The organism is Bartonella sp. AR 15-3 (genome assembly GCF_002022445.1).
Taxonomy (GTDB): Bacteria; Pseudomonadota; Alphaproteobacteria; order Rhizobiales; family Rhizobiaceae; genus Bartonella.
The window spans coordinates 346029-402303 of record NZ_MUYE01000001.1 but is presented as its reverse complement, the minus strand read 5'-3'; the positions used below and the strand labels follow the sequence as shown (position 1 = coordinate 402303).

Genomic DNA, 56275 nt, shown 5'->3' with positions numbered 1-56275 from the left:
CTGGTACACGTGCTTGAACCATACGACTAGCAGCCATAATGATTTCTCCTCTCTCAACTGTATTTCAATGTAATATAATTGAAGTACAATTTCAACCGCAAAATGTTTGGCTTATTAGGTACTCTGAAAAATATCATTTTAAAGTGGGGGAGAAACTCTGAATGAATAAGAAGCATCGTGATGGTCTCTCGGTTCGAGCCTTTGCGAAAAAGATGCGTGTCTCCCCTAATGCGGTTATTTCACGATTTAAGACAGGTAAATTTGATGCGGCTCTTTTTGAAGATGGTTCTGTCAATGAAGCTCTTGCAACAGCTATCTGGAACCAAAATCCTACCAAGAAAGCTCATCAGAAATCTACACAAATTAAACAGGATTCCGTGAAAGCAGCCAATGAATTTGAGATCAAATTGGAGCGAATGCAGGTTGCGCTAGCAAAAGAAAAGATTGCTCTGGAAAAGTTACGCGAAACAACTGTTGATCGTGAAGAAGTAAGAAAAGAAGCATGGAACTTTGGAAGAGCGCATCGAGATACAATGCTCAATTTTGCCTATCGCTTTGGTGCTGAAATTGCGGCGCAAGTCGGATGTGATGCTGCTAGCCTTATTGGAGCTATCGATCATCATATGCGCAAAGCTTTAATGGAAAATGTCGTCCCTGTCTCTTTTCACGATCCCAACATTTTAGAAGAGAATCCAGAACATGATAAGTAATGCTTCGCCCTCATCCTCTGGTGCTGGGCTCTTTTTTTGCTATGCGAATGAAGGACGACATCCTGACCCGCCTTATACTGTTTCTAAGTGGGCTGATAAAAATCGTTATTTAAGCACAGTTACGAGTGCAGAGCCTGGATTATGGAGAACTATACGTACCCCTTATTTGCGCGAAATCATGGATAATCTTTCTGTTTATGATCCAACTGAAACAACGGTTGTGATGAAGGGGGCTCAGGTTGGAATGTCGGAAGCAGCGTTGAACTTTTGTGGTTATGCCATTCATCATAGTCCAGGACCGGCACTGTATGTGATGCCGACAGTTGAGACCGCTAAGAAACTGTCAAAGTCTCGTCTTGATCCGATGATTTCAGCTAGCCCTGCTTTAAGTGAACGCATTGCCCCTGCTCGTACACGAGACAGTGGAAATACAATGTTTTCAAAGGAATTTTATGGGGGAACATTGATGATTACCGGAGCGAATAGTGCTGCTGGATTACGTTCTTCTCCTATTCGCTATTTGGTTTTGGATGAAGTCGATGCTTATCCATTGAATGTGGATAACGAAGGCGATCCTGTAACAATTGCTGAAAAGCGAACCTCTGCTTTTATTCAACGTAAAATTTTTAAATTGTCCACACCGACACACCGTGACACAAGCCGTATTGCCAAAGATTTCGTGCTTGGTGATCAAAGATATTACAACGTTCCTTGTGATGTGTGTGGTACGCTACAACCGATTATTTGGTCACAAATCAAGTGGCAAAAAGGCGCCCCCGAAAAAGCTGTTTTTGTTTGTGCGCATTGTGGTCATGAACATGCCGAACATCGCAAGGCGACCTTAATGGCAGAAGAAAACGGTGCTTGCTGGATCGCAACACAGGAGGCAAGTAAGCCTCGTCTGCGTTCTTACCATATTTCAGCGCTTTATTCGCCATGGCTGACTTGGGGCGATTGTGCGCGCGAATTTTTAAGAGCCAAAGAAGACCCTGCTCTTTTGCAGGTTTTTATTAATACAGTGCTTGGAGAGCCTTGGGAAGATAGAACGGGAGAGGTCATCGATACTGATAGCCTCTATGCAAAACGCGAAGATTATGCTTTGGCACCAGAACAAGCCGTCGTGTTGACAGCAGGCATTGATGTTCAAAATGACCGCTTGGAACTTGAAGTGGTGGGATGGGGACGCAGTGAAGAAAGCTGGCATATTGATTATCACGTCATTCCTGGAGATCCCTCTTCTTTTGAAGTATGGGACCAACTGGATGAATATCTTACAAGACGCTGGCCACATCCAGGTTACAAAGATGGCATCAGGATAACAGCTGCTTGTATTGATACCGGTGGTGGACACACACAAGCGGTTTATAATTATGTGCGCCCCCGTGAGGGACGACGTATCTGGGGAATTAAGGGACAGGCGGGATGGCGTGCAGTATGGCCGCGCCGTCCAAGTAGAAACAACAAAGGACAGATTAATCTCTATATTGTTGGGGTTGATGCAGCAAAAGATATTATCACGGCACGGTTTAAAAAATCCGGTCCTGAAGCATCGGGTGCTGGTGCAACGCATTTTCACAAAAACCTTGATCGAGAATATTTTGACCAGCTGACCGCTGAAAGAAAAGTCATCAAATATTTTAAAGGCTTTAAGCGCATTGAATGGCAAAAAAGCGAAAAGGCAAGAAACGAGGCTTTGGATTGTAGGGTCTATGCTTATGCGGCTTTACAAGGTCTGATTTCGGCAGGAATAAACCTTAATCGAGAAGTCGATATCTTAGAAGAGCGTTTGGAAAAACTTAAAACTGAAGGCTCTTTAGAGCAGCCAATATCAGAACACCAACCCTCTCCTGCTCCAAGAAGATCTCAGACAGCACAGCCTCAAAAGAAGCAATTCAGAACAATAATAAATCCTTATATGCGAGGGGATTGGAGGTAATTTGTGGATGAAACTTTAGGGCAATTTAACAGCAAAATTGAGAGACTTGAAAGTTTAAAAAAACGGCGCGAACAAATTGAAGAGGCTCTTTATTCAGGTGCACAATCGGTACGCCATGGCGATAAGCAAGTAAGCAACCGTTCTGTTGAGGAACTTCGCAGAGCGCTTGAGATGCTGAACACACAAATAGCCTCCCTTGAAGGACGCAAGCATTCACGCGTTTTCTATTTTAATATATCACGAGGCTATTAATGGCTGGCTTTTTTAATAAAATTACGGGATTTTTTACAATTTCTCGTCAACACAGTCCTCATTTTGAAGCAGCAAGCAAAAGCCGTCGCATGGGTGGTTTTGACCCTGCAAAAAAACACATCAATAAAGCGATTGAAGAATGCGGTGAAACCATTGTTGCTCGTTCAAGATGGCTTTATGACAATGAATCTCTTTATGGCTCTGCAACAGAAGAATGGGTATCCGCAGCTGTTAGCGATGGAATTAAGCCATATCCTCGTATTGAAGGCTTTCAAGAAGAAAAGAAAAGGCTTTTAGATTTATGGTGGCAATGGGCTGATGAGGCAGATTATGATGAAGATGCTAACTTTTATGGTCTGCAAGCAACGATTGCGCGAGAAGTCTTTTTAACCGGCGAATGCTTTGTAAGACTACACTATGTCGACCTTTATGGACGCTCTGGTGTGCCGCTTCAATTGCAAGTTTATCCAACCGAAATGCTGGATTTAACTTACAATGGACCTGCTGAAATTAAAGGCAATTACATCCGCATGGGAATTGAATTCAATGCCAGTGGTAAACGTGTTGCTTATCATTTTTGGGAACATCATCCCTATGATGATCGCCCTGAAAACACAGCATTTAAGAGCCAAGAGCGCGTGCGCATATCCGTGCCTGCTGAAATGGTCATTCATATCAAAGAGCGCCGTATTGCCGGACAATTGCGCGGTTCTCCTAAAATAACACGCTGTATGACAAAGATCTTTCAACTCGAATCCTATGATGATGCAGAACTAGATAGAAAAAGGACGGCGGCTCTTTTCGCGGCGCTTGTCAAGGACAATTCACCAAACGTCGAAAAATTATCCGATAATCGTGATAAAAACAACGTTGAAGAAGAATACGAACCACCTGTCATTGAGCCCGGTGCATCTCTTTATTTAGGAGAGAATAAAGAGGTTACATTCTCAAATCCTGTTGAGGTTGGAGGTTCTTATGAAGCCTTTCAATTTCGCAATATCTTGAAAATTTGCTCAGCTCTCAATATGCCTTATGCCGTTGTTACTGGAGACGTTACGCGCGGCAATTTTTCCAATGTGCGCACCTCCATCATTCAGTTTAGACGGCACGTCAAACAATGGCGCGAACATATCATTTCCTTTCAGTTCAATCGCATTGTTTGGGAGCACTTTGTTGAAATGGCAGTACTTGCTGGATGCGTCAATTTGCCAGAGTGGGAAGAAAATCCCTTGCCATGGCTTCAATGTGAAAGCTTTGCACCACCACTTGAAATGATCGATCCAAACAAGGATATCTCAGCGGAAAAAGAAGAAATTCGCGCCGGTTTAAAAACACGACGAATGGCACTTGCTGAACGTGGTTTTGATATTGACAGCATTCATGCCGAACTTGAGGAAGAACACATAGACGCTCGTGCACGCGGCTTATCTTTTGACACGGATATGGCAGCACCCTCTGGTAGCAATCAAGTGATTGATACCGCAGATTCAGAACCTTCTGACACTTATGAAAGCAACCAAGGCAATGAGGCACATACAAATGGCTAATAATCTCGACATGCCGTTTTTAGCATCACGGCTTTTTGGTGTTCCTCATATGCTTGCTTCGACAAAGCTTGATGTTATTCTTAATGCTCTTGCGCCGCGTCTTTTTGAAGGAGAAAAATTTCCAATCGGAGCATTTGAAAAAGGGAATACTGCGGCTTTCAGACCCCCTGAAACTTATGTAGTGCGAAACAATGTTGCCATCCTACCAGTTCATGGCACACTTGTGCGCCGCAGTGCATGGCTTGGTTCTCTTTCAGGATTAACCTCTTATGAAGGTTTAAGCGCTTCTTTTCGTGAAGCTATGGCACAACCTGATGTTCGCGCTGTTTTACTTGATATTGACAGCGGTGGGGGAGAAGCTGGCGGTGTGTTTGATTTGGTTGAAGAGTTTCAAACACTCTCAAAACAATACAATAAGCCAATTTGGGCGCATGCCAATGAGTTTGCCTGTTCAGCGGCTTATGCCATTGCTTGCTCTGCCTCTCAAATATGGGTTGCTCGCACAGGGGTTGTGGGCTCGATTGGTGTCGTTTGTGCCCATCTTGACCAATCCCGGGCAGATGAGAAACATGGGCTTAAATGGACTTTTGTCTTTGAAGGTGACCACAAGGTTCATGGCAATCCTCACGAACCCTTGAGCGATACAGCACAGATAAAAATGCAAGCCGATTGCGCCCTACTCTACGAGATGTTTGTCGATTGGGTGGCGCAAAACAGACCTCTAAATGCTGATGCAATTCGTGACACAAAAGCAGAAACTTTTATAGGCACCCAAGCTCTCAAACTTGGATTAGCAGATGCGCAAGGCACGCTTGCGCAAGCTTTGGAAGCCTTAACGGATTCCATATCACAAAACCCAATAGCAACAGAAGAAGGAAAAAACACATGGCATGCACAAAATACCGCGCTGCAGAAGAGGAAGATGAAAAGATCGTCGACATCATCAACGAAGACGAAGAGGACGAAGACGATAGTGACATCGACAAAAACGCCGAATACTTCGACGATGAAGAAGAAAACGAAGATGAAGAGGAAGACAATGAGGACAAGGACCATGAAGACAAGCGCGAAGGCATGAAAGCCGTGCTTGAAAAAGAAAGAAAGCGCGCAAAAGCTCTAACAACCCTTGAAAGGCAAGCAAAGCGCCTAGGCGTTTCTTTTGATGCAGCAAAAGCTATTCAAAACGGTATGAGTATCGAGAAAGCACGTCAATGTGTGTTGACGGCTGCTACCTCTCAAAGCGCCTCTTTAAAACTATCGCCTTATACTCCTCATCGTGATGGGAATAGCAAGGCAAAGATTCATGCAAAATGGGAAGCAGCTTGGAGGGCAGTGAAATGAATAATATTGTTTATGAAGACGTACGCAATGGCGCTTATCTTGGGTGCTACGACCCTGACATGTCAAACGAAGAAGTGGTGTTTGCATCAGGGGCATTCATTGAAGCGGGAACAATCATGGGAAAGGTGACAGAAACAGAACACTATGTCCCTCTTGATCCAGCAGCAACAGATGGTAGTCAAATCCCTGCTGGGATTTCTTATGCCACTGTTGATGCAACAGAAGCAGAGCAACCTGCCGTCATTACAGCGCGTTTGTGCACAGTGAAATCTTCTGAACTGATATGGCCAGATATAATACTGGACCAAGAAAAGATGGCAGCCATTCAGTCTTTAGAAGACAACAATAAAATTCTGTTGCGATAGGAGAATGCGCACATGGATATGAATTTTTTTAAACATGATGCTTTCTCAAGCATCACAATGATGAAAGCCATTGAAAACTATGAGTTTCAACCTGGTCTTGTAAGCTCTCTCAATCTTTTTGAGGAAGTTGAAACCAGCACCACAGTGGTTGGTATTGAACGGCGTGATAATACATTTTCGCTTATACAAACAAGTGAACGCGGAGCACCTTTAGCAGAAGGTGATAGAGATGGCAGGAACCTTCGCTTTTTCAAAACAACACGGATTGCCAAAAGTGATACGGTGAAATCAGAAGAAATCCAAAACCGGCGTGAATTTGGCACAGAAGATCAGTTAGAGACAGCAATGAAATATATTGCCAAAAAACAAAAGAAACTGATTTCTGAAATCGAATTAACATGGGAGAATATGCAGCTTGGCGCCGTTCAAGGTGTTGTCCTTGATGCTGATGGTTCGGTGATTGTCGATTGGTACAAGGAATGGGAAATCACCCCACCAAAGCCGATTGACTTTAAACTGAACAATGAAACAACCAATGTTGCTGACAATGTTGATCGGGTTATTATGAGGATGATTGAGGCTTCAAATGGGGCATTTTCTGATCGTTCACGAATTATTGGGCTTTGTGGGAATGAATTCTTTTCCAAGTTAAAAAACCATAAAACAATTCGTGAAACCTATTTAAACACAGCCTTAGCACAGACACTCAATAGCGCAGGAGGTGTTGCGACACCAAGTGCCCTTGGCTCGGGGAGCTTTGGCAGTTTTGATTTTGCGGGTGTGACCTTTATCAATTATCGAAGCATTCACAACTATAATGTGAGTGCGAAAGCTGGAACAAAACGCGCCATAGGAATTAAGCCTGATGAATGTCAATTCTTTCCTGTTGATGCGCCTGGTGTATTCCAAAAAACCTTCGCCCCTGGCGAAAGCTTGGATTTTGCCAACACGGTTGGAAAACCTCTCTACACAATGCTGATAGTCGACCACGACCGTAATGCATGGGTGAAACCTGAAGTGTACAGCTATCCGCTTTACATTTGTACACGCCCTGAAATGTTGTTCAAAGCCGTAATTGGAGCGAAATAACATGCGATGGCACGGGCTGCTAAACCAAATGGTTAAAGATGTGCGCAACACCTTTGGGCAGCCCATCATCTACACGCGAAAGGACAGCCAGCAATCTTTTCGTATCACAGCGATTTACGGCATTAAGCATTCGGAATCGGACGCCGGTGGCAGAATCCCCACGACAATTCCCAAAAAGGAACTTGATCTTTGCATTAATGACATTGGAGGCTTACCACCAAAACCGGAAGATAGTGTTATTGTGATGGCTCCTGAAAACACTGAAAATGCCTCTCAAGAGCACTTCACTGTCACTGATGTCCAAGCCTCTGAATCCGGTATGTATAAACTTATTTTGCGGGAGATAAAATAGTGATGTACATTTATACGATATACTACTTAAAAATCAATAAGGGCGCCCAAGAGCTCTTACCACTGCAGCAAATCTGGGAGTAGCGGTGAATTTGTAGTTCCATGGTATACCAGAGCGGCGATTAACCCGACATCCCTCATATGTGATGTCTACTGATGCAATTCGCGTCCAAGTAGTTCGTTCATTCTTTTCAGAGCTTTCAAACACAATAGCTTGATCGGTTACCAAAAGACGCCCACGTGCTACAACTACCATTTGTTCTATTTTATTTACTCTACGTTTACCAACAAAATTAGCATATTCTTGAACTCCCAACAGTTTTTCATTAGGTGCTAGACGATAATCATATTCACTTGCATCAAGTTCTTGAAACATTTCACATGCTTCGGAAAAATTAAAGGGAGGGATATCTGGTTGTAACATCGCAACTTGTTGTTCAAAATGTTTTTTGCGTCTGTATAGACAATAATTATATAAAGCGGAACCTGTAGAAAAAGTGAGGATTATTAACAACCCCCATCCCCAAAAACCTAACCCATCATTTTCATCTGATTTATTGTCTTCAATGGAGGTAACTTGCTTATCGGTATTCTCAGCTGGTACCTGAGTCACGCTTTCGTTTTGAGTAGCAACATCTATTGATGAAGTCGAGGAGGAGATAACAATTTCGTTATTGTGTGCAACTTGTTCTGATCTGTCTTTGTGTACAGAAGCCCCTACTATTGCAGAGCCGATAAATAATAAAGCTCCAATACCAAGAGTTTTCAGTCCGTTTTTCCGCCATTTCTTTATACATACTAAAACGAGTCCGACAACCATCATTGGCAATGATAACAAGCACACGATCATTGCAATTATATTAAGGGTATCCAGCATTACCTCCCCCTCCGCTATAAATAAAAAAGTAAAGCCGGAAAATTAAAGTGAGTCGATAAATAAAGTAAAGATACGTTCATTACATTTTTAGAAAAAAGTAATATTACTGCTTGACATTATAATAGGAGTATGAATAATCGAATCAGGTGCCTAAGAAACACCTTAGAAAATACCAAGCGGATGGACTACCGATATAGTTTATTTTCCGCACATTAAAGGCTTTGACTCATTGTATGTTACGCGCATATAATGACCTTGTCGGGTGTGGTTATGCCATAAAATACCCTTTGGGGAAAAGCGTAACGACGGACTTGGTACCGTGTTTCTTAGCGCCCGGCATTTCTCTGGAATGCCATTAAGAAACCTCTATTACCAAGGAGTTCATAATGAACACTCTTATTCCGATATCGGAACAAACTGTTGGACAGGAAATTGTTCAAACAGTAAATGCACGTGAATTGCATGTATTTTTAGAAATAAAAGCTCGCTTTAATGATTGGATTAAAAATCGCATTAAAGAATGTAAATTTCAGGAAAATATAAACTTTATAACGCTTACTAAAAATTTAGTAAGCGGTGGAAAGGTAAAAGAATACCATATTACATTAGACATGGCTAAACACCTTTCCATGATCGAGCGTAATGATAAAGGACATGAAGCACGTCAATACTTTATCAAATGTGAACGGCTTTTGAAACAAGTAGCTGCATCACAAGTTGACTACTCTAAACCCGAAGCATTGCTGGGAGTCTTGAATCACTTACAAAATCAAATTGAACAAAAAGATCATGTTATTTCTGAGTTAACACCAAAAGCAAAAGCACTTGAAGGCTTAAAACGCTCTGATGGTTTGTTTGGTTTGATAGAAGCAGCAAAGATGCTTGAAGTACGACCAAAAGACTTAACCGATTACTTGCGTAAACATGATTGGGTGTATCGGCGTGCTCCGGGGCTCCTCTATTACCTTATCAAGATAAAATCAAGAAAGGATTCATGGATTGTCCTGCTATCACCATTCAAAGACCGGATGGTACAGAAAAGGTGCTGCCTTCAACAAAAATCACATCCAGAGGATTGGCATGTTTGAGAGAACAAATCTTTGGGGGTGTGCAATGAAGTGCAGTGTAGATTTCTTATGCGATTTGTGGATGGCATTGTTTAAGCTTTCTAACCATCGAGGCATTGGAGATGAAGAGTGTAATGCACTGGTTGAGGTTATGGAATCGGTCGTAGATGCTCTGGTTTTAAAACTTCAAGATGACGTGCCGAATATTACAAAGATTTTGGCAATTTTGACAGATTTTGGAGCTTCAGAACTTCCATATCGTATGGATTCTTTGTTGCGAACTTATGAACCAAATTTGGAACCTCCCATTAAAAAGGTTGCTTAAGTAAAAATCCCCCTTCCCCATCTCTAAAGGTGGGGAGGTGGTTAAAGACGAATATGTATCAAAAGGGAAATCATAGTTTAGAAGAAATATATCTGTTTAAACTCACACCATTTTCGGCAGCTTGAATTGCAAGTTTTCTATGGAGTTCTGGTGGTATTCTTAATTGAAACTTACCACTATATTTACCATGCGACAATGGCACAGGAACTTCTTCTCCATTGTGTTGCATGTCCTCAACAACTTCTGAAACAAGGTCCATAATGCCTTTTAAAGCTTTCTCTGCTCGAGCATCTAACCATGTAAGGGATGGAAATTCTGCACACAATCCGACATATTCCTCATCTTCTTGCGACCACAAAACACGATATGTATAATGATTATTGTTCATGTTTCATCCTTTCTATCGCTTGTAAGACTTGTTTGACCTGATAAGCTTTTGCTTTGTTACCAGAATCTTTTTGAATATTCACACGAAGATCACCAAGCCACGGTGTTTTAAAAAAAGTGGCTTGTACCATTGTTCCTCGGTTCTCCAAAAAAATATACACATACAGCCAACAAATCGGAAAACTTGATGTTCTTTGGTGATGCTTTCATCAAGCTGATTATTTTTGCAACTTTATTACTCATAACCAATACTAGTATCATTATTAATACTAGTAAATCATTTTATACACTTAATTGGACAGGAGCTTTTATGCACCCCAGAGAAACGATTAGGGAAAGCTTTGTTGCGTTGATCAAAGCAGCAAAAACAGCTGCTGGTGACAATGTTTTTAATATGCGTGATTTCAACTTTTCCGTTGAGAAAATGCCGGCCATTAATATCTCAACACAAAGTGAAATCATTGAAGATGGATATGATTATGGAGTAAGGCGGCGTATTTTAACAGTAGATGTTGAATGTTATGATACACGAGAAGATGGAGCGCGTTTTGTTGATCAACTAGCATGGGAAGTGGAGGAGATTTTCTATGCCAATCCCAATCTCAACAACACAGTTGAGACATGCCGCCTGCAAAATATTGCTTTTGCCTTTGGAGATAATGGCGCTCTAGCACTCCATGGTGCAATTTTAACCTTTGAAGTCACTTACATGACAAATATCCCCAACATGGATGAAGACGAAGGCAGTGTAACAGCAAGACTCGTTGAACCTTTTCTAGGTTTTGAACCGAAAACAGGTGTGAAAAACAAAGACAAATATCATAAAATTGAGGTTACTCATGTTAGAGCGGCGCGATAAAGAAATCACAGATCTAAAGAGACGTGTAGCCAATATGGTTATGGTGGGCAAGATTAGCCATGTCGACCATAAAAATGCACGCTATCGGGTTAAAAGCGGTAATCTTATCAGTGACTGGATTCCAGACACACAAGCCCGCGCCGGTAAAACACGCTCTTATGAAGGACGCGATGTTGGAGAGCAAGTGGTTGTTCTCTCGTCATCAGGAGATTTATCACAAGGTGTAATTGTTGGCTCCATTCATACAGATGCTAATCAAGCAGCCGATAACGGCAGCATTCACCGAACTATATATCCTGATGGAACCAGCCTTGAATATGATGATGAACAAAACAGCTATAGCATTCACATCAAGTCAGGTGGAAAGTTTATCCTGACAATCGCTGATGGCGTGTCACTAAAAGGTGAAAATGGCAAACTAGAGCTTACCGCGCTGGATGGCATAAAGATTGTTTCAGAAAACGATATAAGTTTAAACGCAAAAGGCAACATTTCTTTGAAGGCAGATAGTGGCGTTTCACTGAATTCGAATGATAGTATTTCTTTTCATTCTGGGAATAATATTTCCATTAATTCAAGTAACTTAAAGCATAATGGTACCAATATTGGAAATAGCCATATTCATGGTGGTGTTTCCTCTGGCGGCTCCATGACAGGAGGTCCAAATTGAACAGTGGAATGGACCGCACAACAGGAAAACCCCTATCTGGTATCGATCATTTGCGTCAGTCGATTATTGACATCTTGTCAACACGCATTGGCACGCGAGTCATGCGACGTGATTATGGTTCACGTATTGCGGAATTGATTGATGCGCCATCCAATAATGCCTTTGCGGTTGCTCTTTATGCCGCCGTTGCTGAAGCTTTAGACAAGTGGGAACCGCGTTTTAAACTGAAAAAAATAGATTTTAAAAGAGTTGAAGATGGAAAAATATCCTTGTCCTTTGCGGGCATCTACTTGCCATCAGGCAAGCCCATTACCATGGAAGGAGTGCTGATACAATGAAGAACCTTTCCAATCTCGAAATCATCTCAGAACTTTCCTTTGAAGAAATCCGAGCAGCAAATATTGAACATTTAAAAGAGCTTTTGCCCCGATACATTCTTCTTGAAAGTGACCCAGCAGTCAAAGTCATTGAAGCTTTTAGCTACCGAGAACTGCTTTTAAGGCAGCGTATTAATGAAGCAGCACGCAATAATATTCTTGATTTTGCAACTGGTGAATCCCTTGATGCTTTGGGAAATTGGCATGGTATTGCCCGCATGGAGGATGAAAGTGATGAGAGATATCGTGAACGTATTCGACTTCATGCACGTGGTGGCAAAACGAGCGGAACAGAACCTTATTACAAGCTTATAGCTATGTCAGCGGATAACCGTGTTAAGGATGCGATTATTTATCGCAAAGGCAAAGATCCAACTATCTACGTTGCTCTTTTTGGCAAAAATGAAGAAGGAACAGCTTCTGAAGATCTTATACAAACAGTCTCACAAGCACTTCACAGAAAAAATATCATCATGACTAATGATACAATCATTGTTCACGCTGCTGTCAAAAAAGTAGTGGATTTGGAAGCAGATGTTTGGCTGTTACCAGAAACATCTTTGAAAATTCTCATGCAAATGGAAGAAAATTTAAGAGCAGCATGGAAAAAAGAACAAGCCATTGGTCGTGAATTAAGTCTCTCGTGGTGGATTTCAAAACTAATGATTGCTGGTGTCCAGAAAGTAAGTGCCATTGCACCAACGCAAGACAGTGCAGTTTGTGATGAAGAAGTTTTAGCAATTGGAAAAATCACCTTAAACTTCAAAGGTCGTGCACGCTAATGGTTGGCTCTTTACTCCCAACCAACGCAACAGAATTTGAAAAACGCCTCGCTGCGGCATGTGATTTTCATCAAGATGTGGACAGTTCTATTTTGGGGATTTCACAGACAAAATTGATCACACGCCCTCCCCGCTTTTTACCATGGCTTATTGAAGAATATGGACTTGGAGAACTTACTCCTTATTTTCCAAACCTCTATGATTTGATTGATCAGGGGCTTCAATGGCAGCGGGTACGCGGCTCCCTTGCGGCAATAGAGATGGGGCTTGAATGGCTAGGGATTTCGGCACGTTTTACGCCCGCCTGGACAGGGCGAGTATGGTGGAATTCCTTTCAACTCTACTTTGATCGATTGCCTGAACGGAAAAGCCTTGAAGCCATTGAAGCAATCACAGACCTTTCCAAAAGTTTGCGCTCTGATTTTCGCCGTAGTGTTTATGGTTATGACGTTGAGGCAACCGAGGGCAATATGTCACGCCTTGATGACAGCATGTTGGAGTATGAGAGCGGTGTTAGGTTAACAGTTGGGGGCACTTTTTTTTCCTTTGGGCACACAACAGAAATTAATCACACGCTGGAAAAAGAAGAAGGCAGGCTTATTGGCAATTGGATAGATGATGGGGATGGAGAATTAAGCTTCGACCAAATTGATTACCCATGGGACATGGCAAACTTTCCGTGGTGTTCGGTTAAAAAACATGAACGCGATATACTGATGGCAGAGTGGTTTCATGGCCGCACGCTTTATCTCGTATTAAGAGACACTCAAAATGCCGTGATTGGCACTCGCAGATGCTATGCTGTAGCGCCTGTCGAACAGGCTTTGGATGGTGTATACAGCCATTCAGGCGGCAGATTTCAGCCCTCCCCGATGGGCACAGCGCTTTTTCTAGCAGCACGTACAGACTTTCAGGATGTTGATGGGAAACAAGCAGCATTTGTTTCCATTCTCGTTCATGCTTCTCCAAAACAAGACGTCCCTCTTGGCAAGCTTTGGTGTAACACCAATGAACTGAATGGTGGTGTGGAGATACTCAAAACAGCCGTTAACATCCCTTTGCGCGCTGATGTTCGTGAACAATTCAAGATTTTATTGAGGTTTTAACATGAAACATGAAAGTGGCTTGCCGTTTGCAATTGACAGATCTATCGGCAAAGATGAACAACAAAGCGTTGTGTTTTATGGACAACGCCCTTTTCTGCAAAGTGGTGAGTTGAATGAAGTTCAAACCATCATAAGAGGTCGTCACAATCGTTTAGGGCGCCTTGTTGCCAAAGAAGGAGACCGTGTTGAACGAGCAGATGCGTTTGTCGACAAAGATACGCAAACAGTAACTTTAACCGACGGTAAGATTTTTATAGCCGGTGATATTTTCCCTATTTCACCAACCGTTCTCAACAATGTTTCCATGATTGGACGTTTGGAAATCGGTGTGAAACTGCAAAAAAGCTGGAATACCCATGAGGATGATCCGGAACTCTTGGGGCAAATTCCAGGGACCTTAGCAGAAGGAGAACCCGGTGCTGCCCGTGAGATTGCAAAGCTTGTTTGGGCTCTGAAAGATGATGGACAGCAAGGAACGTTTTTTCCTGTCTACATTTTGCAAGATGGTGTTCTCATTGATCAAAAATCACCCTCACTACTTGAACCGGCCATGCAAGCCATTGCCACTTATGACCGCGCTCATGGGCATTATATCGTGAGTGGATGCCGTGTGAGCGCTTTAGGATCAAACAACAGTTGCCAAATCTTTAGCATTCAAGAAGGGGAAGCCAATATTAATGGTTTTAAACGCAAACGTTTAGCAGCTTTGCGGCATGAGGAACTAGAAGATTTCTCGACAAGCGTTGTTCCTAGTGAAACGCATATTTTTGCACCTCAAAAAGGAAAAACAAGCTTTACTTTTAAACCCTATTATTCTCCTATTGCCGATATTCAGTCTCTTTTATTAACAAAAGAAAAGACCGTTAACATCACCCGCGGTGCGGTTGCCGCAGGGCGTGATGGTGTCCCTGATAAAAGCATCACCTCTTTCATCAAAGTCGTTCAGGGAAGCAAGGAATTTAAAGAAGACACAGATTTTAAGAAAACAGGAGATACCATTGATTGGGCACCCATGGGAGATGAACCTGCTCCGGGAAGCACCTACAAAGTGACTTATCGTTACCGTGCACCAATAACCGCTGATAAGGTAACAGCACAGGAAATTACCGTCTCAGATGGTGCTGATAACGGTGATATTATCGTCAGTTACACTTATAAATTGCCACGCATTGACCGCATAGGACTGAATGCAGGAGGCGATGTGGTTTATATCAAGGGCATTTCGGCAGACCAACCCATGGCACCAAGTGTTCCTAATGATGTCTTATCCCTTGCAACCATTCGCAATAATTGGCTTGAAATGCCGCTTGTTGTCAATGACGGGACGCGCGTTGCACCTTATGATGAGATGTGGCGCTATTTTCAACGCGTGCTTTCGCTTGATCGATTGATGCAATTAGAGCGTATTAAAAGCAATGTCGACTCTAAAGAGCCTGTTGCTAAAAAAGGCATGTTTGCGGATCCATTTCTAGATGATAGTTATAGAGATGAAGGCTTTAAACAAACCGGCGCTGTAGGCAATGGCATTCTACAACTCGCCATTGACCCAACATTCTATACTGCTCCTTTAAAAGCGCCTGTCACCCTTGACTGGACAAATGAAATCATCATTGCGCAAGAGTTGATAACGGCTTGCGAAAAAATCAATCCTTATCAAAACTTTTCTCCTTTGCCTGGAACAATCACTCTTACCCCCGCAACAGACTTTTGGCATGAACAGCGCACCGATTGGCTCTCAAGTGTGACCAATCAACTCAATATGGGGCAAAACCGTGGGAGAAGCATCCGTAAGACAGAAATCAGTGATGATTTAGTGCATGCAACCCAAGAGCAAATAGACTTTTTAAGGCAAATTACATTGAACTTTAAGATTGAAGGTTTTGCCAAAGGAGAAATCTTAGAAAGCCTTACCTTTGATGGTGTTAATGTCTTGCCAAATAGCCGCCTTGTTGCTGACTCTAAAGGTATGCTCGAAGGAACTTTTACCATTCCTAAAAACATTACTGCTGGCACAAAGAATGTTATCGCACAGGGTAAAGGTGGTACAATTGCAACAGGTCTTTTTACCGGACAAGGTGTGATTGATGTGAAAGTGATGCGGCGCACCACCACAGTAAAAATATGGACAAAAGTGGACCCACAAGCACAAGTCTTTACTCCTGATGAAACACGACAAATCACAGAAATTGATTTCCATCTTTGTAAAATTGGTAATCCTTCGCATGATTTAATGATCGATTTGGTTACCACTGAAAACGGCTATCCCACCTCCGATATTCAAGCCCAAACATCCTATCCTATGAAAGGTGCAAAAACCGGATGGGCAAAAGCACGCTATGATGTTCCCTTATTAATCCCCGATGATCGTCTGACCGCTTTTGTCATTAAAACTGATGATGGTGACCATTCTGTCTCACTGGCCAAACTTGGTGATTTTGATGCAGAGAGCCAAAGATATGTCTCAAGTCACCCCTATGTGACGGGTCCACGCTTTTCGTCTGTCAACGCACAAAGCTGGACAGCCCATCAAGATGAAGCCTTAGCATTTCGAGTGTTAGCAGCCCGCTACACACAAACAGAAAAAACCGTTCCTTTAGGTGAGTTTGATCTTGTTGACTGCTCTGATTTGCAAATACGCGCAGCTATTGAATTACCTTCAAGTCAGTGTTCTGTTATCTTTGAAATTGAACGCAACAACGGCACAATTTATCAACTCCTGCCATTTCAATTGCTTAATCTTACTGAATATATCAGTGAAAAAGTTCACCTCCGCGCCATTCTCAAAGGCACGGAAAAGCTTTCACCCGTGTTATTTGCTCCTGTTCAATTAATTGCAGGAAAAGTTCATAAAGAAGCAACCTATATCACCAGGGCTTTTGCCTTTGGTGAAAAGTCAAGGCTTACCAGCTATATCAAGACCTTTTTGCCAGGAGGTTCATCCTTTACACTAGAGATGCAACTGGATGACGGCGCTTTTATCCCTTTGGAACTAGACGAAACAGAACAGTTATCGGAACCTCTTTGGACAGAGCGCAAATTTATCAGTGATGATAAATCAGCACAACAAGCGCGCCTCAAACTCACACTCACTGGTGGACCTGCAGCACGGTCCATGGTGTGTGATTTTGGTACCGGCATATTATGATGGAGAATAGACATGACCAAAACCAAAAAACTCAACATGGAATTGCCAAAGGAAGGACGCTTTATCAGTTCTGAATTCCCCATCTTGCGGGAAAACTTAAGAAAAATTGATCAAGCCATTGCCGATGTTGAGGAAAAGATAGACGAAAAAGCGCCTTCAAAACACACGCATAGCATAAATGATGTCGCAGATCTTGAAGCAACCCTCAAAGGCAAGATGGCAGCGGATAAAACCTTCTCATTTGCTGATTTAAGCGATATCGAGGGTGCACAAGATGCAGCTAACAATTATGTGCTCTACAAATCAAGCAATAATAATTTTACCTTTGGTAGCGCAATATCCCTGTTAGGCATGCATCAACATAAAACCGAAGATATCGTTGGTCTTGATGACTTTAGAGCCAAGATCAATGAAGACCTCACAGCCTATGGGCGTTTAGCACAAGCTAATGAGTGGCAAAATGATAACAAATTTAACAACAAAGTGACTATGAGTGGTGATGTGGAACTCACCGGCAATTCCTCGCTTAGCCTCACCCATAACGGTGAAGTGGTTACAAGTTTAAGCACAACGGAAAGCAAGCTTAAAGGACCGCTTAAAGTCGATGGTGAAGCTGTTTATACGAAAAGTGAAATAGATAAATTGATGGCTTTATTCACCAAAAAACCTGTCGAAATCCTCATGACAGAAAGCGGAGACATTCCATTACCCGAAGGTGTCACTGATGACACAGAAATTGAAATATGGGCTTGGGGTGGCGGAGGAGGAGGTGGTGGTGGTTGTGGTGGTTATAGCGGTGGCGGAGGTGGTGGTGGTCAATGCGCTCGTGTAAAAATCAAAGGATCAGATCTAAAAAAATCGGCAAAAGCACTCATTGGTCGTGGTGGTCGTGGTGGTGAAGAAAAAACAAATGGTAGTGGTGGTGGTGCTACAGTTATTAAAGAAATTGTTCAAGCAGGAGGAGGTGGAGGTGGTGGCGGGGAAACCCTCCGCGCAGCTGGTAAAAAAGGAGGTGGTGGTGATGCAGGTTATCTTAAAACAGCTGGCTTAGGTGATGGTGGAAGAGGAGGAGAAGGCGGAATACTTGATAGTGACAAGACACTTTCTGTCAGTTCTGTCTTCTCTGGTGGAGAAGGAGGTGTTTGTAAGAGTAACGGTGGGAATTCGGTTTTTGGAGGAGGAGGTGGTGGTGGCGGTTCTAATTTATACTCAAAGGAGGATATTCATTACGAGACACTTGGTGGAGAGAGCTATAAAGGAGGTGACGGTGGTGGTGGCGGCGGAGGTGGTGGTACGGGTAATAACCGTGCTGGTGGAGGAGGTGGTGGTGGCGGTTATTTTCGTGGAAAAGATGGTGACCGATACAAGAAAGGCAGTAAAGCCGGCGGAGATGGCGGAGATGGAGCTATCTTGTTAAAATTTTTTATCTAGGAGATATTCATGGAATATGCAGTTGTTGAAAATGGTGTGGTAACAAATATTATCGTCGCATCAGAAAATTATGTTCACGACTTTGATGGCGAAGCAATTCGGTCAAAGGAAGCACAAATTGGTTGGATTTACAAAGATGGGCAATTTTTCCCGCCGTTCTATCAAACTTATGTAAATATGATCATTTCTGATTAAATATACTGTTGATTTCCTGCTTCTTTGAGGCTGGTTTCACCAAAGTCACAAGACGTTGGTCAGAGCCTTCCTCTCCACAGGCTGACACGGTGGAACTCACCGCCAAGTTTTTTAAATTAATCGCGGCATTAATGTCTCTATCATGGTGTGTACCACAATGAGAACATCTCCACTCACGTATGCTAAGAGGTAACTTTTCAGCCTTACATCCGCAATGATGACAAATCTTACTGCTCGCATACCAACGATCTGCAATAATAATCTGTCGACCATAACGTACTGCTTTATATTCCAATTGACGGCGAAACTCGAAAAAACTTTGATCTGCAAGAGAACGCGATAAATGCCGATTTTTCAGCAAACCTTTTACATGAAGATCTTCCAGACAAAACATCCCAAAACGCTGAACTAAATCTGTTGTAACCTTATGCAAATGATCTGTTCTGATATTACTTATCCGTGCATGAAGCTTAGCGAGTTTTTGTCTTTCCTTATAACGATTACTCGAGCCTTTTCGCTTACGACTTAGCCTTCGAGACAAGCGCCGTAAACGATTTAGCAAAGCCTTATAAGGTTTAACACCTCCTATGGTCTCTCCTGTCGAAAGCGTTGCAAGTGCATTAATGCCTAAATCAATACCAACAATAACTTGGTTCTCGTTCAGTGGCTTTTGATTATCTGTTTCAACACTAAGACTTACAAACCACCTATCTGCTTTACGGCTAATGGTTGCTGACAAGATCTTTCCTTGAAATCGCAAGTGTTCTCGCAGACGAACCCAACCAAGTTTGGGAATTCTTATCTTGGAACCTTGCAACTGTATTTGATCATTGGTTAAAGTAAAACGATCGTGCACTCCTTTCTTTCTAAAAGTGGGATATCGGCTGCTCCCTGAAAAGAAATTCTTAAAAGCCACACCCAATTGAATAATGGCCATTTGTGGAGCATTTTTAGTAACTTCCATCATCCATGGAAAGTGTTCTCGTTTTAGAGAATTGAATTGTCTACGGAGCGCATAATCATTAGGCTTTGGTAAATTATTATCTTTCTTCCATGCTTCATATTGATGCTGCCATTCTTTTAGTGCCCAATTATAAGCAAAGCGTGCACAACCACTAGCTTGAGCCATATAGCTTCGCTGTTTATTGTTTAAGTCTAGAGCTATTTTGTGAGCAACAATCATTGCGAGGCCTCTACAGCTTGACGAACATTCTCTAATAACCTTTGATTTTTTCTCGAACGACTTCCATAAAGACGAGCACTAAAGACAGTAATAATTTCTAAAACATCTTTGGCTAAATCTTCTTCAAAACTGCTTTCTTCCCCCCGATTAAGAATGACAACCTCAACTTGTTTGGCTTCACAAATGGCGAAGACCAATTCTGCACCAAAGCGCAATAAACGATCTTTATGTGTAATCACCAAACGACCAATTTCATTTTCAATGAGAGCATCCAATAAACGTTTAAGACCTTTTTTACGATAATTCATCCCTGATCCTAAATCAGAAATGAGTTCATAAGTCCAACCTTGGCTTGCACAATAAAGCTCGAGAACCTGTTTTTGTCGCTCTAAATCGTCTTTTTGATCATGGCTCGATACACGTGCATAAGCAATGGTTTTTCTTTGTGACAGTTCTCTCGAATGAAAAAGCTCAGGTCTCAGCTTGGATAGGTCATAACGCCGGTGTCCTCCTACTGTATGCTCAGAAATAATCTTGCCTTCACCTTCCCAACGACGTAAAGTACTAATCGAAACACCTAAAACTTGAGCTGCTTTACCTATCCCAACAAATCTATCCATAATGAATATTATTACACATATATAACAAGATTACAAGTCAGCTGTTAAAGCCCACCCGTTACACTATCCATGTTAACGGACCATGGTGTATTACCTTTGAATTTGACTCATGTAATGCTTACCGTGTTGATCTTGAACAATATCACTAAGGATACAGTTATGAATGACATTCCTGCACAAAGAGGTAAAAACCGTTGCCCTACTCATCCAGGAGAAGTTTTAGCAGAAATTATTCCTGAAACTGGCAAAACGAAGACAGAAATTGCACAGATGCTTGGTATATCACGCCAACATCTTTATGATATTCTAAATGCAGAAAAACCTATCTCCCCTTCTCTTTCGGCTTGTCTTGGCAAAATGTTTGGAAATGGAGCAGCCATATGGTTACGCATGCAAGCCAATTATGATGCGTGGCATGCTGAACGTGAAACAGATGTTAGCAAAGTTCCAATACTCCACGCTGTTTGATCTCCTCCTCACTCTGAAGAGAAAGAGACGATGTTTTATGGAATGCTGGATAAATAGTAATATCTAACAACATCCTCTGCTTTAAACATGTTCATCACTATTCAAAATGTCATCTAAACCACGATCTAAATCGTCTAATATATTTTGCGATGCATCTGCATAAACAAAAGATTGTGCGCCAGAACGCGCTTTTATTAATTCATTATATAAATCGACAGGAAGCATAACGATTTTTTCACGTCCTCGCTTTGTTAAAGTTACAGGTGCAGACATAGCCTCGTCTAAAATATCGCCTGCCCCGCGGTTTACATCTGTAAAACTATATTTTTTCATAGGCATATCCTATCCTTAATGTATAATACGTATTATACGTATAATGTGTATTATGTAAAGATATTTCATGCTAATAGCATAACCACACCCGATAGGGTCATTATATGCGTGTAGCATATAAGGAATACATACCTCCCCGCTTTTGAAACGAGGAGATAAAATTATATTGTAGGTCTAAGCTACTTTTACAATCGGATTTGCTAAGACTCGCTTAGCTTCTTCAACAAGCGTTTTATAATGTTTACTCTCTTCTGCTAATGTAAAGGCTTTTACAAGATGCATGTGAAGCGGTCCATAAATGTAAACAGCTTTTTCAGTAGCTCCCATCTCATCCCAGTTGCTTGGAAAATCAAATCGTGTATCACGGTCATTATCAATTAACTGGTTTTTTAAATCATAGAAAGCTTTAACAAGTGCTTTTTTGAATGAACGCACCATATCATTGTTACGCATATAGGTCATGAGTAAGGTTGCTTGTGGTTCATTAAGGATAGCAACTTCTCTCTTTTGACCACCTTTACCATCTCTTTTACTCACTTGGATTTCAAATCCAAGTGAACCAAACTCTTCAAAATCCTTACGATTATTGCGTACTAACTGTATAACTGTTTTATGTGTATTCCCCACACCCTCTGCAATTTTTAGAGAAGTTGTGACTGCAATACCATCTTTGTTGATTGTCACTAAATTGTTCATGATTAACTCCTAATGGTTTTAATGTTTTCAATTGACACTCCAGTAAGAGTGCCGGGCGTTGAAAACACGGCCATTAGTCCGTCGCTATGCCTTCCCCTCGTGAGAAGGTGTTGTATAGCATAGCTACACCCGACAAAATCGTTATATGCCAATAATAGCATAAAAGACAATCAGTATTTTAAAGGCATGGGAAAGATCTTACGTGACCTATCCGCTAATGGTTTAGTGTTTTCAGCACTTGTGATTCGATTAACATGAGGGTTTATTAGTGTCAATATGCTTTTAAAAAATTATTTCACATACTGCTATTCCAAAGGGTAGCATTTCAAATGCGACCCTTTGCTATTCACTCGCATTTCAAATGCGAGTGAACAAAAATCCTCAAAATCCTTACGATTATTGCGCACAAGTTTGATAATTGTAGCATGACTGTTTCCTACACCTTCAGCAATTTTCAAAAAGGTTGTGACAACAATAGTCGTTCTCAAAAGCGGCATTTCGCCTTTCATTTTTTTCACATTCACTTCATTAGCCACTCATTTAAAGGAGCATAAAATGGCAACAAGTTTTCTACACGGTGTTGAAGTTGTCGAGGTTGACGATGGCACCCGCCCTCTTCGTGCAGTTCAGTCTGCTGTTATTGGAATTGTTGGCACAGCGCCCGATGCAGATGAACAAGTCTTTCCTCTTAACACACCGGTTCTGGTAGCAGGCTCTCTTTCACAGGCAGCAAAACTGGACAAAACAGGCAAACGCCGCGGTACTTTACCCAATGCTCTTGATCTTATTTTTAAGCAAGTGGGAGCAATTGTTGTTGTCATCCGTGTGAAAGAAGGTGACAATGAAAACGCAACACTCACCAATATTCTAGGCGGTGTAAACGAAAATGGAGCCTACGAAGGTGTTCATGCTTTCATTGGAGCACAATCTGTTGTGGGACAAACACCACGTATTCTGATTGCTCCAGGCTTTACACATCAACGCCCATCCAGTGTGAGTATTGAAGAAAATAGAACTGATGCGACAGCTAAAGCCGAAATCAGTACCACTTCTAACCCTGTAGCGGCAGAACTCATTGGCATTGCGGAACGTTTGCGCGCAATTGTGGTGATTGATGCACCAAACACGACAGATGAAGCGGCCCTTAGCACAGCAAAGGATTTTGATTCAAAACGCGCCATTCTTATTGATCCATTTGTAAAAGTTAATCGTAATGGTAAAATCTTAGAAGAACCAGCAAGTGCAGCTGTTGCTGGTGTTATTGCTAAAATTGATTTTGTAAATGGCTTTTGGCATTCACCTTCAAACAAAGTAATCAATGGCATTGTAGGAATTGCCCGCCCGATTGATTTTTCCATTGGTGATAGATCAAGCCGTGCCAACCTTCTCAACGAAAAAAACATCACAACAATTATCCGTGAAAACGGTTATCGTCTTTGGGGCAATCGCACCCTTTCAAGCGATACAAAATTTGCTTTCTTATCGGTGGTGAGAACCGCGGATATGATCAATGACGCTATTTTGCGCGGACATCTATGGGCAGTTGATCGTAACATCAAAAGGACATACCTGAACGATGTAAGTGAAAGCGTCAACGCTTATTTACGTGATTTAAAAGCGCAAGGTGCCATTCTTGGTGGGCGCTGTATACCTGACCCAGAGTTGAACACAGCAAGCGCTATTCAAGACGGCCGAGTCTATTTCAATGTGGAATTCACCCCAACCACACCAGCAGAACACATCACATTCCGCTCACAAATCATCAATGATTACCTAGAGGAGATTTTTTAATGGCCATACCCGTTTTACCAAGAGTTTTGAAATATTTTAACATTTTTGTCGATGGCATTCCCTATCAAGCAAAATGTGAAAGCGTAACATTACCGAATTTGAATTTGGTTGTTGAAAGTTATCGCGGGGTGGCATGGACAACTCCATTGAAATTGATCTTGGCCTTGAAACTCTCACGCTTACCATGACCATTTCTGATTGCTCTCCAGAGTTGATGGCACTGTTAGGACGCACTGATGTTGACATCTCATTACGTAGTTCAATGCAAGCACAAGGGACACCAGCGGAAGGTGTTGTCATTACCATGAGAGGATTATGCAAAGGCTTTGAAATGGCAGAATGGCAACCAGGGAGCAAAGCAACATCCACAGCTACCTTCACATTACAGTATTTTAAATATGTCCAGAAGGACGTTGAAATTGTTGAGATAGATGCCCTCAACTTGATTAGAACATTCAATGGTATCAATCAATTAGCAGACCATAGAGAAAACTTAGGATTATAAAAAATGACTATACAAAAAAGCATTACACACAAATTACTTATTCCTGTGATCTTTGAAGGAAAAGAACACACCGAAATTACCTTACATCGTCCCAAAATAAAAGATGTGCAAGCCATTGATAAGAAAGAAGGCATTGAACAAACAATTGCTATGATTGCACGCCTTTCCGGATGGCCACATGAAGCGATTGAAGAACTGGATATTAATGACTTGTCGAGCATTGGAGAGATTTTGGAATCTTTTATCACGCGGCGGGACACCTCGACTGGGAAACCGCCGCTAAACTCATAGCCGATATCGCCATTGTGTTCCATTGGTCACTTTCAGACATGATGGAAATGGAACTGCAAGAACTAATATTCTGGCGAAAACAAGCAGCAGAAAGGTATAAAACAAAATGAGTAAAAAAGTTGCTGATGCAAAGGTTAAGCTGTCCCTTGAAGACGAACTCTCCACGCCTTTAAAACGTGTGCAAAAAAAATTCGATACATTGTCAAAAACACTCTCACATAGATTGAGTATTCCGCGCTTTTCTGCTGCTGTAAAAAACATGACAACGAGCCTTCATGGCGTTCAAAGTGCTCTTGGTACAGCAGCAAGCCGTGCTTCAGTCTTTACTGGTGCTTTAGGACTTGCTGGTGGTGGTCTTGTGGCCAGTCTAACTGCTGTTACTATGAAAACCATGCATATGGGTGATAGTCTACACCATGCATCACGCCATTTAGGGATGAATGTTGTATCACTTCAATTATGGGGAGATGCAGCCGATAATTCAGGATATTCTGCCGAACTTTTTCAACAATCCCTAGCCACTTTAAATAGGCGTTCAGCACAAGCATATGCTGGGCAAAAAAGAGGCATTATGGGCTTTGAAGCACTTGGTATTTCAGTCAAAAACGCTTCCGGAAAACTCAAATCAAACTCTGTCTTACTGGAAGAAATTACCGACAAGATGAGTAAGATGAAAAATCAAGCGCAAAGACAGCACATTGCTGCTCTGCTGTTTGGTGGTGACGGCAAGGAAATGGCAGCCATGCTTGCGCAAGGGATGAAGCCAATCAAAGAACTGTTTGCAAAGGCACAAAAAGGAAAATGGCTAATAGGAGCCGATGTCGCACGCTATGCAGCAGATTTAAGTGATAAGCTTGATGCCTTTAAGAAAAAAATAGGCGGTATCGCGAGCTTTATTGGTGCACGTTTCATGCCGGTGATCAATGATATGATTGACGGTTTTTCAAAGTTGATTGATGAAAACCATGACCTCATTCAAACGACAGTTGCTGGATGGGCTAAAAGCATAAAAAAAGTCTTTAATGATTTGCTTAACCCTACCTCTGATTTGAGAAAAAGCATCAGTGATCTTACAGAGAGAATTAAAGGCTGGTTTTGCTGGCTAGAGCCTTTGATTGGTGAAATAACTCTCTTTAAGGTAGGCCTTGTCGCACTTGGTTCATTCATTTTTGGCCCACTCATTGCCGCATTAGCCGCAGTGGGAGCAGCGTTTGTCACGCTTGGCTATGCAATTATGACAACACCTATCGGTTGGATACTTGGTGGTATTACAGCTCTTGTTGCTGCTGGATATTTTCTTTACAAAAATTGGGATAAAATCAATGGCTGGCTGCTTACATCAATAGCCATAGTGAGTGCAGTTTTTATCAGGCTTGCTTTCGCTCTTTCAGGACCAGTGCTTTCAGCCTTCACTTCTGTTGGTTCTAAAATTACCGGCCTAGCTGTAAATCTTGGAAAATCCCTACTCTCAAAAATAATCGTAGCAGATAAAGCTTTTATTAGATTTTCTGCAACTCTTGGAAGATCACTCCTCTCAACAATCGTAACTGTTTGCTCTGTAGTCGCTCGTCTTGCTTTAACTTTTGTAGGCTCACTGATTTCGGCAATAACTGCTGTTTCTTCTGCTTTTATATCGCTTGGTATCACAATCATGACTACACCCATAGGCTGGATAATGACTAGCATCGCAGCCCTTATTGGAATTGGATATCTGCTCTACAAAAACTGGGATACAGTTATAAGCTTCATAAGCAAGTTATTGGATTCTTTTGCTAGCTTATGCAGTAACGTTTTTGATCAACTCTTCACTCTTTTTAAAAACTTTTCACCACTCACTTGGATAGCAAAAAAAATTAATGAACTCATTAAATGGTTGTTTGGCATCGATTTAATAGAGGCAGGAGCCAACCTGATTAACAGTCTTTGGGAAGGTATCAAAAGAAAATGGGACGATCTGTATAACGAATTTGGCAATATGATGAATGGACTAACCAGTTGGATGCCAAACTGGATGAAAGAAAAGCTAGGCTTTAATGTTTCAATCAACAAAACTTCAACCCAAACTATTACAACCTTTACCGATGAAACCAATGCTCGTGCAAAAAGAATGCTTGATACAGCAATTGTCCCCTATTCTCCATCTGGAAGAAGCAAAAGCAATTCCAATACAGGCGTAGTTGAAACAGGACAAATGCAGGCTAAAAATGTAAAGGTTGAATCTTTCAAGATTCCAGAACCCATCACAGTTCATAAGCCGGTAGAAATAGACGCTCGCGTAATGATTTCAAATTTAAATATTTCCGTTCCCAATGGTTTAAAAGACGAAATCCGCACCGCCGTAAATCAAGCCCTTGAACACTATGCCAAACAACAGCGTTTGGCTATAGCTTCTAGTCTTTCGGATTAATCATCATGATGTTAGCTTTAGGTTGTTTTATCTTTTCCATTGAAACAGCAGCCTATCAAGTCCTCGATATAACCTATGACATTCCATGGGTTGAACAAGGGCGGTTGGGACGTAAAGCAGCGCTTCAATTGCCAGCTACTGCAAATGCTGCGTTTTCTTTAAAAGGTATCGTTTATCCAGATTTCAAAGGCGGTCATGGACAAATAGAACATTTACGGCAAATGGCGCATAACGGTCCTCACATCCTTGTGACTGGTCAAGGCAAAATTTTAGGTAAGTTTGTCATCCTTTCCGTAGAGGAAAAACAAAGTGTTTTTCATTATAATGGCACACCCAAAAAACAAGAATTTACGATAAAGTTGAGAGAATATGGTGAAGACCTATGAGTGACCTTTATATGACTAAAGATGGCGATATGGTGGATGCCATTTGCTGGAAATACTATGCCAAAGGTCAACAAGCGCTCGCTGTTGAACGCGTCTACGCGGCTAATTTTGGTCTTGCAGACTATGGACCCATTTTAAAAGCAGGTATCACGATACTCCTACCATCCCTCCCCTATCCTAAAGCCACACCTGTGATCAGAATTTGGGGCAACAAACAATGAACCCTTTTTGCACAGTGATGGCAAATGGAGAGGATATTACACGCATACTTATGGACTATGTTTTGTCGATTGAAATTACCGATGAAGCAGAAGACAAAAGCGACCGCATCACCATAGAGCTTGATGATCGTGCGCGTGAGTGCGATAATGGCTTTCTTGACATTCCTTTAATTGGAACAATCATTTCTATAACTCTTGGTTATGAAGGCGGTAAAAACCGTGATATGGGAGCCTATCTAATTGATGAAATCTCTGTAAGCAGCCCACCACAGACCTTAAGTGTTACAGGGCGCGCCGCCTCCATGAACACATCTTATAGAACACCTAAAAGCCAATCCTATCACCAGCAAACCCTTGGCAGTATTGTTCAAGAGATAGCAGAGCGTAATGGCTATACACCAAAGGTTGATCCTTCTCTTGCAAAAATCGTTGTGCGTCACATTGATCAAACGGCTGAAAGCGATATGGCTTTTGCTACACGCCTTGCAGAAGAATATGATGCGGTAGCAAAGCCCGTTGATGGCAAACTTGTGCTCGCCAAACGGGGTGAAGGCAAAGCCATCACCGGTGAAACACTCCCTATTGTTGTTATTCACGAGAAACATTGCACCTCTTGGGATTTTAAATACAGCGCACGAGATGAAGCAGGTGCAGCAAATGGCTTAGAAACAGATGTGGGGGACGACCAAAAAGCCGCGGCTGATGCACGAGAACCAGAAGAGATTGATGATGATGAAAACTTTATCCATATGGATGACAGTGACAGAGCACCACCATCATCTGAATTGGAAAAAGCAGAAAAAGAATCTGAGAAAGAAGAAGAAGACAAAGAGAAAAAAGGCGGTGTTATCGCAACCTATCATGATATCCGCAGTGGTGAAAAAAAAGAAGTCAAAGTTGGAAAACCACCGTATCATGAACTCAAATATACTTACCATAATCAATCAGAAGCTGTTGCGGCCATTGCTGCTTATCGTAATAAATCATTACGCGGTAAGTCTTCTTTCTCATGTGATATTGGTGGAGATCCATTTGTGCAAGCAGAAGCAAAACTTGTTCAGGATCCCCCTTTCCGACCTTATATTCCGGCAGAATGGCGCATCAAGAGCGTTAAGCACAAACTTGATAAAATGGGCGGCTACACCACAAAAATAGAGTGTGAACTTTTTGACAAAGCACAAGAAAATGCGGCTGAAAACGTTGCAAACACAACACCAGACAAGGACGATACCCTTGATCCAAACGCTCCACCCAATGCATGTGATGAAGGCGAAGGCGTCATCCATATGGACGTAGAGGATACATAAGTCAAATTAGCAAAAATGCAAAAAATCTCGAAAGCAGCTTGACAATGTGGCGACAATATGAATAATCGAATCAGGTGCCTAGAAAACACCTTAAACACATAGCGGATTGGTTGCCGAAATAATCAGTCTTCCGCACATTAAAGACTTTGACTCATTGTATGTTAGGCGCATATAATAACTTTGTCGGGTGTAGTTATGCTATACAATACCCTTGTGGGGAAAGCATAACGACGGGCTATGTGCCGTGTTTTCTAGCACCCGGCATCTTTTAGAGTGTCAATAGAAAACCTTTAAGCACATAGGAGCCAAATCATGGCACAATATTTAATTGACTTACATCAAACTACGATTGATGGTGATATCGTTCAGACAGTGAACGCACGTGAATTACATACATTTTTGGCAATAGGAAAACGTTTTGCTACTTGGATTACGAACCGCATTAATCAGTATGCATTTGAAGAGGGAAAGGACTATATTTTAACGCTTCCCAAAATTGGGAAACGTAAAAATGTTATAAGTAAAGAATATCATCTCACCCTAGACATGGCGAAAGAGCTCTCAATGGTTGAACGCAATGAGAAAGGTAGACAGGCTCGACGCTACTTTATTGAATGTGAAAAGAAACTAAGAAACCAAGCTGTTGATTATGATAATGATACGCGCTTTGATTTACCAAGCTATTGGGAAGGTATGAATGCTGGCGAAAAAGTTTTATATCTTTTAGGTCCTATTCATATGCGTCTTCTTGATGCCTTCAGAGTAGATGAAGAAAACAGAAAATACAAAGCTCTCATTAAAGAAGCAAAACAGGTTCTAGCAAGATCTGTCGTAAAAGCTGCTTAGATTTAAGTAAGAACATCCCCTTCCCCATCTTCAAAGGTGGGGAGGGATTAATACACTAAAGTTACACGTGTGGAACTGGTTGTTCAAGAGGCTGTACAGCTAAGCGAAATCCCATGGTACGCAGTAAAGCATTCAAGCTGCGAAACTCTGGATTGCCTTTTTCTGAAAGTGTACGGTAAAGTTGTGTGGGATTCAGGTTGGCTGCTTTAGCTACAGCCTGAACACCACCATAAGCTTTGGCCATTTGGCGTAGAGTTACAAGCAGCTCACCCTGATCACCATCTGCTAGAATTGCATCAAGGGTAGCTGCTGCCAACTCAGGATCATCACGGAATATTTCTGCTATTGCATCATCATGGTTACGGTCTTTCATTTTTGCACTCCTTTAATCTTCACGGTTTTGCCAATCACGCCAGCAAGCACATGCACGAGTGATATCAGTCTCTTGTGTTTTTTTGCTGCCACCGCATAATAGCAACAATACGGTCTTTCCAGATTGGACATAATAAACTCGGTAGCCAGGACCAACATTAATACGCAATTCATGAACACCCTCACGAAGCGGCTTGAAAAAGAAATCCTATTGTTATTTCACTATTCCTAAAAATACAGCCAAACAGCGTTCAATTTCTAACATTTTATCTGCCGGAATGGAGCCAAAAGTGGAACTAACTTTTTCACATCTTACCGTCATAATCTTATCAATCATTACTTGCGAAGGCTTTTGTAAACCATTTTTACTGTCTGGATAAAGAGTGATGCGAAGTAATGGCGCCGAAACAAGCGTACTTGTAATTGGTAAAACTGTTACACTTGTATGTTCACTGAATTGATTAGCTTGAATGATCAATGCAGGTCTTGGTTTACCAAAATCCCCTTGCATAGCTATTGTTACGAGAGATCCACGCATCATTCTGTCCAGCCATCAACATCCATTAAAGATTGATCCATAAACAACTGCATAGATGTATCTGGTTTATCCCTTTTTGCCACTAAGCGACATTGACGACGGCACTCTTCTGCAAAATTTGGTTGGCGTGTATCTGGCACCCAAATTTGCATCAAGCGTAATCCTGCTTTCCTTTGTGCGTTGCGATGTTTTTGAACGCGTTCATTGACATGCATTGTAGTCATAACAAAATCTCCATTATGTTTCATGTAACGTATAACACAGAAAAAAGTTACATGAAACGAGATTTTTAATAAAATATAATACTTCAAATTTTTAACTCACCCCCGCCTTGTGCGGGGCTTTTTTTATGGAGCAACATATGCGAAAAATATCATCAGAAGGACTTGCACTCATTAAGCAATGGGAAGGTTTGCGTTTAAATGCCTATAAAGATGCCATTGGGGTGTGGACAATTGGTTATGGACATACAAACACCGCCGGAAAACCTTTTATTTACGAAGGCATGACAATCACTGAAACACAAGCAGAAAAACTTCTTTGCCAAGATTTAAGACAATTTGAAAATGTTGTTGAACGCACTGTTAGCGTTTCCTTAACGGATGAACAATTCGCAGCGTTAGTGTCTTTTTGCTATAATGTAGGAACAGTAGCCTTTTGCAATTCGACACTGTTAAAAAAGCTCAATCAAGGTGAATATGAAGCAGTGCCAGCCGAACTACAGAAATGGACTAAAGCAGGCGGGAAACGCTTACAAGGTCTCGCACACCGGCGCGCAGCAGAAGCAGGATTATGGGCGAAAGGGGCTTATGTTTCTTCTAATTATCAAACAGCAGAAGCGCAAGAACCAACAAAAATTTTAAAAACAGAACTTCTTGCTCCGATCATAGCTGCTTTTTCGGGATGTGTGGAATTGTTAGAAGGGAATGGTCCTGTACAATACGCTTTAGCGACGATTATAGTTTTTGCGTCCTGTCTGGGATTAGTATTGGTTGCTAAGCGCTTACGAGAGCAAGGTTTATGATCTCGTGGGGAAAAAGATATTTTGTGATAGTGATGGCGGTTTTAACCGCTTTTTTTGTCGCCGTAGTTAAGGCTTTTCGTTTAGGCAAGAAGACTGAACAGAAAAAACAAACAGAAACCATTGTCAAGAGAGCAATAACACGACTGGAAATAGAAAATGAAGTTAATAAGAAAAGTGATGCCGATGTGCGTGCTGATCTCTCTGAGTGGGTGTGCGACAAATAAATATGTTTCTTCTTGTGTTGGTTGGTTCCCTATTTATTTAAGCCGGCAAGATCTGAACACCATCAGTTCGCATTTAGCAAGAGAGATCTTAAAGCATAACAAGCAAGGTGAGTACTTGTGTCGATGGAAACAGTGACTCTCAAAAAATTAACCCTTGAATTAGCTTGTCTTATGGATTTTATGTTTCTAATAACGTATACTTAATATGACAAACTTCAGTCTTTTCATCTTTTAAAGACGAAAAAAAAGAAGTTAGATTTTTGTAAAACGACACGATTGCTTGTCTTGTATAGATCAGGGGGAGAATGAGAACAAATTTAAGTGGCCGCATAAGAAATACATCTTTACCAGAAAATCACGCTCTACTGCCTCTTTTTGAAGCAATTGTAAATTCTATTCATTCCATTGAAGAAATAGGAAATGATTTTTCCTCAAGCTACATTATAATTTCAGTCATAAGATCGGAGCAAACTGCACTACCACTTGAAGAAGACACTGAAAAACAAAACAAAACACAAATTATAGGCTTTAAAGTAATCGATAATGGTACAGGTTTTAATGATCATAACTTACAATCATTTGAAACTTTAGATTCAGATAATAAAAGAGAAAAAGGCTGCCGTGGTGTAGGACGGCTTCTGTGGCTTAAAGCTTTCGATGATATAAAAGTAAGAAGTATTTATGAAGCAGATAAAGAGCTAAAAGGGCGGGAGTTTTCATTCGACACTGTTGAAGGTATAAAAGAACTACGCAATTTTCAAGATGATTGCGCAAAGAGAGAGACTATTGTTGAATTAAAAGGAGTGAAAAAAACTATAAAGCTCATGTTCCTAGAACCATACAATCTATTGCAAAAGCACTATTAGAACATTGTCTCTGGTATTTTGCGAGAAACGGCAGTTGTCCTCCTATAATTATTGAAGATAACTCAGAAAAGATATCGTTGAATGATCTATATGAGCAGTGCATACATGGAGCAGTATTTAATGAAGAAATAGAAATAGGAGATTATAATTTTTCTATTATGCATATTAAATTTAGAACCTTATCTTTGGATAAACAAACTTTATCTTTTTGTGCAGCCAATAGAGTTATTACAGAAGAAAAATTATTACCTAAAAACATTCCTGGTATGCAATCAAAACTGCAAGATGATATGGGGGAATTTATATACTCTTGCTACGTAAGCTCCCCTTTTTTGGATGAAAGGGTACGTTCTGAAAGAATAGGCTTTGACATTGAAAAAAATACTGAAGGGTTATTTAAGAATGTAGAGATATCATTTGATATGATACGGAAAGCTATATTTCCTAAAATTCAAAAATACTTAAGTAAAGAATTAGAGAAAAACATTCAAGATAGTAAGAAAATAATTGAAAATTTCACACATAAAGTACCACGCTATCGCTCAATCCTAAAGTATTTAACTGACGATGACTATATAATTTCTCCTACAATAAATGATGAAAAATTAGAAGTACATTTGCATGAATGTTTTGCTAGATTAGAAAAAGAAATTTTAAAAGAAGGTTATAATATTTTAGCAGTTCAACAAGGAGAAAATCCAGAGCGGTATACTGCAAGAATTAATAAATATGTAAACGCTGTAGGTGATCTTAAAAAGTCCGATTTGGCAAATTACTTATGCCATAGAAAGACTATCATAGAACTTTTAAAAGAATCTTTAAATTCTCTTTCTAAAGATGATGATAAAGAAAGATATGTTAAAGAAAATGTTATTCATCAACTTATAGTGCCAATGAAGTGCGATTCTGAATCTATTGCTATGAATAATTGTAATTTATGGTTGATTGATGAAAAATTAGCATTTCATGATTATTTAGCTTCTGATCTTCCATTGAATAAAATACCTTTTTCCGGTTCTAAGAATAAGGAGAGACCCGATATATGTGCTTTAAATGTATATAATAATTCTGCCTATTGCAATCCTCTATTAGTATCAGACAGCAAAGAGAATACACAATCTCCTCCCTTGGCATCTCTGACTATAGTGGAAATAAAGCGTCCAATGAGAAATGATGCACAGAAAGATACCGAAAAAGACCCGATTTATCAGGTCATCAATTATTTAGAAAAAATTCGTACAGGTAATGTACACACCTTGAAGGGACGCCCAATAAATTTGTCTGAAGGAGTAGTTCCTGGGCACTGTTATATTATCTGTGATTTCACTCCAAAAATAAAAGAGTGTTGCAAACATTGGAATTTAATAGAAAAAGGAGATCATATGGGATATTTTGGATATCATAACGGATATAACTCTTATATAGAGGTGATTGCATTTGATAAACTCGTAGCTGATGCCGAAAAAAGACATCAACGATTCTTTGAAGCTTTAGGATTGCCATTATATTAGAGCAACAGTGATTATATTTTTGATCTCATAAGTTTGAATATTTATCAAGTCGCTGCTGATATAAAGGACGCCCACTGTTCTAAGAGGACACGTCGTTGTTCCAAAAAATCCGTTCGCATATAAGCCTTTGTCACTGAACTCCCAACTGAATGTGCAAGAACAAATTCTGCAATCTCAAACGGTGTTGACGTTGTTTCTGCTATCCAATCCCGTAAACTGGAACGAAAACCATGGGGGCGATAAGTCAAACCTTTTTCTTTCATGAATTTAGAAAGTGTTACATCAGATATAGGCTTTCCAGAACTGCCTGAAAATAAAAAACCATTTTTTTCTATTTTTTTTGCTTTTTCAATAACAGCAAGCGCTTCAGCTGTAAGCGGCACACGAAAATCAGAAACCTTTCCAACAATCCCCTTCATATTTTCTTTTGGGATAATCCATATTGATCCATAAATCTCTTCTGACCGAATATGCCTAATTGGCATAGAACGAACACCCGTCAAAATAAGAAGTTTTAAAGCTAGGTTTGATACAAGCTCATCATCTAAAGATTGAAAAAACTTAGGCACTTCTTTCCATGGCATTGCTGGAATATTTTGGGTATTTTGAATAAACTTTCCTAATAAAGCTTTTGCTTTTGGTATCAATTGCATATCCACATCTATACCAAGTGCCGCTGCATGTTTTATAGCTATATTCAAGCGGGATAGAGCTTTACTTGCTGTTTCGTTTTTTGTCTTCCAAATAGGAGAAATGCATCCTTTTATATCAACTTGCGTCAGTTCAGTGATTGGCATATCACCAAGTTTAGGAAAAACATGTAACTCAAGAGGTGTTAACCACCTTGCTGCTTTTCCTTCATTTTTCAATTCGTTTTTTTTCGCTTCAAAAGCACTAGAGGCAATTTCTCGTAAAGAAGTACCACCCCTTACCCGACGCAAATTTTCTTTTTGTTTTTGGCGAATTGGATCAATTCCTTGATCCAAAAGATCACGACAAGCTGAAGCTTTGAGCCGTGCTTCTTTTAAAGATACATTGCTACAGGAACCTAATCCCATTTCTCGTCGTCTTTTATTGAGGTCAAACCTAAAAACCCATCGTCCTCGATCTGGTTCAGTTTTGATAAGCCATAAACCAACTCCATCAGCATATTTGCCTTTAGATAGATTTTTTACAGATAAGACAGACAATCTATCGCGTGTTCTTATTCTTCGAACCACCTTTTGAACCACCTTTTAAAAACCACCTTTTGAACCACCTTTTGAATTGCGCTTGGAGCGCTTTCATCTGGTACCAAGATTATATATAAAAGGCAATTTAATAAATAAAATAAAATAAAAACAAATAGTTATTGAACAGGAAAAAAGATAAACCGCGCTATCAGGTGATATTGTAGAGAGTTCTAAGGGGAGAAAAAATTGGTGCACAAATGGTGCACGCCGTCCGCACCATCTCTCGAATTTTAAAATCAATAAGTTATCTACGATAAACAGAAGATTTCCTTTTGTGAAGCTATTGCAACACTATTAAGTGGAATTGTAATTTTGCAAAATTGCGAATCAGCTTAAATACAGTGAGTTATTTTTGTATTTATCACGTATTATAAACATCTTTCATATCAGAGATAGCTTTGAGCAATGATATTCGTTTCTAAAATGATGGATTTTGATTTTGAAGCTAAAATCATTAGCTTTGTAGTTTGCTCTTTCTTTGCAAAGAATATTTTATACCAAATTCTATTTTAAGAGCTTGATTATACAAAAGCTAATTTTAACTACATTGTCATAAATAATTATCTAAGATATATTTCTGTACTAAGAAATAATATCTTTTAAATTTCGGTTGTCTTTAAATTGATAAAATGACGTGTTACAATTTTCTCTCCTTTTTAATATAGAGGATCTATATAAAAAGCATTTTTATTTGTTTCATAACGTAATAAAAGACTTCCAAGCATTTAACTGTGTTAAACGAATTTGTTATACAGTTATATCGCGAGCACATTCAATAATCTGCTCTTTTTTAATCCGCAATCTATTTTATAATCCCTTTCTTCCAATTGGACTAGCATTTTTTATGCTTCTAAATTTATTAGTGCAATTTTAAAAAGCATCACAAATTCTACAAACAATACATAGTTATTTTAAAAGAATTTTTTTGTTTGTACTATTCCTTTAAGCTGATGGAAATTAATTCTATTTTTTCTATTAACTTCTATTGATATAAAAATTCTGAAAAACTTACATGATTTTTTATTTTGTACTTCATCTACTATGTTCTTCAACAAGGAATTTGACATATCTATGTCATTACAAACATTTAGATAATTCAAATACGCTGTTAGCGTATTTAATCATATTTTCTTGTTATCCCAAATTTTGTAGAGTATTTAAAACCCTTTTTTCTCAGTCATATATTGTTATTGCCAATCATTAAATTAATATTGTAATAATGAATGACTCCTTTAGGAATTACTGATTTTTTTCATTATGATATCCTAAAAAACTAATAAGTTCCTCGAATAAGGAATTCAATGCTACCGCAAAAGATATATCTCTTTCAGAGAATAATTTTTAGAGGAGAGTATATAAATTTCTAGTTTATTCAGCTTATTTTGAATCTCTTTATTGTAAAGTTTTTTACTAACTTAGGTTATTAAAGGCTATTATTTCTGTTCTCGTCGTCTTTTCGGCAATGCTTACTAGAAGAATTTTTCTGATGCATTATTTTTTCTTAGTAGATCTTTGTGCTTTTCCTTTTTCAATAATAAACAATGAGTTAAATAAAACATATTTCCGAAATAAGTTCTCTAAATAGCTTTTTAGTTTAGAGCACAGAAAATCACCTCCTTTTAAAGATATCTTGTTAAATTATTCAAGCATTCTCATAATGACTTGATCTAGAAGATCTAGCAATATTTTTTGTTTCTGTATTCAGTTCAAAATCAATAGACTTTAGCAGTATAATTTCCCCTTCTTTATACCAATTAATAATATAGATACATCAGTATAAAGAACAACTCCTTGAACCGCTTCAAGTTACATACCCTCCCATGTGAGCTTGATTTTAGAAATTAGTTCTTTGTTTTGGCGATATATTTTTACCTGACGAAATCACTATATACTATAAGCATGCAATAGCTAAATTGTACAGGCACGAAGTTGTTTCCATAACTCTTGCTAGTAATTCAGTGTTCCTTAGGCGCTTGCTTCTTAGCACATATATACATTGTGTATACTTTATCAAGTAATAAAATAACCCTTTAACAAGGGAGCTATAAATACCCCAAGAAGGCTTAATCCCAAGTTGATATGTTTTTCAAAATTGATAATTTGATCAAAGATTTATATTTACCTTATCAAAGATTTATATTCATAAATCCTTTTTTTGTGTGGCGAACAAGATACATTTTTATTATCTATCACGGCTGAATTTCGGCCAAACCTCTCAAAAATAACTTCACCCTTCTTGTTAATAATTTCTTGTTTAGCTTTCGGATTTGATTGTACATACTCATTAAGACGGGTTACGCTCTGCGTGTGTTTGTAAAAAGTGACTGGAAGATACTTATCTAGCTGTTCATAAGATACAAAAAAAGTATCTGATTTACATAAGACACCGTTGATATTACTTCTGTGTAGTCTTTCTAATTTATCAGCTTCACAATAAAGTTTTTTAGCTATAGCCAAACTAAAAATCCCACATTCAGAAGCACTCCGTTGAATATCCATTTCAGCTATAGAAAAATGACAATTAGGGAATTGACTCTCTTCAAGAATGTCTTTTACTCTCATTGCTAGTACTGCCGGCTTCATATGCTTGAACGCCGTAGGCTCAAATAATATCAAAGACATTCTATTATTGATAGTTTGATGATCAATTACTGCAAAATGGATTAAATCATCTCCTAAATTAACTATCAATCTAGAAGATTGAATCTTATTATCTATTGCATTTTTTATTAATATGGGAACATCCTCAGGTGTTGCAGAAAATTTAAGGTTCATCAGTGGATATTTTTTGTTTGCTTCCTCTATCAAAGCGGGCATCATTGCAAGATCCAATCCTCCATAAATCATATCATACCAACCACCATGCTTAACGTCATTCTCTAAACGCATAATAGTGCTTTTTAATGGTTCAGCATCCCAAAATATAAAATTGTACTTTTTTCTAAGTACAGCTTTTTCTTTTTTTTCAAACACAACATCATTTTTATTTTTTTTTGAACGATGAATTTTGTTTAGTAAATCTCTTAGTTTGGACATATATTAATTTCCATATTTAGAATTATCATTCTATAACTAATCTTATTTAATGACTTTAAAATGTCGTACATTAGTTTCTTTTTCATTCTTAAAAATGAGGCAATAAGATTATTTTGTAAAAACTAAGCTGTTTTTGCAATAAATTGTCCACGTTTTGTTCGTAAGCTTTTAATATGAGATCTATAATTTTAGGAAATGCTAAATTCTAAAGGAAGATCTGAATTTTCAGAATTTATCACTTAGTTTTCAATAGAGAATGCTACAACTTCAGTATTGAAAATTAAATCGCACACTAGAATGTCTTTGTGCTCTTCTTTAAATGGTTTTTGACCATCCAATAAATGCCCCATCGCGCCAAAAAGGGTGTAATGCAGAAGAGCTTGATGAATTTCTTTATCTTGAACTGTCGTGACAAAATTATCTAATGAACGCATATGCTTAGGCATCTGTTTCAGATGCTGCATCGCACGATAAACTTCCATCTTTTGCTTTGGTGTTGGAGAACGTCCTGTCTGAAGTTCGTAACAAATTGCAACCCATTCTTGGGCCCAGAGATTATCAGCCTCTGTATCAACATCTGCTAGAGGCATGAGAGCACTTAAACTGCCATCACTTTCTCCAATATCATAGTGGTGGCCACTTACAGCATGACACAAAGTAAATAATGAACGACCTTTATCAAAAACTTGTTAGATACACCGAAAGATGCTTGCCATTCTTATCTGCTGCTTTTGACCAATAACGACATGATTGTACAAGTAAAAAAGCGAGAAGGGTTAATTTTCCTGCACCGGTTGGTCCAAAAATAAGCGTGTGCCCAAAACAATCACCAACATGCAAATTAAGACAAAAAGGGGCAATCTGGTATTCGAAGAGTAACGGCTTCCCCTATAGATTTAAATTTGAAAAGTTCAAAAAATGATCTTCGGGGAGAAGTTCAATGGATGAATATGAAATGCCTTGAAGATGTTTTTCAAGCAATAGGGAAATAATTATTGGTGAAAGATATAGAGTTGATGAAGATATTGTCAAAGATGTATCCTTCAACCCACAAGATAAAACAACATAGGGGAAAGGAGAAAGTCAACCGTTATTAACATATAAACTTGATTTTGATTCAACTCATATGTTCTTCTTTGCTGGTTCAGGAGGATATAAAACGACAAGCAATGTTATTCCAGCTCGCCTTAAATATAGCGATCCAATTGTTGTTTTGATCCAGCAACAGAAATAGCTCCAATCGTAAAAGAAAGACGGTAGAGCATCAACAAAAGAACTGTATATATTTCTTGATCCTCATGGAAAATCAACAAAAACTTTTAATCCTTTAAATCGGGTATTAAATGAAACTATCCCTATCTATGAAAAGGAAGCTGGTTTAATTGAAATAGCTAGACTTCTCCTCTCTGAAAACTATAGATCAATATCCACTGATCAATTTTTTACATCTATAGAAAAAATAAGAAACGAAGCTTGAGATTATAGAGTCTATACTAATCTCATGGTGATTTTTAAAGGTCTTTACGGAATAATCAATGATGCGTATTAAATCTACACTGTTTCATGAATTTGACACATGAGGACAATGAAGTACTTTAAGTAGTTTTCTCTCCATCAGCGCTATTTTGTATCAATTTTCCTTTAACATAACTAAAAACTACCTTTGTCACGCCATTACACTGTTATTAAATAGATTCTAACTCATGCAAAAAAATTGCAGACCAACACCTTCCTTAGTACTTCTAAATTTTTTCGCTCAAATAAAAGCAAGAGCATTAACTAAGCCTTTCAAGTTTTCACACACTCTTTCTTTGAATTCAGCAACAAAAAACTAATCATAGCATTTTTCTTCATATCTCAAATGCAACAACATCTGACATTTAAACACCTCAATTTGAAGAGATCTTTTTTAAAATTCCTCCTATAAATGAAATGAAAGAACGTACTTTAATAAGCTATAGCCGTTATATTTAAACGACTCATTCTAATTACTCGTAATTGCTTTTGTAATTCTTTGACTTTCTTAACCGACTTCTATAATTTCTTTTACTTTACAGATTGGTATGTTAATACTTTTAACGAATTCTTCATAATTATTACTATCCATTGCTTTACATTCATATGGCGAAAGACGAGAATTAACTTTACCGATCAAATCACAAAGAACCTCATTAATAAACAGAGTGGCCTCTAGTTTCAAAGCTTCTGTCCATATATTTTCTGGCATATCAAGAAAGCGTTACAGCGACCTGATGAACTTTCTTACTACTTGCACATAATGTTTTTCTATTTTTTGAGGCTTTTGAAGGTTTTCATAACTAGAAGCTTTTATAACATTTGCATAACTTTTAACTGCATCAGCAAGTTTACCAAAATTCTCAGTATGCCCAGCTTTTTCGCGTCCGAATGTCTCATTATTACGATACTCAGCTGAAGAAGGCATAAGCCGTTCAACAAACGTTTCTGCTAAAGTTGGCTCTATACGAATCATGCGCATTATTCCATTCAATTCATCCGCATTTCCATAAATAGCTTTTGCACAATGTTGGACTCTTTGTTTGCTTCTTTCTTGTTGCCTTCGCATAGAGATATTCTCTGTAAACTTTTTAGTCATTTCATCAGTATTTAGAACTTTAAAAGTGACCTTATGATCAAGCTCGAATGCGCTTAATTGTTCTGGTGTAAAACAATCGCTACTGCAGTTTACATAAGCATTTGCCGTTTCTACCACAACGCGATCTTGATCAACGACCCTACAGATCCCCTTATAGAGCACGCCTTCTCTTGCTGATATAACAAGCTTCTCCTCCGGCGGGGACTTATCAGCTGCATACAGCTCTCGCAGCTCTCTTATGCAGCGCTTTAAAATTCGCAGCTTTTTTGGATTGGAAATATCTTCAAACAAATGCTCCAAAGGAGCTATATCATCATTTCTTATAGATTCAATACTCGCATATGTCATACGCATTGATGTCATGGCAGAGAAATCAAGTTTATGCCCCGCAGCTCTGGCAAGCTTTATAAAAAACAATCGTTGTGTACGTCCATTACCTTCTCTAAAAGGATGTATATAATTGATAGCAGCAAACAGTTTTGCTGCTTCAGGAACAAATTCCTCACGTGATAAGCCTTTTAAATTATTTTTCTGAGCAAGTACTCGATCGAATAATTCTAAACTTTCCCCAATCTCTCTACCAGCTGCAAACTTAACATCAGAATCGCTCTTTGACATGCCAAGTGCCGTAGCGGTCGTACCATCTGAAAATGTAAATGGAACATCACGAGTGCACCCTGCCCATTCAAATACATCCTGAAATAAACGACCATGCAAATACTTTAAATAGGAAGTATCAAATCGCTCTGGATCAGGCTCTGCCAGCAAATTAACAGCTTCTTTTGCTGTATCATGTGCACATCTCTGCACTAACTCATAAAGGTCTGTGATTCCATATTTATTTTTCAGCACTACAGTATCAGGATAAGTATAATAATAAGACGAATGCATTATAGATATCTCAGGCTGTTTTAAGGTTATCACCCTTTCAGTTTTCTTCATAATAAACACCTTATAATTTATATCTGTAAAATTCTCCCATATATATCTTTATAAAATTTCAATCTTTTAAGATAATAAAGTACACCTTTCATTTACATAAAAATTCATGATTTATATCTACTATTCATAATACCATTGTAATTTCTTTATGTTGAAAATTATAAAAACCATCTACCTCGCATTTTTAATGCGCTTGTACAAAGATATGCATCCTTATACTCTAATACTGTTTTGACACTAAACACTTATTATATCAGATGCTTTCCTAACTTATAAAAAAATTGCACAAAATCAAATAAACTTCGCGTAATTAATAGACATTAGTCCATATTTTTCTTCATTCATATTAGCTAATAATACCTAAAAAATTTCATCATCTCATTAATTATTTATATTCAGTAATCCTTTTTTTATATAATGAAACAAATATATTTTTATTAACATATACAGATTAAGAGCCTCATTTTTGTACAGCCTTTTAATAAGCTAATATAAAATTCAAAAACTTTTATATCCTTTGCACCATACCAGCTATATTTCTATCAAAAACCAAAAACAAACCCATTGTTAATATCAATATTTGAGCCTGCATAAAGACTACTTATAATACCTAAAATTAGATAACGATCGATTTTTAATATTAAATATTAATGTCACACTCTGACCATCTGCATCACTTTTGTCTATAAAACTGGAAGTAGGGTAACCTGAAAAACCACCAATTTTCCTACCAAAATAAAAACACGCCCATGAAAATATAGCCAAAGAAATAGCCGATGAAATAATATACGATTGATAAGGATAGATACAACCTGTTGTCTCCACTATAGGTAGAAGTTGAAAATATATAAAGGTAAGGCGCCCTGAGATCACTAAGACACATAATGTTACATAATTCTTTCAATCTATCTATAGTGAAAATAACACAGTTACAAAAAATAATTAAAATATTGCTGAATTTATAACTTTCTATAGTTCTGTACTGAAATCATCAAGCATTAATCAATACTGTTTTTTTTTATTTTATTAATTACATATTGATTTTTGAAAACTATAATCTAATTAAAAAATAACTTTTTAAGCAATTGAGAGAATTAAATAAAGCATAGCCTTATACTTTTAATTATTAAAAATTAGGAGTTTTTTAAATTTAAAATAAATATATTTATATTCCAACTGAAATTAATTTACCTTTAGAAAAAACATTACCTGTCAGATCTTAATTAAAATTGCAAAATTATTTTATTCAAATCTAATCTCAATTCATCTTTTCTAGCTTTCTTTTCTAATATTGCTGTGCTTTTGCTGAAGAAAGCAATAATTTTATAGCTAAATAAGAATCTAAGCTATTGCATCATAAATAGTACTTTTCAACAATGACATAAAAGTCTTTAGATACTAAATTCAATACATCGTTACAATTTCTTGAATAGATAATTTATACCAATAATTGAATGAAACGCTGAACAGCTCCATGCATTCCATATTCTAATGCATCAGCGATAAGCCCGTGGCCAATAGAAACTTCATGAATCCAAGGAATCCGATTAACAAGAGTAGGAAGATTAGCAATTGTTAAATCATGACCTGCATTAACATTTAATTGTAATTGCCTAGCTTTTTGTGCTGCTAGAATTAATTTATTTAACTCCTGTGTTTGCTTTTCTTCATCATCAAACGCACCACCATAAGCTCCAGTGTAAAATTCTACACGATCAGCGCCAATAGCTTTAACTATATCAAGGTCATCTAAAACTGTATTAGCGAATAATGAGACGCGAATATTTTTTGCTTTTAAGCGCTGAATAATAGGTGCTAAAAATTCTGCACTGCTAGCGAAATCCCAACCATGATCCGAAGTGGACTGATCTGGAGAATCAGGAACAAGAGTAATTTGATCAGCATATTTCTCTGCTAAATCTAAAAATGTATCACTTGGATAACCTTCAATATTAAATTCAGCACTAGGAAAAGCATTATTCATTAAAAAACGTATTTTGGGTAAATCAACAAAACGGATATGTCTTTCATCCGGACGTGGATGAACCGTTAAACCTGCTGCACCCGCAGAAAGTGCTATATATCCAATTTTTTCAAGGCTTGGCCATGGAAGATTACGCCTATTGCGCAAAACGGCAACAGCATTGAGATTAACTGAAAGTTTTATTGGCACACACTACCCCACTTCTATAATATTCTGATATTTAAAAGAAACATATCTCAGCATAATATCAAACAATAAAATATTCTTGAGCTATCGAACAATTGTTAAGCACTTTGCTGCCCGTGTAATCCCTGTATAAAGCCATCGTGCGTACATATCACGAAATGCAAAACTTTCATCAAATAAAACCACATTATCCCATTGAGATCCCTGAGCTTTATGGACAGTTAACGCATATCCATAATCAAAATCATCATATCGCTTTTTTAGTTGCCACGAAATTTGATTATCAGGATTCTCAAAGATTGCTTTTAGAAGTTTAACTTTTGCCACACCACGTTCACTATCTTCCGGCTTAATAATAAGATTTATACCTGGCTTAACAGTTTCTTTCTGTGAAGTCATAACTTTCCATAAAGAACCATTCAATAAACCTTTAGTAGGATCACTCCGTAAGCATACAAGTTTATCTCCAACCTGTGGACAATCGGTTGTAAATCCCTTTAATTCACGTAAACGTTTATTATAAAGATAACGCGTTCGATTAATACCTACTAAAAGTTGATCAGCTTCCAGTACTAATTGTTGGCTAACCTCTTTACGAGTAATAACACGCGCTAAACCATAATCTCCATAAGAAATATCGCGTCCCTCACGCACATCCATAGCCAAACGAATAATCGGATTATCACGCGCTTGTCTATGAATCTCTGATAAAAGAAAATCTGGTGTACTTTCAGAGAAAAAACCTCCTCCTGATATGGGAGGTAATTGACCAGGATCACCAAGAACAAGAATTGGTGTTCGAAAACTCATTAAATCACGCGCTAATTGTTCATCGACCATTGAGCACTCATCAACAATAACAAGCCTAGCTTGTGCAACTGGACTTTGTCGATTCAATGCGAATGTTGGTGTAAGGGATGTTTTACCTGTTATTTCATCAGACACTTCTTCTTCGCCACGAGGACAATAAATCAATGAATGAATGGTACGAGCATTACTGGCTCCCTTAGAACGCAAAACTTGGGCTGCCTTACCTGTAAACGCAGTAAATTGAACAGAACCGTCAACTGTTTCAGCAAAATAACGAGCAAGTGTTGTTTTTCCAGTTCCTGCATAACCAAAAAGCCGAAAAATAGGTGATTTCCCATTTTTCAACCACGCGGCTACAGCCTTTAATGCATTATCCTGTTCTGGTGAAAACTGCATAACCTATAAAATAAGATTCGTACAAAAAGTGCAAGCACTCTAACAACCAACATTACTGTAGGTAAAAAATTCTTATATGTATGATATTTCCTAAGATAAAACCTATTATTACTAAACCTGTAGATATACTTACAACAGTTAAACATATTACACATACATAAATTAATTAATTTTCAAATCTTCTCAATCATTTCACAAATAAAGCTACTAAAATAAAATATTTCAAATTTTAATTATCACGCCTTTCTGTCTTCATACAATTATCTTTAAAAGAAATTTCGTCTAAAATATTCTCTTCTTTTTAAGCTACCCTTCAAGCTTTCAATATTTTTATGCAGCGATAATCTTCCATTCCTCATTTAGTTGGTTACGAAACCACGTCATTTGCCTTTTTGCATATCTCCTAGTTTTTGTTTTCACCGTCTCAATAGCATTCTCAAAACTTAAATATCCGTCTAAATAAGCGATAAACTCAGATAAACCAATAGCTTTCATAGCTGGCAATAAAGGAGAAAGCATAAGCTGCTTTATAATAAAAACCTCTTCTAAAACTCCTTGTTCAACCATATGATCCAGTCTCTTATTAATGTTCTCATAAAGCTGTTGACGTGGTGGAATGAGAAGAATCTTTTCTGAACAATCCTTTGCAATCAAAGATGTAGTTTTTTGTTTTTGCCACCAACTAAGTGTTTTACCCGTCACATCATAAACTTCCAAAGCACGTATAATGCGTTGACCATCTTGCGCACAAATACGCTTAGAGAGTGCAGAATCAACCTGTAATAACTGACGATATAGATTTTCGGCACCTTCTTCTTGAAGTCGACGCCGCCATTTTTCTCGACAAACATCTGGAATATAAGGAATTTCTGAAATTCCTTCCAAAAGAGCACGAAAATAAAGACCTGTTCCACCAACAAAAATAAGTGACTTCGATGTTATTACATTTAAAAGCTTTTCTACATCACGTAACCATTGTCCCACAGAATAACTAAGAGAAGGACTTATATAACCATAAAGATAATGGGGAGAAATTATAGTATCATCTTCTGTTGGTCGTGCTGTCAAAATATTCAAGGTATCATAAATTTGCATTGAATCAGCATTAATAATAACAGCATTTTTTTCTTGAGCTATTTTTAATGCAAGTTTTGACTTACCACTTGCAGTTGGACCTGCTATCAATGTGATTGTCCTTTTTATCATGAAAAGCAATGCCTTCATTTTTTTCTGCAAACATCGCTGTTATAAGCAATAACAGGCAAGAATATTAAAACATTAACCCATTTGAATTAATACAACCCGCAATTCTCCATCCGGACGAGCAACAACAAATAAAGCATTTTTACGCCCAGCTTCACGTAATTTACGCAAACGTTTTTTAGCATCTTCAATTGTTGTGATCATGCTTTGATTAATATCAACAATCACTTCACCAACGCGAAGACGTTTTTTATCAGCTACACTATTTTGTGCAACAGATGTTATAATCAACCCATTAAGCTTCTCTGCGATCGAGTAACGTTGACGCAAATCAGCTGTCAGTTCCGATAACGTCATTCCCATAAATTGCATTTCCATCTTTTTAGGTACAGTATTATTTTCTTTATCACCAGACTTTTCTATTATATTTTCATCCAAATCTGTTTCCACCAAACGACCAAGCTTAACTTTCACTGTTTTCTCTTGCCCATCACGCAAAACTATAACATTGACTACTTGCCCTTCTAAACCTTCTGCTATTAAACGCGGTAAATCATGTATATTTTTAATTTTGGTCTTTCCAAAGCAAAGAATAATATCACCAACATGTAGTTCACTATTATCAACCCCCGCATTTTCCATTTTACCTGCAACTAATGCTCCAACAGTCTTATCGAGTTTTAAATTTTTCGCAATATCATCTGTAACTGGTTGAATTCGGATAGCTAACCAACCACGCTTTACTTCTCCAAAATTACGTAACTGATTAATAACAGAAAGAGCCATATCAGAGGGTATAGCAAAACCAATACCTATCGATCCACCAGAAGGAGAAACAATTGCTGTATTAATCCCAATCACCTCACCATTTCTATCAAATAACGGACCTCCAGAATTACCTCGATTAATAGCTGCATCTGTTTGAATAAAATTATCGTAAGGACCAGCATTAAGGTCACGATTACGTGCAGAAATAATTCCAACCGTTACACTACTACCAAAACCAAAAGGATTTCCTATAGCCATAACCCAATCGCCAATACGTGCGTTTTCTGATCTACCAAAACGTACAGCCTTTAATTTTTTTCCTTTTGGCTCAACTTGAAGCAAAGCTAAATCTGTTTTGCTATCTTTCCCAAGCAGTTTTGCCTTTAACTTTGTGCCATCAGCAAAATTAACTTCAATATAATCAGCATCAACGATAACATGATAATTTGTAACAATAAGGCCTTTTTGTGCATCAATTACAAAACCCGATCCTAAAGAACGCATTTTTTGAAATTGGCTACCTTTCTTATCATCTCCAGATGTAAAAAAATCATCAAAATATTCTTGCAATAATGAATCTTTTGGAATGATTGGCAAAGAGGTATCTTCATCCTGCTCAGTCCCATCAATTGTTTGCGTTGTAGAAATATTCACCACAGTATCTAAAAGCGTTGTAACTAAATCAGGCACTGATAATGGTCCATCTCGTTGCAAAACCATATTAGACCAACTTATTGATCCCGATAGAAACATAACTATAGAAATAGTAGCTACCGTAGTAAAACGCTTGAGAAACATATTTTTACCTATAATACACATTTATATGAAACTAGCACGCCCTCTACAATATCATAGCACTTTCATCATCAAAGAAAGAATTCATAGATTGAATTTTTCATGAAATAACATGATCTTACGATGACTTTACCTATTTATCAATCACCATCTTATTATCCAATGCCTCTACAGGCGCAAATATTTTATTTGCTTGTGGCGGATTACGGAAATAAAAAAAGAAGTCTTCTTGTGGAGAAATCACCATCGAAGTATTCTCTAAATTCTTGTACTGTTCCATCGCTAACCAAAAATCGTAAAATGGCGGATTAATTCTCCGTGCATTCAATAAAAGACGAATACTTTCGGCTTGCCCTTCACCACGGGTAATTTCAGCGTCACGTTTCGCTGCTGCTACGATTTCCTCATATCTACGATTAGCTTCTGCAATAATGCGATCCCGTTCTTGCTGACCACGAGCACGAATATCTTCTGCTGCAACCTCACGTTCAGCTGCCATTTGTCGATACACATCCTCTGAAACAGCATCAGTTAAATCAGTTTTGCGAATCCGCACATCAACAATAGTGATACCCAAAGAGCCTGCATCTACAGAAAATTGGCGTTGTACCTCAGCCATCATCGCCCCACGTTCATCGGATAAAGCCGCTCTAAATTCTCGCTTACCATAAACAGCACGCAAAGCATCAATAAAACGGGGTGCAAGATTTTCGCGCGCAGCAATCTGCGGACGACCAGATGCAATGCGCTGTAAAAATAGTTTCGGATTCGTAATACGGTAAATAAAAAATGCATCCACTTCATAATATGCACCACCACGAACCTGAACAGACTGTGTAGGTAAGTCATAACGCAATAACCGATTATCAATAATAACAGTATGATCAAAAAAAGGCACTTTAAAATAAATACCTGGCTTAGGCTCTACATTAACAATTTGTCCAAAGCGCTTAATCGCTATCTGTTGACGAGGATAAACAATAAAAACAGACATCCATAAGGTTACAAAAACAAATATGACAGTCCCTAAAATAAAAAAGAAACGAGATTGCTGCATAATTAGTATCCCTTAGAAAGGTCAGGATCCGATAGTATTACGGAATGCTTTGATTTTGTTATTGCTTTATTTGATGAAATGCCTAGCAATTCATTTAAAGGTAAATAAGATACCGTTGGAGAAGCTGTTTGATCCAAGACTACCTTTCTTGGAGAAGAAAGAATACGCCCCATCGTCTCCATATAGAGACGATAGCGAGCAGCCTCTGGTGCAATCGCAGCTTCACGCGCTATAGCTTGAAAACGTTCAGAACGTCCTATTGCTTCTTCAATCATCTGCGCTTTTTCACCTTTTGCGACTTCTCGTGTGCGTGAAGCCTCACCATTTGCTAAACCCATCTTAGTAAAATGCACACGATTACCCTCTTCAATCATTCGCCCCCGCTCCTGCTCCGCCTGTTGAACAGAATTAAACGCCGCAGCAACTTTAGTAGGAGGAGCAGCTTCACTGATTGACACACGATTTATTTCAACACCAAGTTGATATTTATCTGAAGTCAATTGGATAATTTTTTTGACATCATCAGCAACTTCTTCTTTCTTATCGCGTAAAACATCATCAACTGGCCGTGAACCAATCACCTCACGCATTGCACTTTCAGCAACTTGACGAACCGTACCTTCTTGGTCATTCACATTAAACAAAAACTGGCTGGGACTTGAAATTCGATAATACACAGAAAAATTAACATTAACAATATTTTGATCACTCGAAAGCATCAAACCTTCACCTTGTTGCAATTGACCAGATTGGCCACCAATAGCAATGGTTTTTTCTGTCAAAGGTACTTTCATATAAGTTTCAATTGGCCAAAAATGAAAATGTAGGCCATCACTGATAATCCCTTCTTTAGGAACGCCAAAACGCAACTCCACAGCTTGTTCATTTTGTTGAACGATATAAATAGATTGAAAACACCAAAAACAGAAAGCAAGAAAAAACAATATAATAAAAACACCACCGCCACCAAACTGCTTAAGCTGATCCTGCCCTTTACGAAAAATATCATCAATATTAGGACCATTACTACCACCAGAACCGAAAGGTTTTTTAGGCGATAGTTTTTTATCCCCATCGGATTTATTTCTATCGCCACTCCACGGGCCACTACCGTTTTGATTTGTCCAGGGCATTATTACCTCATTTAAATTAATATTTTTAATCAAATTTTAAAAATTTACAAAACTTGATCTTTGATTTCAGTTTAAAGTGCTTATTATTTTTTTTTACAATGTAAACAATAAATACTTTCAATATCTCAAATGATCATTTCCGCTCATAAATCATAAAACGCGTCGGATAATCATCTTTATCACCTTCTGGAATATATTGTGTTTTAATAATAGTCCACTTTTCTTTATCAAAAACAGGAAAAAAACTATCGCCCTCAATAAAAGCTAGGATCTCAGTGAAAAATATTTTATCAGCTATCTGTAACCCTTGTTGAAAAATTTCACCACCACCAATAATAAAAACTGCATCTGCACCACTCTGGAAGGCCACCTGTTTTGCAATATGATGAGCCTGAGATAAAGAATGAACAACAACGGCACCTTCAGAGGCTAACGTAGGATTGCGAGTAATGACAATATTCGTGCGGTCCGGTAAAGGACGTCCAAGAGAATCCCAAGTTTTCCGTCCCATAATAATAGGCTTATTTAAAGTTAAAGCTTTAAAACGTTGCAAATCTGTTGATAAATGCCAAGGCATTACACCCGCACAACCTATAACATTATTTTGTGAAACAGCTGCAATCAAACAAACTGGAAGAGTCATACTGCCACCGGTGCTTTGATATGTGGAAAAGCTTCATAATTAAGTAACTCAAAGTCCTTAAATGTAAAAGAGAAAAGATTTTTTACTTCTGGATTGATAAGCATTGATGGTAACGCTTTCGGTGTACGAGATAATTGCTGTTCTGCCTGTTCAAAATGATTCAAATAAAGATGAGCATCACCAAGAGTATGAATAAAATCTCCTACTTGTAAATGGGTTATTTGAGCAATCATCATTGTCAATAATGCATAAGAAGCAATATTAAATGGAACACCCAAAAAGACATCTGCTGAACGCTGATACAGTTGACAAGATAATTTACCAGCAGCAACATAAAATTGAAACAAACAATGACAAGGAGGTAAAGCCATTTCTTCTATCGCTGCAGGATTCCATGCTGATACAATTAAACGACGTGAATCAGGATTCTGTTTAATCATAGCTAAAAGATTTTTTATTTGATCAATATTACGCCCATCCGGTGTAGGCCAAGAGCGCCACTGATAACCGTAAATAGGCCCAAGATCCCCCTTTTTGTCAGCCCATTCATCCCAAATGGATACACCATGCTCTTTTAACCATGCAATATTTGTATCACCTTTAAGAAACCATAAAAGCTCGTAGATAATTGAACGCAAATGCAGTTTTTTTGTTGTTAATAGTGGAAATCCATCCTGTAAATTAAATCGCATTTGATATCCAAAAACCGATCTTGTCCCAACACCGGTTCGATCCAAGCGATCAATACCGTTGTTTAAAACATGGAACAAGAGATCAAGATATGCTTTCATATTAATGTTTATGCCCGATTCTGCCTACTACATAAAATAGAAACTTTAAAATTCACAAAAATGCAATGTAATAAGCATCAAAATGATTTACTTACAAGAAATTACCATTATACGATTGAATTTTGATGATTCAAATTGTAAGAAGCAAACTGTAAGCAACTTAAAAAGAGGGACGATCTCCATGGAGAATGAAGGAACTTTAGTACTACATGATACAAAAAAACGTATTCGGTCTATCATATTTAGTGCCTCAGGTAATTTAGTAGAGTGGTATGACTTTTATGTTTATTCATTTGCTTCAATTTATTTTGCATCGCAATTTTTCCCTTCGGACGGCAACACTATACTCCAGCTTTTTAAAGCTGCTGTAGTTTTTTCTATTGGCTTTCTTATGCGTCCGATCGGTGGATGGCTCTTTGGCTTCATTGCTGATCGTTATGGACGCAAACGTTCAATGCTTATTTCTGTTTTTATGATGTGTGGCGGTTCATTCCTAATTGCCATACTTCCTACTTATGAAACTATTGGAACTTTAGCAGCAGTTTTTTTGCTTTTACTCCGAATGCTTCAAGGACTTTCTGTTGGCGGTGAGTATGGAACAACAGCGACTTATATGAGCGAAATTGCTATTAAAAACAAACGAGGATTTTTTAGCTCTTTTCAATATACTACACTGATTGGTGGTCAACTTCTTGCCAGCCTTGTTATATTTATTTTAGCGCTTTATCTCACAGAGGAACAACTAAAAGCATGGGGTTGGCGTATCCCATTTGCTATTGGTGGATTAGGAGCCATTGTCGCGATTTATCTACGTCGTTCACTTCATGAAACAACCACTAAAGAGAGCCGCTCTAAAGGACAAGCTGGTAGTATTAGAGAACTTTGGCGTAACCATCGAAAAGCCTTTTTTCTAGTGATTGGTTTTACAGCTGGAGGATCATTAACATTTTATACCTATACAACTTATATGCAAAAATATCTCATTACAACTACTGGATTTGATAAGCATACAGCTACAACTATAATGACTGCTGCACTTTTTGTTTTTATGTTAGTGCAACCAGCATTTGGTACTTTAGCTGACAAAATTGGAACAAGAACTTCACTTCTTATTTGGAGTGTATTATCTGTGATATTCACAATTCCTGGGCTTCAAATGATTGGTAATACTAACAATTCATGGGTTGCGTTATTAATCCTTATTGGAATGTTATGTATTATCAGTTTTTATACATCCATTTCTGGTATCGTTAAAGCAGAAATGTTTCCATCTTCAATACGAGCAATGGGTGTTGGTTTATCTTATGCTGTCGCCAACGCATTATTTGGTGGCTCCGCTGAATCTGTAGCACTTTTATTAAAAGATATTGGATATGAATTTATTTTTTATCTTTATATAACTGGCATGATGATTATTGCATTCATCGCAGTTCTTTTAATGCCTGATGCCAGAAAAAGTGGATACCTCCAAGGTGATGATATTCACTAAATATTTTCATAGTAAACAAAAAAGTCTAAAGAAATTTAGACTTTTTTGAAATTATAATATAAGATTTAGTTTTAAGTATTCAAATTTTATCAAGTGCATTAACCTGCTTGGCAATCAGATAAGAAAAAGTCACACGATTTTTTTTTGCGATCTCCCGACATCATTTCAGCAACTTTTGAAACAGCTTTTTTGCGTTTTCCTTATCAACATCCAATACACTTTGGCCCCATTTTTCAACACGCTCTAACTCTTTTTGGTCCGATGTGGAAACTAGCGGTGCATCTTGATGCTTCATTACCAAAGTTAAACGACATCTAAGTCGTTCTATTACAGCTTCATCAAGATTTACATCATACAATTTAATATCTTCTAGATCATACATCACATTTTGCAGTTCTTCTAACAATCAATAACTATACACAACCACATCATATCTCTATCTCAATAATTAGAGGATTTAAAATATTAACAATCTCCCCCTTTTCTTAAAACTGTTATTCGTTTATATTTAAAAGGCTGTCTTTTCAGCTATGGTAATAAATGGACAATGAAATAAGCCAATTGGACCCGGGGGCGGTACCCGGCGCCTCCACCAAAACATAATCAAACAAAGATTATATTTTTATGGGGGCGAAACAGGATCGACAAGGGTGTAAAGATTGCTCTTTTACTCGGCATTGTACCACCGTTATCGGACTAAATGAGTAGTTGCAAATGACAACTATGCGGAAGCACGTCTCGTTGCTGCTTAAGCAATGCGAAAGCTTCAAACTAAGTCTTAAACCGTCGCAGGTCTAAGCGGGGTTCGAAGGCACCTGGCAACAGAAGCCTTCACTTTTATGACTATATATTTTGACCTGCCAGACGATATTTGAAATAAATTCATGTTTTTCTTGATTAAGAAGGTGCGCAGTAAATAAAATGTTGCTAGCTTTTAAAAACATGTTATTGCACTGTATTATTCATATTTAATCACTGCATATTTAAGAGGAATAAACTTCGATGGTTCAAGATCAGATCCGTTATGACATTCTCGTTCAGGATGCACTTCGCGGTGTCATCCGAAAAGTTTTATTGGAAGTAGCCAAAGCAGGTCTTCCAGGTAATCATCATTTTTTTATCACTTTCTTAACAAACGCACCAGGAATAAAAATTTCTCCTCGGCTTCAAAAGCGCTACCCTGATCAAATGACCATCGTATTACAACACCAATTTAGAGATCTAAGTGTATCAGAAACTGCTTTTGAAGTAACACTTTCCTTTGGAGAAATTACTGAAAAACTGGTTATCCCTTTTAATTCTATCCAAGTTTTTTATGACCCTATAGCAGCTTTTGAAACAGCATTTGATCTTCCCTCTAACCTCACTTCAGGAGAGAGTAAAAATCTAGAAAATGCTTCATGTGCTCCTGTTATTCCTTCAGATAAACAAAAAAAGGAAAATATATCTACAAAAATATCAACTCTCAAAACGGAAAAAGAATCATCAAACAATGATTCTAAGCAGAGTGCTAATATTGTTTCTTTGGACTCCTTCCGAAAAAAATAAATGAATTACTCTATGGTTGTACTAATTAATCTTCGTCAATTTCGAAAACAGAAAAAACGTATAGAACGAGCCATTCATGCAGAGGAAAATCGCTATCGTTTTGGACGGACCAAACTTGAAAAACTTTTTGATAAAAAAGAAACTCTAAAAGCCAAAAAATTTCTTGATCAAAATCGTCTCTCTAGCGATGAATGAAAACAGATAAGAATGATATTATTCATTAATCAAAAGCTCTTTTCTCCAAGAAATCTTTTTTGATTTCATCGCAAAATATGATTTTTCTATAATTTCAATGTAAGCTTATTTTGAGAAATAGCCCTATTCGCTTTTACATTCCAACTTTTATGCATCCATTATAATTGAGAATAAAAGTAAGCTTGCAACTTTATTACATATATGTAGCTTTGATAGTCGCTTATTTCATACACTGCATCTTTACCTTCTCTTGTAATCTCTATACTTTATGTATCGTGTTTTTAAGCAAATAATTTTTATCTAGCGTTCAAATCAAAAAAATACTAGATAAAGTTATAATGAGTGATTTTTTCGATCATATAACGTCTCTTAAAAATGGCGTGTCTTCTTATAAACCTGAAAATAAGTCTAGGTTAGTTACGCATACTTTAGCAGAAAGCGAAAACACGCAATATGAGCCTGAATGAGCCTAACTATTTAGAAAAATTGAATCCAGAACAAAAACAAGCTGTCATAAATACAGAAGGACCCATTTTAGTTCTTGCAGGTGCTGGCACTGGAAAAACTCGCGTTCTTACTACTCGTATTTCTCACATTTTGCATCTCGGACTTGCACATCCTAAACAAATATTAGCTGTTACTTTTACCAATAAAGCTGCACATGAAATGAAAATACGTATTGGTGAGCTTGTTGGTAAAACTGTTAACGATATGCCTTGGCTTGGAACATTTCATTCTACTGGAGCAAAGATTCTACGTCGTCATGCAGAACTTGTTGATTTAAAAAGCAATTTTACCATTCTTGATCGTGACGATGTTACCCGTCTTTTAAAACAGCTCATTCAAGCTGAAGGATTAGATGATAAACGTTGGCCAGCACGTAATTTAGCAGCAATGATTGATTCTTGGAAAAACCAAGGACTTTTGCCGAATCATATCTCAGAGGGCGATGCTCATTCCTTTGGCAATGGAATAGGACGAGAACTTTATCGTAGTTATCAGGATCGACTAAAAAATCTTAATGCTTGTGATTTTGGCGATCTTTTGTTGCA

General features: G+C 38.4%; 63 protein-coding genes, 1 other RNA gene and 5 pseudogenes (2 of these 69 only partly in view). 40 read left to right on the top strand and 29 right to left on the bottom strand.

The annotated features are described in order from the left end of the window. On the bottom strand, window positions 1-37 hold the start of the coding sequence (locus BAR153v2_RS01675) for a type II toxin-antitoxin system RelB/DinJ family antitoxin (protein WP_078680035.1). 227 nt of this gene lie to the left of the window's left edge; the window shows 37 of its 264 coding nt (coding positions 1-37); the start codon lies at window positions 35-37; its stop codon lies beyond the left edge, outside the window. 124 nt (window positions 38-161) lie between these two features. Here BAR153v2_RS01675 and BAR153v2_RS01670 point away from each other — a divergent pair, with 124 nt between their 5' ends. Genes BAR153v2_RS01670 through BAR153v2_RS01630 form a run of 9 tightly spaced genes read left to right on the top strand, consistent with a single transcriptional unit; the run spans window position 162 to window position 7592 of the window. Beyond that, window positions 162-710 carry a hypothetical protein gene (locus tag BAR153v2_RS01670; protein WP_078680034.1) on the top strand — a complete coding sequence of 183 codons (549 nt, stop codon included), beginning with the start codon at window positions 162-164 and terminating at the stop codon, window positions 708-710. Then, a complete protein-coding gene (locus BAR153v2_RS01665) occupies window positions 700-2646 on the top strand; it encodes a phage terminase large subunit family protein (RefSeq protein WP_078680033.1) in 1947 nt (648 codons plus the stop codon). Before BAR153v2_RS01670 ends, BAR153v2_RS01665 begins: the two co-directional genes overlap by 11 nt. Before the next feature lie 3 nt (window positions 2647-2649). Then, window positions 2650-2898: a phage head-tail joining protein gene (locus BAR153v2_RS01660; protein ID WP_078680032.1), complete on the top strand. Its 249-nt coding sequence runs from the start codon at window positions 2650-2652 to the stop codon at window positions 2896-2898. Further along, window positions 2898-4445, top strand: coding sequence for a phage portal protein (locus tag BAR153v2_RS01655; protein ID WP_078680031.1), 1548 nt, complete (start codon window positions 2898-2900; stop codon window positions 4443-4445). Before BAR153v2_RS01660 ends, BAR153v2_RS01655 begins: the two co-directional genes overlap by 1 nt. Then, window positions 4438-5523: a S49 family peptidase gene (locus BAR153v2_RS01650; protein ID WP_078680030.1), complete on the top strand. Its 1086-nt coding sequence runs from the start codon at window positions 4438-4440 to the stop codon at window positions 5521-5523. Before BAR153v2_RS01655 ends, BAR153v2_RS01650 begins: the two co-directional genes overlap by 8 nt. Beyond that, window positions 5520-5786, top strand: coding sequence for a hypothetical protein (locus BAR153v2_RS01645; RefSeq protein WP_078680029.1), 267 nt, complete (start codon window positions 5520-5522; stop codon window positions 5784-5786). Before BAR153v2_RS01650 ends, BAR153v2_RS01645 begins: the two co-directional genes overlap by 4 nt. Further along, the gene (locus BAR153v2_RS01640) at window positions 5783-6151 is read left to right on the top strand and encodes a head decoration protein (RefSeq protein WP_078680028.1); all 369 of its coding nucleotides are present in this window, start codon (window positions 5783-5785) and stop codon (window positions 6149-6151) included. Before BAR153v2_RS01645 ends, BAR153v2_RS01640 begins: the two co-directional genes overlap by 4 nt. Window positions 6152-6163: 12 nt before the next feature. Next, window positions 6164-7240: a major capsid protein gene (locus BAR153v2_RS01635; protein WP_078680027.1), complete on the top strand. Its 1077-nt coding sequence runs from the start codon at window positions 6164-6166 to the stop codon at window positions 7238-7240. A 1-nt stretch (window position 7241) separates the two neighbouring features. Beyond that, on the top strand, window positions 7242-7592 hold the full coding sequence (locus BAR153v2_RS01630) for a hypothetical protein (protein WP_078680026.1): 351 nt from the start codon (window positions 7242-7244) through the stop codon (window positions 7590-7592). A gap of 33 nt (window positions 7593-7625) precedes the next feature. Here the strand turns inward: BAR153v2_RS01630 and BAR153v2_RS01625 are convergent, their stop codons facing one another. Beyond that, window positions 7626-8468, bottom strand: coding sequence for a hypothetical protein (locus BAR153v2_RS01625; protein WP_078680025.1), 843 nt, complete (start codon window positions 8466-8468; stop codon window positions 7626-7628). Between the two features lie 386 nt (window positions 8469-8854). Here BAR153v2_RS01625 and BAR153v2_RS01615 point away from each other — a divergent pair. Then, window positions 8855-9585: pseudogene (locus BAR153v2_RS01615) on the top strand (antA/AntB antirepressor family protein). Continuing rightward, window positions 9582-9860 carry a hypothetical protein gene (locus BAR153v2_RS01610; protein ID WP_078680024.1) on the top strand — a complete coding sequence of 93 codons (279 nt, stop codon included), beginning with the start codon at window positions 9582-9584 and terminating at the stop codon, window positions 9858-9860. The pseudogene BAR153v2_RS01615 and the gene BAR153v2_RS01610 overlap by 4 nt, the downstream one beginning before the upstream one ends. Before the next feature lie 70 nt (window positions 9861-9930). Here the strand turns inward: BAR153v2_RS01610 and BAR153v2_RS01605 are convergent, their stop codons facing one another. Further along, a complete protein-coding gene (locus tag BAR153v2_RS01605; RefSeq protein WP_078680023.1) occupies window positions 9931-10248 on the bottom strand; it encodes a type II toxin-antitoxin system HicB family antitoxin in 318 nt (105 codons plus the stop codon). Beyond that, on the bottom strand, window positions 10238-10378 hold the full coding sequence (locus tag BAR153v2_RS07490; protein ID WP_244548614.1) for a hypothetical protein: 141 nt from the start codon (window positions 10376-10378) through the stop codon (window positions 10238-10240). Before BAR153v2_RS07490 ends, BAR153v2_RS01605 begins: the two co-directional genes overlap by 11 nt. Window positions 10379-10557: 179 nt before the next feature. On the opposite strand from BAR153v2_RS07490, the gene BAR153v2_RS01600 reads away from it, so the two are divergent. Genes BAR153v2_RS01600 through BAR153v2_RS01565 form a run of 8 tightly spaced genes read left to right on the top strand, consistent with a single transcriptional unit; the run spans window position 10558 to window position 18812 of the window. Then, complete coding sequence (locus BAR153v2_RS01600) at window positions 10558-11106, top strand: hypothetical protein (RefSeq protein ID WP_078680922.1); 549 nt, start codon at window positions 10558-10560, stop codon at window positions 11104-11106. Beyond that, the gene (locus BAR153v2_RS01595) at window positions 11087-11776 is read left to right on the top strand and encodes a phage baseplate assembly protein V (RefSeq protein ID WP_078680022.1); all 690 of its coding nucleotides are present in this window, start codon (window positions 11087-11089) and stop codon (window positions 11774-11776) included. The genes BAR153v2_RS01600 and BAR153v2_RS01595 overlap by 20 nt, the downstream gene beginning before the upstream one ends. Beyond that, window positions 11773-12114: a GPW/gp25 family protein gene (locus tag BAR153v2_RS01590; protein ID WP_078680021.1), complete on the top strand. Its 342-nt coding sequence runs from the start codon at window positions 11773-11775 to the stop codon at window positions 12112-12114. The genes BAR153v2_RS01595 and BAR153v2_RS01590 overlap by 4 nt, the downstream gene beginning before the upstream one ends. Then, window positions 12111-12935: a baseplate J/gp47 family protein gene (locus tag BAR153v2_RS01585; RefSeq protein WP_078680020.1), complete on the top strand. Its 825-nt coding sequence runs from the start codon at window positions 12111-12113 to the stop codon at window positions 12933-12935. Before BAR153v2_RS01590 ends, BAR153v2_RS01585 begins: the two co-directional genes overlap by 4 nt. Beyond that, on the top strand, window positions 12935-14041 hold the full coding sequence (locus BAR153v2_RS01580) for a phage tail protein (RefSeq protein ID WP_078680019.1): 1107 nt from the start codon (window positions 12935-12937) through the stop codon (window positions 14039-14041). Before BAR153v2_RS01585 ends, BAR153v2_RS01580 begins: the two co-directional genes overlap by 1 nt. A gap of 1 nt (window position 14042) precedes the next feature. Further along, complete coding sequence (locus BAR153v2_RS01575) at window positions 14043-17186, top strand: DUF4815 domain-containing protein (RefSeq protein WP_078680018.1); 3144 nt, start codon at window positions 14043-14045, stop codon at window positions 17184-17186. 12 nt (window positions 17187-17198) lie between these two features. Beyond that, window positions 17199-18617, top strand: coding sequence for a Bgr_08870 family protein (locus tag BAR153v2_RS07630; RefSeq protein WP_078680017.1), 1419 nt, complete (start codon window positions 17199-17201; stop codon window positions 18615-18617). Window positions 18618-18626: 9 nt separating this feature from the next. Then, window positions 18627-18812 (top strand): hypothetical protein, encoded by a 186-nt coding sequence (locus BAR153v2_RS01565; protein WP_078680016.1) that lies wholly within the window; start codon window positions 18627-18629, stop codon window positions 18810-18812. Here the strand turns inward: BAR153v2_RS01565 and BAR153v2_RS01560 are convergent. Further along, the gene (locus BAR153v2_RS01560) at window positions 18799-19995 is read right to left on the bottom strand and encodes an RNA-guided endonuclease TnpB family protein (RefSeq protein WP_078680015.1); all 1197 of its coding nucleotides are present in this window, start codon (window positions 19993-19995) and stop codon (window positions 18799-18801) included. The two genes, BAR153v2_RS01565 and BAR153v2_RS01560, sit on opposite strands and share 14 nt — an antisense overlap. Continuing rightward, the gene (locus BAR153v2_RS01555) at window positions 19992-20615 is read right to left on the bottom strand and encodes an IS607 family transposase (protein ID WP_078680014.1); all 624 of its coding nucleotides are present in this window, start codon (window positions 20613-20615) and stop codon (window positions 19992-19994) included. The genes BAR153v2_RS01560 and BAR153v2_RS01555 overlap by 4 nt, the downstream gene beginning before the upstream one ends. 50 nt (window positions 20616-20665) lie before the next feature. Between BAR153v2_RS01555 and BAR153v2_RS07480 the strand changes: the two are divergent. Together BAR153v2_RS07480 and BAR153v2_RS01545 are read left to right on the top strand one after the other, a co-directional pair. Beyond that, window positions 20666-20764: pseudogene (locus BAR153v2_RS07480) on the top strand (plasmid maintenance system killer); the annotation flags it as partial. Between the two features lie 10 nt (window positions 20765-20774). Continuing rightward, a complete protein-coding gene (locus tag BAR153v2_RS01545; protein ID WP_078680013.1) occupies window positions 20775-21083 on the top strand; it encodes a HigA family addiction module antitoxin in 309 nt (102 codons plus the stop codon). 81 nt (window positions 21084-21164) lie between these two features. Here BAR153v2_RS01545 and BAR153v2_RS01540 read toward each other — a convergent pair whose 3' ends face one another. The 3 genes from BAR153v2_RS01540 to BAR153v2_RS01530 all read right to left on the bottom strand — a co-directional run bounded on the left by BAR153v2_RS01540 (window position 21165) and on the right by BAR153v2_RS01530 (window position 22636). Continuing rightward, window positions 21165-21416 carry a type II toxin-antitoxin system Phd/YefM family antitoxin gene (locus BAR153v2_RS01540; RefSeq protein WP_078680920.1) on the bottom strand — a complete coding sequence of 84 codons (252 nt, stop codon included), beginning with the start codon at window positions 21414-21416 and terminating at the stop codon, window positions 21165-21167. A 174-nt stretch (window positions 21417-21590) separates the two neighbouring features. Further along, entirely contained in the window at window positions 21591-22112 is a 522-nt protein-coding gene (locus BAR153v2_RS01535) for a Rha family transcriptional regulator (RefSeq protein ID WP_078680012.1), read from the bottom strand. A gap of 305 nt (window positions 22113-22417) precedes the next feature. Then, window positions 22418-22636, bottom strand: coding sequence for a hypothetical protein (locus tag BAR153v2_RS01530; RefSeq protein ID WP_143245202.1), 219 nt, complete (start codon window positions 22634-22636; stop codon window positions 22418-22420). 31 nt (window positions 22637-22667) lie between these two features. Between BAR153v2_RS01530 and BAR153v2_RS01525 the strand changes: the two genes are divergently transcribed. The 9 genes and pseudogenes from BAR153v2_RS01525 to BAR153v2_RS01480 all read left to right on the top strand — a co-directional run bounded on the left by BAR153v2_RS01525 (window position 22668) and on the right by BAR153v2_RS01480 (window position 29866). Beyond that, window positions 22668-23903, top strand: a complete 1236-nt coding sequence (locus BAR153v2_RS01525) for a phage tail sheath subtilisin-like domain-containing protein (RefSeq protein ID WP_078680010.1) — start codon at window positions 22668-22670, stop codon at window positions 23901-23903. Continuing rightward, window positions 23903-24342 (top strand): annotated as a pseudogene (locus tag BAR153v2_RS01520) (phage major tail tube protein); the annotation flags it as partial. The gene BAR153v2_RS01525 and the pseudogene BAR153v2_RS01520, both read left to right, overlap by 1 nt. 69 nt (window positions 24343-24411) lie before the next feature. Then, window positions 24412-24699, top strand: coding sequence for a phage tail assembly protein (locus BAR153v2_RS01515; RefSeq protein ID WP_078680009.1), 288 nt, complete (start codon window positions 24412-24414; stop codon window positions 24697-24699). Between the two features lie 38 nt (window positions 24700-24737). Further along, the gene (locus tag BAR153v2_RS07475) at window positions 24738-24809 is read left to right on the top strand and encodes a GpE family phage tail protein (RefSeq protein WP_339373813.1); all 72 of its coding nucleotides are present in this window, start codon (window positions 24738-24740) and stop codon (window positions 24807-24809) included. Further along, entirely contained in the window at window positions 24806-27106 is a 2301-nt protein-coding gene (locus BAR153v2_RS01505) for a phage tail tape measure protein (RefSeq protein WP_078680007.1), read from the top strand. The genes BAR153v2_RS07475 and BAR153v2_RS01505 overlap by 4 nt, the downstream gene beginning before the upstream one ends. A gap of 5 nt (window positions 27107-27111) precedes the next feature. Further along, window positions 27112-27492: a phage tail protein gene (locus BAR153v2_RS01500; protein ID WP_078680006.1), complete on the top strand. Its 381-nt coding sequence runs from the start codon at window positions 27112-27114 to the stop codon at window positions 27490-27492. Continuing rightward, complete coding sequence (locus BAR153v2_RS01495) at window positions 27489-27713, top strand: tail protein X (RefSeq protein WP_078680005.1); 225 nt, start codon at window positions 27489-27491, stop codon at window positions 27711-27713. The genes BAR153v2_RS01500 and BAR153v2_RS01495 overlap by 4 nt, the downstream gene beginning before the upstream one ends. Then, entirely contained in the window at window positions 27710-29020 is a 1311-nt protein-coding gene (locus tag BAR153v2_RS01490) for a contractile injection system protein, VgrG/Pvc8 family (protein ID WP_078680004.1), read from the top strand. The genes BAR153v2_RS01495 and BAR153v2_RS01490 overlap by 4 nt, the downstream gene beginning before the upstream one ends. 312 nt (window positions 29021-29332) lie before the next feature. Continuing rightward, window positions 29333-29866, top strand: coding sequence for an antA/AntB antirepressor family protein (locus BAR153v2_RS01480; protein WP_078680003.1), 534 nt, complete (start codon window positions 29333-29335; stop codon window positions 29864-29866). A 61-nt stretch (window positions 29867-29927) separates the two neighbouring features. Here BAR153v2_RS01480 and BAR153v2_RS01475 read toward each other — a convergent pair whose 3' ends face one another. The 4 genes and pseudogenes from BAR153v2_RS01475 to BAR153v2_RS01460 form a co-directional block, all read right to left on the bottom strand. After that, entirely contained in the window at window positions 29928-30239 is a 312-nt protein-coding gene (locus BAR153v2_RS01475; RefSeq protein ID WP_078680002.1) for a DNA-binding protein, read from the bottom strand. 12 nt (window positions 30240-30251) lie between these two features. Then, a pseudogene (locus BAR153v2_RS01470) lies at window positions 30252-30437 on the bottom strand (type II toxin-antitoxin system RelE/ParE family toxin); the annotation flags it as partial. Between the two features lie 15 nt (window positions 30438-30452). Then, entirely contained in the window at window positions 30453-30779 is a 327-nt protein-coding gene (locus BAR153v2_RS01465) for a type II toxin-antitoxin system PemK/MazF family toxin (RefSeq protein WP_244548612.1), read from the bottom strand. After that, the gene (locus BAR153v2_RS01460) at window positions 30776-31000 is read right to left on the bottom strand and encodes an antitoxin MazE family protein (RefSeq protein ID WP_078680000.1); all 225 of its coding nucleotides are present in this window, start codon (window positions 30998-31000) and stop codon (window positions 30776-30778) included. The genes BAR153v2_RS01465 and BAR153v2_RS01460 overlap by 4 nt, the downstream gene beginning before the upstream one ends. Window positions 31001-31137: 137 nt before the next feature. Here BAR153v2_RS01460 and BAR153v2_RS01455 point away from each other — a divergent pair, with 137 nt between their 5' ends. The 4 genes from BAR153v2_RS01455 (at window position 31138) to BAR153v2_RS01440 (ending at window position 34401) form a co-directional block, all read left to right on the top strand. Beyond that, entirely contained in the window at window positions 31138-31800 is a 663-nt protein-coding gene (locus tag BAR153v2_RS01455) for a lysozyme (protein ID WP_078679999.1), read from the top strand. Further along, window positions 31797-32024 (top strand): hypothetical protein, encoded by a 228-nt coding sequence (locus BAR153v2_RS01450; RefSeq protein ID WP_078679998.1) that lies wholly within the window; start codon window positions 31797-31799, stop codon window positions 32022-32024. The genes BAR153v2_RS01455 and BAR153v2_RS01450 overlap by 4 nt, the downstream gene beginning before the upstream one ends. Window positions 32025-32329: 305 nt before the next feature. After that, entirely contained in the window at window positions 32330-32890 is a 561-nt protein-coding gene (locus BAR153v2_RS07465) for a hypothetical protein (RefSeq protein ID WP_244548611.1), read from the top strand. Between the two features lie 77 nt (window positions 32891-32967). After that, complete coding sequence (locus tag BAR153v2_RS01440) at window positions 32968-34401, top strand: hypothetical protein (protein ID WP_244548610.1); 1434 nt, start codon at window positions 32968-32970, stop codon at window positions 34399-34401. Between the two features lie 44 nt (window positions 34402-34445). Here the strand turns inward: BAR153v2_RS01440 and BAR153v2_RS01435 are convergent, their stop codons facing one another. The 4 genes from BAR153v2_RS01435 to BAR153v2_RS07455 all read right to left on the bottom strand — a co-directional run bounded on the left by BAR153v2_RS01435 (window position 34446) and on the right by BAR153v2_RS07455 (window position 39509). Then, window positions 34446-35621 carry a site-specific integrase gene (locus BAR153v2_RS01435; RefSeq protein ID WP_244548609.1) on the bottom strand — a complete coding sequence of 392 codons (1176 nt, stop codon included), beginning with the start codon at window positions 35619-35621 and terminating at the stop codon, window positions 34446-34448. Window positions 35622-37751: 2130 nt separating this feature from the next. Further along, window positions 37752-38669: a YopJ/AvrA family T3SS effector serine/threonine acetyltransferase gene (locus tag BAR153v2_RS01430; RefSeq protein WP_078679996.1), complete on the bottom strand. Its 918-nt coding sequence runs from the start codon at window positions 38667-38669 to the stop codon at window positions 37752-37754. 239 nt (window positions 38670-38908) lie between these two features. Then, window positions 38909-39325 carry a hypothetical protein gene (locus BAR153v2_RS07460; protein ID WP_244548608.1) on the bottom strand — a complete coding sequence of 139 codons (417 nt, stop codon included), beginning with the start codon at window positions 39323-39325 and terminating at the stop codon, window positions 38909-38911. 22 nt (window positions 39326-39347) lie between these two features. Beyond that, entirely contained in the window at window positions 39348-39509 is a 162-nt protein-coding gene (locus tag BAR153v2_RS07455; protein ID WP_244548607.1) for a hypothetical protein, read from the bottom strand. A gap of 286 nt (window positions 39510-39795) precedes the next feature. Between BAR153v2_RS07455 and BAR153v2_RS07450 the strand changes: the two genes are divergently transcribed. Then, window positions 39796-39903, top strand: coding sequence for a type IV secretory system conjugative DNA transfer family protein (locus BAR153v2_RS07450; RefSeq protein WP_244548606.1), 108 nt, complete (start codon window positions 39796-39798; stop codon window positions 39901-39903). On the opposite strand, the gene BAR153v2_RS07625 is transcribed toward BAR153v2_RS07450, so the two are convergent. From BAR153v2_RS07625 to BAR153v2_RS01370, 11 genes are all read right to left on the bottom strand, one after another. Beyond that, window positions 39857-39982, bottom strand: coding sequence for a hypothetical protein (locus BAR153v2_RS07625; protein ID WP_256385944.1), 126 nt, complete (start codon window positions 39980-39982; stop codon window positions 39857-39859). The genes BAR153v2_RS07450 and BAR153v2_RS07625 overlap by 47 nt on opposite strands. A gap of 710 nt (window positions 39983-40692) precedes the next feature. Continuing rightward, window positions 40693-40869 carry a hypothetical protein gene (locus tag BAR153v2_RS07335; protein ID WP_158078272.1) on the bottom strand — a complete coding sequence of 59 codons (177 nt, stop codon included), beginning with the start codon at window positions 40867-40869 and terminating at the stop codon, window positions 40693-40695. A gap of 39 nt (window positions 40870-40908) precedes the next feature. Next, the gene (locus tag BAR153v2_RS01410) at window positions 40909-42225 is read right to left on the bottom strand and encodes a Fic family protein (protein ID WP_078679994.1); all 1317 of its coding nucleotides are present in this window, start codon (window positions 42223-42225) and stop codon (window positions 40909-40911) included. 1438 nt (window positions 42226-43663) lie between these two features. Beyond that, window positions 43664-44398, bottom strand: coding sequence for a pyridoxine 5'-phosphate synthase (locus BAR153v2_RS01405; protein ID WP_078679993.1), 735 nt, complete (start codon window positions 44396-44398; stop codon window positions 43664-43666). Window positions 44399-44479: 81 nt separating this feature from the next. Next, window positions 44480-45601 (bottom strand): ATP-dependent RecD-like DNA helicase, encoded by a 1122-nt coding sequence (locus BAR153v2_RS01400; RefSeq protein WP_078679992.1) that lies wholly within the window; start codon window positions 45599-45601, stop codon window positions 44480-44482. Between the two features lie 330 nt (window positions 45602-45931). Continuing rightward, window positions 45932-46807 (bottom strand): tRNA (adenosine(37)-N6)-dimethylallyltransferase MiaA, encoded by an 876-nt coding sequence (miaA, locus tag BAR153v2_RS01395; RefSeq protein WP_078679991.1) that lies wholly within the window; start codon window positions 46805-46807, stop codon window positions 45932-45934. Window positions 46808-46879: 72 nt separating this feature from the next. Beyond that, window positions 46880-48370 carry a Do family serine endopeptidase gene (locus tag BAR153v2_RS01390; protein WP_078680917.1) on the bottom strand — a complete coding sequence of 497 codons (1491 nt, stop codon included), beginning with the start codon at window positions 48368-48370 and terminating at the stop codon, window positions 46880-46882. Window positions 48371-48500: 130 nt separating this feature from the next. Continuing rightward, complete coding sequence (gene hflC / locus BAR153v2_RS01385; RefSeq protein ID WP_078679990.1) at window positions 48501-49424, bottom strand: protease modulator HflC; 924 nt, start codon at window positions 49422-49424, stop codon at window positions 48501-48503. Window positions 49425-49426: 2 nt separating this feature from the next. Then, entirely contained in the window at window positions 49427-50557 is a 1131-nt protein-coding gene (gene hflK / locus BAR153v2_RS01380) for an FtsH protease activity modulator HflK (protein ID WP_078679989.1), read from the bottom strand. A 133-nt stretch (window positions 50558-50690) separates the two neighbouring features. Next, window positions 50691-51200 carry a dihydrofolate reductase gene (locus tag BAR153v2_RS01375; protein ID WP_078679988.1) on the bottom strand — a complete coding sequence of 170 codons (510 nt, stop codon included), beginning with the start codon at window positions 51198-51200 and terminating at the stop codon, window positions 50691-50693. After that, window positions 51197-51991 (bottom strand): thymidylate synthase, encoded by a 795-nt coding sequence (locus BAR153v2_RS01370; RefSeq protein ID WP_078679987.1) that lies wholly within the window; start codon window positions 51989-51991, stop codon window positions 51197-51199. Before BAR153v2_RS01370 ends, BAR153v2_RS01375 begins: the two co-directional genes overlap by 4 nt. Window positions 51992-52172: 181 nt before the next feature. On the opposite strand from BAR153v2_RS01370, the gene BAR153v2_RS01365 reads away from it, so the two are divergent. Further along, on the top strand, window positions 52173-53480 hold the full coding sequence (locus BAR153v2_RS01365) for an MFS family transporter (protein WP_078679986.1): 1308 nt from the start codon (window positions 52173-52175) through the stop codon (window positions 53478-53480). A gap of 79 nt (window positions 53481-53559) precedes the next feature. Here BAR153v2_RS01365 and BAR153v2_RS01360 read toward each other — a convergent pair. Next, a pseudogene (locus BAR153v2_RS01360) lies at window positions 53560-53862 on the bottom strand (DUF2853 family protein). Between the two features lie 94 nt (window positions 53863-53956). Between BAR153v2_RS01360 and ssrA the strand changes: the two are divergent. From ssrA to BAR153v2_RS01340, 4 genes are all read left to right on the top strand, one after another. Continuing rightward, window positions 53957-54316: a transfer-messenger RNA gene (gene ssrA, locus BAR153v2_RS01355) on the top strand. 166 nt (window positions 54317-54482) lie between these two features. Beyond that, a complete protein-coding gene (locus BAR153v2_RS01350; RefSeq protein ID WP_078679985.1) occupies window positions 54483-55028 on the top strand; it encodes an SspB family protein in 546 nt (181 codons plus the stop codon). Window positions 55029-55040: 12 nt separating this feature from the next. Beyond that, window positions 55041-55223 carry a DUF4169 family protein gene (locus BAR153v2_RS01345; protein WP_078679984.1) on the top strand — a complete coding sequence of 61 codons (183 nt, stop codon included), beginning with the start codon at window positions 55041-55043 and terminating at the stop codon, window positions 55221-55223. A 453-nt stretch (window positions 55224-55676) separates the two neighbouring features. Then, window positions 55677-56275, top strand: the start of a protein-coding gene (locus BAR153v2_RS01340; protein ID WP_143245201.1) for an ATP-dependent helicase. 1747 nt of this gene lie beyond the right edge of the window; the window shows 599 of its 2346 coding nt (coding positions 1-599); its start codon is at window positions 55677-55679; its stop codon lies off the right edge, out of view.

Bases quoted from the DNA above. Each gene is read 5' to 3' on its own strand.
- BAR153v2_RS01670 (WP_078680034.1), top strand. From the start codon at position 162: ATGAATAAGAAGCATCGTGATGGTCTCTCGGTTCGAGCCTTTGCGAAA.
- BAR153v2_RS01665 (WP_078680033.1), top strand. From the start codon at position 700: ATGATAAGTAATGCTTCGCCCTCATCCTCTGGTGCTGGGCTCTTTTTT.
- BAR153v2_RS01655 (WP_078680031.1), top strand. From the start codon at position 2,898: ATGGCTGGCTTTTTTAATAAAATTACGGGATTTTTTACAATTTCTCGT.
- BAR153v2_RS01650 (WP_078680030.1), top strand. From the start codon at position 4,438: ATGGCTAATAATCTCGACATGCCGTTTTTAGCATCACGGCTTTTTGGT.
- BAR153v2_RS01645 (WP_078680029.1), top strand. From the start codon at position 5,520: ATGAAAGCCGTGCTTGAAAAAGAAAGAAAGCGCGCAAAAGCTCTAACA.
- BAR153v2_RS01640 (WP_078680028.1), top strand. From the start codon at position 5,783: ATGAATAATATTGTTTATGAAGACGTACGCAATGGCGCTTATCTTGGG.
- BAR153v2_RS01635 (WP_078680027.1), top strand. From the start codon at position 6,164: ATGGATATGAATTTTTTTAAACATGATGCTTTCTCAAGCATCACAATG.
- BAR153v2_RS01630 (WP_078680026.1), top strand. From the start codon at position 7,242: ATGCGATGGCACGGGCTGCTAAACCAAATGGTTAAAGATGTGCGCAAC.
- BAR153v2_RS01625 (WP_078680025.1), bottom strand. From the start codon at position 8,468: ATGCTGGATACCCTTAATATAATTGCAATGATCGTGTGCTTGTTATCA.
- BAR153v2_RS01610 (WP_078680024.1), top strand. From the start codon at position 9,582: ATGAAGTGCAGTGTAGATTTCTTATGCGATTTGTGGATGGCATTGTTT.
- BAR153v2_RS01605 (WP_078680023.1), bottom strand. From the start codon at position 10,248: ATGAACAATAATCATTATACATATCGTGTTTTGTGGTCGCAAGAAGAT.
- BAR153v2_RS07490 (WP_244548614.1), bottom strand. From the start codon at position 10,378: ATGGTACAAGCCACTTTTTTTAAAACACCGTGGCTTGGTGATCTTCGT.
- BAR153v2_RS01600 (WP_078680922.1), top strand. From the start codon at position 10,558: ATGCACCCCAGAGAAACGATTAGGGAAAGCTTTGTTGCGTTGATCAAA.
- BAR153v2_RS01595 (WP_078680022.1), top strand. From the start codon at position 11,087: ATGTTAGAGCGGCGCGATAAAGAAATCACAGATCTAAAGAGACGTGTA.
- BAR153v2_RS01585 (WP_078680020.1), top strand. From the start codon at position 12,111: ATGAAGAACCTTTCCAATCTCGAAATCATCTCAGAACTTTCCTTTGAA.
- BAR153v2_RS01580 (WP_078680019.1), top strand. From the start codon at position 12,935: ATGGTTGGCTCTTTACTCCCAACCAACGCAACAGAATTTGAAAAACGC.
- BAR153v2_RS01575 (WP_078680018.1), top strand. From the start codon at position 14,043: ATGAAACATGAAAGTGGCTTGCCGTTTGCAATTGACAGATCTATCGGC.
- BAR153v2_RS07630 (WP_078680017.1), top strand. From the start codon at position 17,199: ATGACCAAAACCAAAAAACTCAACATGGAATTGCCAAAGGAAGGACGC.
- BAR153v2_RS01565 (WP_078680016.1), top strand. From the start codon at position 18,627: ATGGAATATGCAGTTGTTGAAAATGGTGTGGTAACAAATATTATCGTC.
- BAR153v2_RS01560 (WP_078680015.1), bottom strand. From the start codon at position 19,995: ATGATTGTTGCTCACAAAATAGCTCTAGACTTAAACAATAAACAGCGA.
- BAR153v2_RS01555 (WP_078680014.1), bottom strand. From the start codon at position 20,615: ATGGATAGATTTGTTGGGATAGGTAAAGCAGCTCAAGTTTTAGGTGTT.
- BAR153v2_RS01545 (WP_078680013.1), top strand. From the start codon at position 20,775: ATGAATGACATTCCTGCACAAAGAGGTAAAAACCGTTGCCCTACTCAT.
- BAR153v2_RS01540 (WP_078680920.1), bottom strand. From the start codon at position 21,416: ATGAAAAAATATAGTTTTACAGATGTAAACCGCGGGGCAGGCGATATT.
- BAR153v2_RS01535 (WP_078680012.1), bottom strand. From the start codon at position 22,112: ATGAACAATTTAGTGACAATCAACAAAGATGGTATTGCAGTCACAACT.
- BAR153v2_RS01525 (WP_078680010.1), top strand. From the start codon at position 22,668: ATGGCAACAAGTTTTCTACACGGTGTTGAAGTTGTCGAGGTTGACGAT.
- BAR153v2_RS01515 (WP_078680009.1), top strand. From the start codon at position 24,412: ATGACTATACAAAAAAGCATTACACACAAATTACTTATTCCTGTGATC.
- BAR153v2_RS01505 (WP_078680007.1), top strand. From the start codon at position 24,806: ATGAGTAAAAAAGTTGCTGATGCAAAGGTTAAGCTGTCCCTTGAAGAC.
- BAR153v2_RS01500 (WP_078680006.1), top strand. From the start codon at position 27,112: ATGATGTTAGCTTTAGGTTGTTTTATCTTTTCCATTGAAACAGCAGCC.
- BAR153v2_RS01495 (WP_078680005.1), top strand. From the start codon at position 27,489: ATGAGTGACCTTTATATGACTAAAGATGGCGATATGGTGGATGCCATT.
- BAR153v2_RS01490 (WP_078680004.1), top strand. From the start codon at position 27,710: ATGAACCCTTTTTGCACAGTGATGGCAAATGGAGAGGATATTACACGC.
- BAR153v2_RS01480 (WP_078680003.1), top strand. From the start codon at position 29,333: ATGGCACAATATTTAATTGACTTACATCAAACTACGATTGATGGTGAT.
- BAR153v2_RS01475 (WP_078680002.1), bottom strand. From the start codon at position 30,239: ATGAAAGACCGTAACCATGATGATGCAATAGCAGAAATATTCCGTGAT.
- BAR153v2_RS01465 (WP_244548612.1), bottom strand. From the start codon at position 30,779: ATGATGCGTGGATCTCTCGTAACAATAGCTATGCAAGGGGATTTTGGT.
- BAR153v2_RS01460 (WP_078680000.1), bottom strand. From the start codon at position 31,000: ATGACTACAATGCATGTCAATGAACGCGTTCAAAAACATCGCAACGCA.
- BAR153v2_RS01455 (WP_078679999.1), top strand. From the start codon at position 31,138: ATGCGAAAAATATCATCAGAAGGACTTGCACTCATTAAGCAATGGGAA.
- BAR153v2_RS01450 (WP_078679998.1), top strand. From the start codon at position 31,797: ATGATCTCGTGGGGAAAAAGATATTTTGTGATAGTGATGGCGGTTTTA.
- BAR153v2_RS07465 (WP_244548611.1), top strand. From the start codon at position 32,330: ATGAGAACAAATTTAAGTGGCCGCATAAGAAATACATCTTTACCAGAA.
- BAR153v2_RS01430 (WP_078679996.1), bottom strand. From the start codon at position 38,669: ATGTCCAAACTAAGAGATTTACTAAACAAAATTCATCGTTCAAAAAAA.
- BAR153v2_RS07450 (WP_244548606.1), top strand. From the start codon at position 39,796: ATGTTCTTCTTTGCTGGTTCAGGAGGATATAAAACGACAAGCAATGTT.
- BAR153v2_RS01410 (WP_078679994.1), bottom strand. From the start codon at position 42,225: ATGAAGAAAACTGAAAGGGTGATAACCTTAAAACAGCCTGAGATATCT.
- BAR153v2_RS01400 (WP_078679992.1), bottom strand. From the start codon at position 45,601: ATGCAGTTTTCACCAGAACAGGATAATGCATTAAAGGCTGTAGCCGCG.
- miaA (WP_078679991.1), bottom strand. From the start codon at position 46,807: ATGATAAAAAGGACAATCACATTGATAGCAGGTCCAACTGCAAGTGGT.
- BAR153v2_RS01390 (WP_078680917.1), bottom strand. From the start codon at position 48,370: ATGTTTCTCAAGCGTTTTACTACGGTAGCTACTATTTCTATAGTTATG.
- hflC (WP_078679990.1), bottom strand. From the start codon at position 49,424: ATGCAGCAATCTCGTTTCTTTTTTATTTTAGGGACTGTCATATTTGTT.
- hflK (WP_078679989.1), bottom strand. From the start codon at position 50,557: ATGCCCTGGACAAATCAAAACGGTAGTGGCCCGTGGAGTGGCGATAGA.
- BAR153v2_RS01375 (WP_078679988.1), bottom strand. From the start codon at position 51,200: ATGACTCTTCCAGTTTGTTTGATTGCAGCTGTTTCACAAAATAATGTT.
- BAR153v2_RS01370 (WP_078679987.1), bottom strand. From the start codon at position 51,991: ATGAAAGCATATCTTGATCTCTTGTTCCATGTTTTAAACAACGGTATT.
- BAR153v2_RS01365 (WP_078679986.1), top strand. From the start codon at position 52,173: ATGGAGAATGAAGGAACTTTAGTACTACATGATACAAAAAAACGTATT.
- BAR153v2_RS01350 (WP_078679985.1), top strand. From the start codon at position 54,483: ATGGTTCAAGATCAGATCCGTTATGACATTCTCGTTCAGGATGCACTT.
- BAR153v2_RS01345 (WP_078679984.1), top strand. From the start codon at position 55,041: ATGGTTGTACTAATTAATCTTCGTCAATTTCGAAAACAGAAAAAACGT.